General features: G+C 57.9%; 51 protein-coding genes and 1 riboswitch. Of the genes, 16 read left to right on the top strand and 35 right to left on the bottom strand.

Going from position 1 to position 55,182, the window contains the following annotated elements; genetic code table 11:
• Positions 1–22 precede the first annotated feature (22 nt).
• From AC3ZVB_RS01585 to cobO, 6 genes are read right to left on the bottom strand one after another with little or no spacing between them, the layout of a single operon-like run.
• On the bottom strand, positions 23–1,474 hold the full coding sequence (locus tag AC3ZVB_RS01585; RefSeq protein ID WP_490145590.1) for a cobyric acid synthase: 1,452 nt from the start codon (positions 1,472–1,474) through the stop codon (positions 23–25).
• Positions 1,471–2,463, bottom strand: coding sequence for a threonine-phosphate decarboxylase CobD (gene cobD / locus AC3ZVB_RS01580; RefSeq protein WP_162436081.1), 993 nt, complete (start codon positions 2,461–2,463; stop codon positions 1,471–1,473). Before cobD ends, AC3ZVB_RS01585 begins: the two co-directional genes overlap by 4 nt.
• Positions 2,456–3,364 carry an adenosylcobinamide-phosphate synthase CbiB gene (gene cbiB, locus AC3ZVB_RS01575; RefSeq protein ID WP_490145589.1) on the bottom strand — a complete coding sequence of 303 codons (909 nt, stop codon included), beginning with the start codon at positions 3,362–3,364 and terminating at the stop codon, positions 2,456–2,458. The genes cobD and cbiB overlap by 8 nt, the downstream gene beginning before the upstream one ends.
• A complete protein-coding gene (gene bluB, locus AC3ZVB_RS01570; protein WP_490145588.1) occupies positions 3,361–4,011 on the bottom strand; it encodes a 5,6-dimethylbenzimidazole synthase in 651 nt (216 codons plus the stop codon). Before bluB ends, cbiB begins: the two co-directional genes overlap by 4 nt.
• Entirely contained in the window at positions 4,008–5,390 is a 1,383-nt protein-coding gene (locus AC3ZVB_RS01565; RefSeq protein WP_490145587.1) for a cobyrinic acid a,c-diamide synthase CobB, read from the bottom strand. The genes bluB and AC3ZVB_RS01565 overlap by 4 nt, the downstream gene beginning before the upstream one ends.
• Complete coding sequence (cobO, locus tag AC3ZVB_RS01560) at positions 5,387–5,998, bottom strand: cob(I)yrinic acid a,c-diamide adenosyltransferase (protein ID WP_074874701.1); 612 nt, start codon at positions 5,996–5,998, stop codon at positions 5,387–5,389. The genes AC3ZVB_RS01565 and cobO overlap by 4 nt, the downstream gene beginning before the upstream one ends.
• An 81-nt stretch (positions 5,999–6,079) precedes the next feature.
• A riboswitch (cobalamin riboswitch) is annotated at positions 6,080–6,312 on the bottom strand.
• Between the two features lie 151 nt (positions 6,313–6,463).
• Here cobO and AC3ZVB_RS01555 point away from each other — a divergent pair.
• Positions 6,464–7,777 carry a PQQ-dependent sugar dehydrogenase gene (locus AC3ZVB_RS01555; protein WP_490145586.1) on the top strand — a complete coding sequence of 438 codons (1,314 nt, stop codon included), beginning with the start codon at positions 6,464–6,466 and terminating at the stop codon, positions 7,775–7,777.
• A gap of 119 nt (positions 7,778–7,896) precedes the next feature.
• On the opposite strand, the gene AC3ZVB_RS01550 is transcribed toward AC3ZVB_RS01555, so the two are convergent.
• From AC3ZVB_RS01550 to AC3ZVB_RS01530, 5 genes are all read right to left on the bottom strand, one after another.
• Entirely contained in the window at positions 7,897–8,436 is a 540-nt protein-coding gene (locus AC3ZVB_RS01550) for a C40 family peptidase (RefSeq protein WP_490145585.1), read from the bottom strand.
• A gap of 165 nt (positions 8,437–8,601) precedes the next feature.
• Positions 8,602–9,249 (bottom strand): C40 family peptidase, encoded by a 648-nt coding sequence (locus tag AC3ZVB_RS01545; RefSeq protein WP_490145584.1) that lies wholly within the window; start codon positions 9,247–9,249, stop codon positions 8,602–8,604.
• Positions 9,250–9,462: 213 nt separating this feature from the next.
• Entirely contained in the window at positions 9,463–10,167 is a 705-nt protein-coding gene (gene hda / locus AC3ZVB_RS01540) for a DnaA regulatory inactivator Hda (protein ID WP_008033543.1), read from the bottom strand.
• Between the two features lie 229 nt (positions 10,168–10,396).
• Positions 10,397–11,470, bottom strand: coding sequence for an AI-2E family transporter (locus AC3ZVB_RS01535; RefSeq protein ID WP_162436073.1), 1,074 nt, complete (start codon positions 11,468–11,470; stop codon positions 10,397–10,399).
• A 44-nt stretch (positions 11,471–11,514) separates the two neighbouring features.
• Positions 11,515–12,576: a DUF2066 domain-containing protein gene (locus tag AC3ZVB_RS01530; RefSeq protein WP_490145583.1), complete on the bottom strand. Its 1,062-nt coding sequence runs from the start codon at positions 12,574–12,576 to the stop codon at positions 11,515–11,517.
• 381 nt (positions 12,577–12,957) lie between these two features.
• Between AC3ZVB_RS01530 and purM the strand changes: the two genes are divergently transcribed.
• Genes purM through AC3ZVB_RS01515 form a run of 3 tightly spaced genes read left to right on the top strand, consistent with a single transcriptional unit; the run spans position 12,958 to position 15,388 of the window.
• Positions 12,958–14,016, top strand: coding sequence for a phosphoribosylformylglycinamidine cyclo-ligase (purM, locus tag AC3ZVB_RS01525; RefSeq protein ID WP_133836547.1), 1,059 nt, complete (start codon positions 12,958–12,960; stop codon positions 14,014–14,016).
• Positions 14,016–14,666, top strand: a complete 651-nt coding sequence (gene purN / locus AC3ZVB_RS01520; RefSeq protein ID WP_490145582.1) for a phosphoribosylglycinamide formyltransferase — start codon at positions 14,016–14,018, stop codon at positions 14,664–14,666. The genes purM and purN overlap by 1 nt, the downstream gene beginning before the upstream one ends.
• 8 nt (positions 14,667–14,674) lie before the next feature.
• Positions 14,675–15,388, top strand: coding sequence for a DUF3108 domain-containing protein (locus AC3ZVB_RS01515; RefSeq protein WP_162436070.1), 714 nt, complete (start codon positions 14,675–14,677; stop codon positions 15,386–15,388).
• 262 nt (positions 15,389–15,650) lie between these two features.
• Here the strand turns inward: AC3ZVB_RS01515 and AC3ZVB_RS01510 are convergent, their stop codons facing one another.
• Positions 15,651–16,661, bottom strand: coding sequence for an amidohydrolase family protein (locus AC3ZVB_RS01510; protein WP_490145581.1), 1,011 nt, complete (start codon positions 16,659–16,661; stop codon positions 15,651–15,653).
• 150 nt (positions 16,662–16,811) lie between these two features.
• Here AC3ZVB_RS01510 and AC3ZVB_RS01505 point away from each other — a divergent pair, with 150 nt between their 5' ends.
• Positions 16,812–17,228 (top strand): OsmC family protein, encoded by a 417-nt coding sequence (locus AC3ZVB_RS01505; RefSeq protein WP_162436068.1) that lies wholly within the window; start codon positions 16,812–16,814, stop codon positions 17,226–17,228.
• A 61-nt stretch (positions 17,229–17,289) separates the two neighbouring features.
• Positions 17,290–18,177 carry a pirin family protein gene (locus AC3ZVB_RS01500; RefSeq protein WP_490145580.1) on the top strand — a complete coding sequence of 296 codons (888 nt, stop codon included), beginning with the start codon at positions 17,290–17,292 and terminating at the stop codon, positions 18,175–18,177.
• An 87-nt stretch (positions 18,178–18,264) separates the two neighbouring features.
• Here AC3ZVB_RS01500 and htpG read toward each other — a convergent pair whose 3' ends face one another.
• The 3 genes from htpG to AC3ZVB_RS01485 form a co-directional block, all read right to left on the bottom strand.
• The gene (gene htpG / locus AC3ZVB_RS01495) at positions 18,265–20,169 is read right to left on the bottom strand and encodes a molecular chaperone HtpG (protein WP_490145579.1); all 1,905 of its coding nucleotides are present in this window, start codon (positions 20,167–20,169) and stop codon (positions 18,265–18,267) included.
• A gap of 81 nt (positions 20,170–20,250) precedes the next feature.
• On the bottom strand, positions 20,251–20,703 hold the full coding sequence (locus tag AC3ZVB_RS01490) for a PaaI family thioesterase (protein WP_490145578.1): 453 nt from the start codon (positions 20,701–20,703) through the stop codon (positions 20,251–20,253).
• Positions 20,704–20,713: 10 nt separating this feature from the next.
• The gene (locus AC3ZVB_RS01485) at positions 20,714–21,190 is read right to left on the bottom strand and encodes a PaaI family thioesterase (protein ID WP_162436064.1); all 477 of its coding nucleotides are present in this window, start codon (positions 21,188–21,190) and stop codon (positions 20,714–20,716) included.
• 157 nt (positions 21,191–21,347) lie between these two features.
• Between AC3ZVB_RS01485 and AC3ZVB_RS01480 the strand changes: the two genes are divergently transcribed.
• On the top strand, positions 21,348–21,581 hold the full coding sequence (locus tag AC3ZVB_RS01480) for a hypothetical protein (RefSeq protein ID WP_162436063.1): 234 nt from the start codon (positions 21,348–21,350) through the stop codon (positions 21,579–21,581).
• Between the two features lie 70 nt (positions 21,582–21,651).
• On the opposite strand, the gene AC3ZVB_RS01475 is transcribed toward AC3ZVB_RS01480, so the two are convergent.
• The 12 genes from AC3ZVB_RS01475 to sdhC form a co-directional block, all read right to left on the bottom strand.
• Positions 21,652–22,053, bottom strand: a complete 402-nt coding sequence (locus AC3ZVB_RS01475) for an MAPEG family protein (protein WP_162436062.1) — start codon at positions 22,051–22,053, stop codon at positions 21,652–21,654.
• Complete coding sequence (locus AC3ZVB_RS01470; RefSeq protein WP_162436061.1) at positions 22,053–22,790, bottom strand: DUF599 domain-containing protein; 738 nt, start codon at positions 22,788–22,790, stop codon at positions 22,053–22,055. The genes AC3ZVB_RS01475 and AC3ZVB_RS01470 overlap by 1 nt, the downstream gene beginning before the upstream one ends.
• Before the next feature lie 172 nt (positions 22,791–22,962).
• Entirely contained in the window at positions 22,963–24,276 is a 1,314-nt protein-coding gene (gene brnQ, locus AC3ZVB_RS01465) for a branched-chain amino acid transport system II carrier protein (protein WP_162436060.1), read from the bottom strand.
• Positions 24,277–24,669: 393 nt separating this feature from the next.
• The gene (sucD, locus tag AC3ZVB_RS01460) at positions 24,670–25,551 is read right to left on the bottom strand and encodes a succinate--CoA ligase subunit alpha (protein WP_008148605.1); all 882 of its coding nucleotides are present in this window, start codon (positions 25,549–25,551) and stop codon (positions 24,670–24,672) included.
• On the bottom strand, positions 25,551–26,717 hold the full coding sequence (gene sucC, locus AC3ZVB_RS01455; protein ID WP_008148602.1) for an ADP-forming succinate--CoA ligase subunit beta: 1,167 nt from the start codon (positions 26,715–26,717) through the stop codon (positions 25,551–25,553). The genes sucD and sucC overlap by 1 nt, the downstream gene beginning before the upstream one ends.
• A gap of 196 nt (positions 26,718–26,913) precedes the next feature.
• Complete coding sequence (gene lpdA / locus AC3ZVB_RS01450; RefSeq protein WP_490145577.1) at positions 26,914–28,350, bottom strand: dihydrolipoyl dehydrogenase; 1,437 nt, start codon at positions 28,348–28,350, stop codon at positions 26,914–26,916.
• Positions 28,351–28,448: 98 nt separating this feature from the next.
• Complete coding sequence (gene odhB / locus AC3ZVB_RS01445; protein WP_490145576.1) at positions 28,449–29,666, bottom strand: 2-oxoglutarate dehydrogenase complex dihydrolipoyllysine-residue succinyltransferase; 1,218 nt, start codon at positions 29,664–29,666, stop codon at positions 28,449–28,451.
• Between the two features lie 42 nt (positions 29,667–29,708).
• Positions 29,709–32,540, bottom strand: coding sequence for a 2-oxoglutarate dehydrogenase E1 component (locus AC3ZVB_RS01440; protein ID WP_162436057.1), 2,832 nt, complete (start codon positions 32,538–32,540; stop codon positions 29,709–29,711).
• A gap of 262 nt (positions 32,541–32,802) precedes the next feature.
• A complete protein-coding gene (locus AC3ZVB_RS01435; protein WP_162436056.1) occupies positions 32,803–33,507 on the bottom strand; it encodes a succinate dehydrogenase iron-sulfur subunit in 705 nt (234 codons plus the stop codon).
• 11 nt (positions 33,508–33,518) lie between these two features.
• Positions 33,519–35,291: a succinate dehydrogenase flavoprotein subunit gene (gene sdhA, locus AC3ZVB_RS01430; protein WP_162436055.1), complete on the bottom strand. Its 1,773-nt coding sequence runs from the start codon at positions 35,289–35,291 to the stop codon at positions 33,519–33,521.
• A gap of 3 nt (positions 35,292–35,294) precedes the next feature.
• Positions 35,295–35,663, bottom strand: a complete 369-nt coding sequence (gene sdhD / locus AC3ZVB_RS01425; protein ID WP_007977503.1) for a succinate dehydrogenase, hydrophobic membrane anchor protein — start codon at positions 35,661–35,663, stop codon at positions 35,295–35,297.
• Positions 35,657–36,031 (bottom strand): succinate dehydrogenase, cytochrome b556 subunit, encoded by a 375-nt coding sequence (gene sdhC / locus AC3ZVB_RS01420; RefSeq protein ID WP_162436054.1) that lies wholly within the window; start codon positions 36,029–36,031, stop codon positions 35,657–35,659. Before sdhC ends, sdhD begins: the two co-directional genes overlap by 7 nt.
• A gap of 363 nt (positions 36,032–36,394) precedes the next feature.
• Here sdhC and gltA point away from each other — a divergent pair, with 363 nt between their 5' ends.
• The 3 genes from gltA (at position 36,395) to AC3ZVB_RS01405 (ending at position 39,905) form a co-directional block, all read left to right on the top strand.
• Positions 36,395–37,684: a citrate synthase gene (gene gltA / locus AC3ZVB_RS01415; protein WP_003222994.1), complete on the top strand. Its 1,290-nt coding sequence runs from the start codon at positions 36,395–36,397 to the stop codon at positions 37,682–37,684.
• Between the two features lie 437 nt (positions 37,685–38,121).
• Entirely contained in the window at positions 38,122–39,792 is a 1,671-nt protein-coding gene (locus tag AC3ZVB_RS01410) for a sodium:solute symporter family protein (protein WP_490145575.1), read from the top strand.
• Positions 39,774–39,905 (top strand): putative transporter small subunit, encoded by a 132-nt coding sequence (locus tag AC3ZVB_RS01405; RefSeq protein WP_218576848.1) that lies wholly within the window; start codon positions 39,774–39,776, stop codon positions 39,903–39,905. The genes AC3ZVB_RS01410 and AC3ZVB_RS01405 overlap by 19 nt, the downstream gene beginning before the upstream one ends.
• Before the next feature lie 141 nt (positions 39,906–40,046).
• Here AC3ZVB_RS01405 and AC3ZVB_RS01400 read toward each other — a convergent pair whose 3' ends face one another.
• The 3 genes from AC3ZVB_RS01400 to AC3ZVB_RS01390 all read right to left on the bottom strand — a co-directional run bounded on the left by AC3ZVB_RS01400 (position 40,047) and on the right by AC3ZVB_RS01390 (position 43,105).
• Positions 40,047–41,705, bottom strand: a complete 1,659-nt coding sequence (locus tag AC3ZVB_RS01400; protein ID WP_162436052.1) for a cation acetate symporter — start codon at positions 41,703–41,705, stop codon at positions 40,047–40,049.
• Positions 41,702–42,013, bottom strand: a complete 312-nt coding sequence (locus AC3ZVB_RS01395) for a DUF485 domain-containing protein (protein ID WP_162436051.1) — start codon at positions 42,011–42,013, stop codon at positions 41,702–41,704. The genes AC3ZVB_RS01400 and AC3ZVB_RS01395 overlap by 4 nt, the downstream gene beginning before the upstream one ends.
• A 240-nt stretch (positions 42,014–42,253) precedes the next feature.
• Positions 42,254–43,105: a glycine betaine ABC transporter substrate-binding protein gene (locus AC3ZVB_RS01390; RefSeq protein ID WP_162436050.1), complete on the bottom strand. Its 852-nt coding sequence runs from the start codon at positions 43,103–43,105 to the stop codon at positions 42,254–42,256.
• Between the two features lie 301 nt (positions 43,106–43,406).
• On the opposite strand from AC3ZVB_RS01390, the gene AC3ZVB_RS01385 reads away from it, so the two are divergent.
• Positions 43,407–45,002 carry a glycoside hydrolase family 17 protein gene (locus AC3ZVB_RS01385; RefSeq protein ID WP_490145574.1) on the top strand — a complete coding sequence of 532 codons (1,596 nt, stop codon included), beginning with the start codon at positions 43,407–43,409 and terminating at the stop codon, positions 45,000–45,002.
• Between the two features lie 39 nt (positions 45,003–45,041).
• Here the strand turns inward: AC3ZVB_RS01385 and AC3ZVB_RS01380 are convergent, their stop codons facing one another.
• Both AC3ZVB_RS01380 and AC3ZVB_RS01375 read right to left on the bottom strand, forming a co-directional pair.
• On the bottom strand, positions 45,042–46,100 hold the full coding sequence (locus tag AC3ZVB_RS01380) for an RHS repeat-associated core domain-containing protein (RefSeq protein WP_490145573.1): 1,059 nt from the start codon (positions 46,098–46,100) through the stop codon (positions 45,042–45,044).
• 229 nt (positions 46,101–46,329) lie between these two features.
• Positions 46,330–46,698 (bottom strand): hypothetical protein, encoded by a 369-nt coding sequence (locus AC3ZVB_RS01375; RefSeq protein WP_162436047.1) that lies wholly within the window; start codon positions 46,696–46,698, stop codon positions 46,330–46,332.
• A gap of 223 nt (positions 46,699–46,921) precedes the next feature.
• Between AC3ZVB_RS01375 and AC3ZVB_RS01370 the strand changes: the two genes are divergently transcribed.
• Positions 46,922–48,220, top strand: coding sequence for a serine/threonine protein kinase (locus AC3ZVB_RS01370; RefSeq protein WP_162436046.1), 1,299 nt, complete (start codon positions 46,922–46,924; stop codon positions 48,218–48,220).
• The gene (locus AC3ZVB_RS01365; protein ID WP_490145572.1) at positions 48,213–49,001 is read left to right on the top strand and encodes an MlaA family lipoprotein; all 789 of its coding nucleotides are present in this window, start codon (positions 48,213–48,215) and stop codon (positions 48,999–49,001) included. The genes AC3ZVB_RS01370 and AC3ZVB_RS01365 overlap by 8 nt, the downstream gene beginning before the upstream one ends.
• Positions 49,002–49,187: 186 nt before the next feature.
• Here AC3ZVB_RS01365 and AC3ZVB_RS01360 read toward each other — a convergent pair whose 3' ends face one another.
• Complete coding sequence (locus AC3ZVB_RS01360) at positions 49,188–50,102, bottom strand: DUF808 domain-containing protein (protein WP_194690632.1); 915 nt, start codon at positions 50,100–50,102, stop codon at positions 49,188–49,190.
• A 134-nt stretch (positions 50,103–50,236) separates the two neighbouring features.
• Here AC3ZVB_RS01360 and AC3ZVB_RS01355 point away from each other — a divergent pair, with 134 nt between their 5' ends.
• Complete coding sequence (locus AC3ZVB_RS01355; RefSeq protein WP_162435962.1) at positions 50,237–50,845, top strand: TetR/AcrR family transcriptional regulator; 609 nt, start codon at positions 50,237–50,239, stop codon at positions 50,843–50,845.
• Positions 50,846–50,955: 110 nt separating this feature from the next.
• On the opposite strand, the gene AC3ZVB_RS01350 is transcribed toward AC3ZVB_RS01355, so the two are convergent.
• Together AC3ZVB_RS01350 and AC3ZVB_RS01345 are read right to left on the bottom strand one after the other, a co-directional pair.
• Entirely contained in the window at positions 50,956–51,414 is a 459-nt protein-coding gene (locus tag AC3ZVB_RS01350; RefSeq protein WP_162435961.1) for an REP-associated tyrosine transposase, read from the bottom strand.
• A gap of 198 nt (positions 51,415–51,612) precedes the next feature.
• A complete protein-coding gene (locus tag AC3ZVB_RS01345; protein ID WP_162435960.1) occupies positions 51,613–52,053 on the bottom strand; it encodes a GlcG/HbpS family heme-binding protein in 441 nt (146 codons plus the stop codon).
• A gap of 267 nt (positions 52,054–52,320) precedes the next feature.
• Here AC3ZVB_RS01345 and gcl point away from each other — a divergent pair, with 267 nt between their 5' ends.
• Together gcl and hyi are read left to right on the top strand one after the other, a co-directional pair.
• Entirely contained in the window at positions 52,321–54,096 is a 1,776-nt protein-coding gene (gcl, locus tag AC3ZVB_RS01340) for a glyoxylate carboligase (protein ID WP_194690636.1), read from the top strand.
• Positions 54,097–54,240: 144 nt separating this feature from the next.
• Positions 54,241–55,023, top strand: a complete 783-nt coding sequence (gene hyi / locus AC3ZVB_RS01335) for a hydroxypyruvate isomerase (RefSeq protein WP_194690637.1) — start codon at positions 54,241–54,243, stop codon at positions 55,021–55,023.
• The last annotated feature ends 159 nt before the right edge of the window (positions 55,024–55,182 follow it).

Here is a 55,182-nt window from a genome sequence, read left to right as displayed (position 1 = left end):
CGATGAGGCCGGCCTGGTGAACTTAGAAACCACAGAGCTCGCGCAACAACCGGGTATCCAGATGCTTCTCCACAAGATCCGCCAACCGCTCGATATCCCGCTCACGCAACCCGTGATAATCCACGTCCTGCACCTCCTCCAATCCCGCCCAGCGCAGCAGCGCACTGCAGGCCGCCGGGGATTCGAACAGACCATGCAGGTAGGTGCCAAACACCTGCCCGTCAGCACTCTGCGCACCGTCGCAGCGACCATCGTCGAGCTGCACCGCAGCGTTTTCCAGCGCCGGTCCGGTGGTCACCCCGGCATGAATTTCATAACCACTGACGGCAGCGTCTTCCAGCATCAGACGCCCGCGCACATTGCGCAGTTGCTTCTCTTCTTCGAGCTGGGTTTCGAACGCCAGCAAACCCAAACCGGCACTTGAACCCGGCGCGCCCTCGAGGCCCAGCGGATCATGCACCTGCTCACCGAGCATCTGCAGGCCACCACAGATCCCCAGCAATTTCCCGCCATAACGTAGATGCCGGGCGATAGCGGTGTCCCAGCCGTTGGCGCGCAGGAACGCGAGGTCACTGCGCACGCTTTTCGAGCCGGGGAGAATGATCAGGTCAGCGGGTGGAATCGGTTGGCCGGGGCCAATGAACTGCAGATCAACCTGGGGATGCAGGCGCAGCGGGTCGAAATCGGTGTGATTGCTGATGCGCGGGAGAACCGGCACCACGACTTTCAACACCTGCTCTGCCTTATCGGTCTGACGCTGGTCGATGCCGTCTTCGGCTTCCAGGTGCAAGTCCATCACATAGGGCAGCACGCCGATCACCGGTTTGCCAGTGCGCGCCTCCAGCCAGTCCAGGCCGGGCTGCAACAACGCAATGTCACCGCGAAAGCGATTGATGATGAAGCCCTTCACACGCGCCTGTTCGCTGGCGGACAGCAATTCCAATGTGCCCACCAGATGCGCGAAAACGCCGCCACGGTTGATGTCGGCGATCAACACCACCGGGCAATCGACCGCTTCGGCAAAGCCCATGTTGGCAATGTCGCCGGCGCGCAGATTGATCTCGGCCGGCGACCCCGCCCCTTCCACCATCACCACCGGATACGCCGTGCTCAAGCGAGCATGGGAGGCGAGTACGGCTTGCATGGCGATGGCTTTGTAGTCGTGATAGGCGACGGCATTCATGGTCGTCACCGCCCGTCCATGGATGATCACCTGGGCGCCGGTGTCGCTGTTGGGTTTGAGCAGCACCGGGTTCATGTCGGTGTGGGGTTCCAGATGGGCAGCCTGTGCCTGCACCGCCTGCGCACGCCCGATCTCGCCGCCATCGGCAGTCACTGCACTGTTCAACGCCATGTTCTGTGGCTTGAACGGCACAACACTTACACCCTGGCGCACCACCCAACGACAAAGCGCCGTCACCAGTGTGCTTTTACCGGCGTCCGATGTGGTGCCCTGCACCATCAACGTAGTCATTGCGTTTCCTTGACGAAGGCTTGGAGCGATTGCTCCAGCCGGACCCAGTCTGCTTCATCCGCGGGCAAACCGAATCGCAGGCTGCTGTTGTGGGTGAACAACCGCAGCAGAATGCCGCGCCGGGCCATGAATTCATGCAGCTCTGCAGCGCGCTCGATCATCAACCACTGGAACAGCGCGCAACCGCCATGGGGCGCAAAACCATACTGTTCAAGCAACTGCGCCAGGCGTTTGCCTGCTTCGTCCGTGCGTTTACGCTGGCGAGCATGACCTTCGGTATCCCGTAAGCACGCCTGACCGAGCACCCGGGTCGGTCCGCTGACCGCCCACGGCCCCACCTGCTCCGCGAGTAATTTGAGCAGCTTTCGCTCGGCCAGGACGAACCCCAGCCGCACACCGGCCAGACCGAAAAATTTGCCGAAGGAGCGCAATACGATCAATCCGACTTGATGGGCGTACGGTGCCAGGCTGAGATGAGGTGTGTTGTCCATGAACGCCTCGTCCACCACCAGCCAGCCCCCTCGCTGTGCCATTCGCGCATGCCAGTCGAGCAAGCGATTGGGCGTCAGACTCAATCCTGTGGGGTTATTCGGGTTGACCACCACCAGCACATCCAGATTGTCGATATAGAAGTCGACCTCCTGTTCAAGTACCTCGCGCACGATATAGCCGCTGCGGCGCCACGCTTCGGCATGCTCGGCGTAACAGGGCGACAGCACCCCGACCTTGCCGGAGCGACGTAAACGTGGGAGCAGCTGTATCGCCATTTGCGAGCCGGCTACGGGCAGCACTTGAGTAGCCCCGTAATAATCGCAGGCTGCCTGTTCGAGACCATCATCAGTTTCGGGCAAGCGTGCCCAGGCCCGCAAAGGGATCTCCGGGACCGGAAACGGCCAGGGCGCGAGCCCACTGGACAGGTCGAGCCAATCCGCTTCGGCGATGCCGTACTCGAGCGCCGCCTTGCGTAAACGGCCACCATGTTCAAGCATAAAATTCAGCACCCACGCAGAGAATCAACAGCCACAACCATACCCCGCGCTGGACCAATTGCCAGCCTCGATCAATGGAGTCGGCACTCGCAGGCTCACCTTCACCCAGTGGCGGACGCTGATGCAATTCACCGTGATAGATCGCCGCCCCGCCCAACTCGACCCCGAGCGCGCCAGCACCGGCCGCCATCACCGGACCGGCGTTGGGACTGTCCCAGGTCGGCCCTTGGGTGCGCCAGCATTTCAACGCCAGTCGGGTTTTCCCCAACAGGGCGTAAGTCAGGGCGACCAGCCGCGCCGGAATGTAATTGAGGACGTCGTCTATCTTCGCCGCCGCCCAGCCAAAGCGCTCGAAGCGTTCGTTGCGATAACCCCACATGGCGTCCAGGGTGTTGCTCAAACGGTAGAGCACCACGCCCGGCGCGCCGGCCACGGCAAACCAGAACAGCGCAGCAAACACCGCGTCACTGCCGTTTTCCAGTACGGATTCTGTCGCGGCGCGAGCGACTTCGGTTTTATCCAGTTCGCTGGTCTGGCGACTGACCAGATACCCCACGCGATTGCGCGCTTCTTCCAGATCATCGCTGCGCAGGGCCTTGGCCACGGGCTCGACATGCTCGCCGAGACTGCGCATGCCGAGTGCGCAATAAAGCGCGAGAATCTCCACGATCCAACCGACATAAGGCGCCCAGGAAAACGCCGTGGCCAACAAGGTCAGCGGCAGCACAGCGATTACCCAGGCGGTCACGCCATGGCTGCGCCAGCCGCGTCCACCACTGTTGAAACGTTGCTCGATGCGGTCGGCAAATCGGCCGAACGCCACCAGCGGATGCCAGCGTTTGGGTTCACCCACCAGCGCATCCAGCGCCACGGCGGCGACACTCAACAACGCCACACTCATTGATTCACTCCCCACACATTTTCATACAGCAATTCGCTCAGCGGACGCGCCTGCGCCCAACCTTCGAGCACCAGCATTGGCGCCGGATAAAACGCTTTCACCGGGCCCAGGCACAACACGGCAACCGGTTTGGCGCCTTCGGGCATGTCCAGCAAATCCGCCAGGGCCCGGGGTTCGAACAGCGACACCCAGCCCATGCCCAGCCCTTCGGCACGAGACGCCAGCCACAGGTTCTGGATCGCGCAGGACACTGAGGCGAGGTCCATTTCCGGCAAGGTCCGACGGCCGAAAATATGCCGCTCACGATCGTCCATCAGGGCGGCAACCAGCACTTCGGCACAGTCGTTGATGCCTTCGACTTTGAGCTTCATGAACTCGTCGGTGCGCTCGCCCAGGGCTTCGGCGGTGCGAATGCGCTCTTCTTCCACCAGCGATTGAATCTGGCCACGCATGACCCGGTCGCTGATGCGAATGAAACGCCAAGGCTGCATCAAGCCGACACTGGGCGCCTGGTGGGCGGCCTGTAGCAAGCGTTTCAGCTGTTGGGGCTCGACGGTGCCACCGCTGAAGTGGCGCATGTCGCGGCGCTCGGCGATGGCTCGGTAGACCGCATCGCGTTCGGTTTCAGAAAATGTGTTGTCGGTCATGTCCTGTTCGCTGGCAAGCCAGCTTCCACAAGGAGCAGGTGATCAACCGTGGAAGCCGGATTGCCCGCGATGGCTACTTCACGGTCAGGCGCAAACAGCGCAGCAATGGCGGACGGATTCGACGGAAAATAAAAATGCACGTAAGAAGCCGTCATCCGCCCCTCACGATAAACCGCTTCGGCCCCGCGCCCACCGTTCGGGCTCAGCCCACGGGCGATCGGTTGCAGCTCGGTGCTGGTCAAAGAGTGGTGATAGGTATGCCCGCGCAGTGAGCCTTCGGGCAAATCGACCGCTTGCAACGCCAGCGCCGCCAGTCGCTTTTGCATCACTGCATCTCCCGCCAACAAGCCGACCAGCTCCGCGCGCGTGCCATCGACATCGGTCAATGAGTCGAGCAGGTACAGCATGCCGCCACACTCGGCCAGCAGCGGTTTACCAGCGCTATGATGAGCACGAATCGCATCCATCATCGAGGTGTTCTGAGACAGCGCTACATGGTGCAATTCCGGATAACCGCCTGGCAGATACAGGCTGTCCGCTTCGGGCAAATGGGCGTCCCGGATCGGCGAGAAAAACAGCAATTCGGCACCCATGGCCCTCAGCAAATCCAGGCTCGCGCCATAGGTGAAAGCGAACGCTTCATCACGGGCCACGGCAATCCGCACGCCCGCCAGCAAAGGCTCGGCGACGATCACATCCGGCGCAGCAAATTCCACGGCCGGGGGCAACGCGACTTCGCAACTGCCGGCCAGTGCATCGGCGGCGGCATCGAGGCGCAGATCCAGGTCGTTCAATTCACCCGCTTGCACCAGGCCGAGATGCCGGCTCGGCAATTCGATCCCGGTTTCCCGGGACAATGCGCCGTACCAACGCAACCCTTCCGTCAGGCTGCCTTCGAGCAATTGCGCATGGCGCAAGGTACCGACCCGATTGGCCAATACGCCGGCAAACGGCAAGTCCGGCTGATAGCGCGCCAGCCCCAAGGCCAGCGCACCAAAGGTCTGCGCCATGGCCGTGCCGTCGATCACGGCCAGCACCGGCACACCGAAATGCCGCGCCAGATCGGCACTGGACGGCGTGCCGTCGAACAGCCCCATGACGCCTTCAATGAGGATCAGGTCAGCCTCACCCGCGGCTTCCCACAGGAGTCGACGGCTGTCCTGCTCGCCAACCATCCACATGTCCAGTTGATAGACCGGCGCACCGCTGGCGCGCTCGAGAATCATCGGGTCCAGAAAGTCCGGGCCGCACTTGAACACCCGGACCTTGCGCCCCTGATTGCGATGCAAACGGGCCAGTGCAGCGGTGACGGTGGTCTTGCCCTGACCGGACGCCGGCGCGGCGATGAGTACCGCGGGGCAATGACGGGGTTGATTCACAATTCGACGCCTTTTTGCGCTTTGATCCCGGCCTGGAACGCATGCTTGATCACGCCCATTTCAGTGACGGTGTCAGCCAGTTCAATCATTTCCGGCTTGGCACCGCGCCCGGTTACCACCACGTGCTGCATCGGCGGGCGGGCCTGCAAATCGCTAAGTACCTGATCGAGGTCTAGATAGCCGTGCTTGAGCGCGATGTTCAACTCGTCCAGCACCACCAGACCAATCGACGGATCGCGCAACAATTCACGAGAAACGGCCCACGCCGCTTCGGCAGCAGCAATGTCACGCTGACGGTCCTGGGTTTCCCAGGTGAAACCTTCGCCCATCACATGAAAACGCACCTGCTCCGGAAAGCGGCGGAAGAACAGTTCTTCACCGGTGCTGTTACGCCCCTTGATGAACTGCACCACACCACACTGCATGCCATGCCCCATGGACCGGGCAAGCATGCCGAACGCCGAGCTGCTTTTGCCCTTGCCGTTGCCGGTGAGCACCAGCAGCAGGCCGCATTCATTCGGGGAGTTGGCGATGCGTTCGTCGATCACGGCTTTTTTGCGCAACATGCGCGCCAGGTGGCGTTCGTCGCGATCAGGGGTATCAGTCATGGGGAAGCTCTCCGTTGGGGCTGGATAACGGCGGGCAGGCACAAGAATAGACGGCAAAAAGCCTGGCATCGCCCACCGTGATGCCGCTGGATGGATCAGGCCGGTCTCCGGGCTCATGAGCGGCTTGACGCCGAACTGCGCGCCTTCCCATGCCGATAATCGACACAGTGGCACAAGGCGCAGTTTTTACTCATTTACCGTTGCGGGGGCAGCGCCGGGATCGCGAAGCTTCGTGCAACAAAGCGATCACTCACCGGCTTCCCTGTTTCACTCTGTCGACGACGTCACAGAGCACCTGAAACAAGCCGCGAAGGTTAGAGGGTTGGGGGTGGAGCGTCAATTAAAGACGGGACTTGTCTGCGCGATTAACTGCCGCAGATCGTTTGATTGATTGTGCCCTGTTGAACCATCGCACATTTGCGCTTCTCTACTGATCAGGTCAATGCATTCAAAGGGAAGATCAGCATGCGCAAACTCCAATTCGTTCTCGTCATCGCGCTCGCCGGAGGTCTCGTCGCCTGCGGTGAGACCTCCAGCCTGCAAGTCTCCGACGGCACCGGTCCGTCACCGAAGTTGCCAGAACCGAACAAGACCCTGATACCGACGGTGAACATCGCCCCGGCCGTTGGCTGGGCTGACGGTGCCAAACCGACAGCCGCGGCCGGCACGCAGGTGGCCGCATTTGCCGAAGGGCTCGATCACCCACGCTGGCTCTACGTGCTGCCCAATGGTGACGTGCTGGTGGCAGAAACCAACGCGCCGCCAAAACCCGATGATGGCAAAGGCATAAAAGGCTGGGTCATGAAGACCGTCATGGGACGCGCGGGGGCTGGTGTCCCCAGCCCGAACCGCATCACGCTGTTGCGGGACAAGGATCACGACGGCATCGCTGAAACCCGCACCGTGTTTCTGGAGAACCTGAATTCGCCCTTTGGCATGACCCTGGTCGGCAATGACCTGTATGTCGCCGACACCGACCGCTTGTTGCGTTTCCACTATGCAGACGGCGACACGGCGATCAAATCGCAACCGATCAAAGTGGTCGATTTGCCGGGTGGCACGCTGAACCACCACTGGACTAAAAACGTTATCGCCAGCAAGGATGGCAGCAAGCTTTACGTCACTGTTGGCTCCAACAGCAACGTCGCGGAAAACGGAATGGACAAGGAAGAAGGTCGCGCGGCCATTTGGGAAGTGGATCGCGCGACAGGCAATCACCGTATTTTCGCTTCCGGCCTGCGCAATCCCAACGGCATGGCCTGGGAGCCGAATAGTGGCGCGTTATGGACCGCGGTCAACGAGCGTGACGAAATCGGCAGTGACCTGGTGCCGGACTACATCACCTCGGTCAAGGACGGTGCCTTTTACGGCTGGCCGTTCAGCTATTACGGCCAGCATGTAGACGTTCGCGTTGAGCCACAAAACCCTGATCTGGTGGCCAAGGCGATTGCTCCAGATTATGCGGTAGGCCCACACACCGCCTCCCTCGGCCTGACGTTTGCGCAAGGCAACACACTGCCAGCCCAGTTCAAGGAAGGCGCGTTCATTGGCCAGCACGGCTCATGGAATCGCAAGCCGCACAGCGGTTACAAAGTGATTTTCGTGCCGTTCAGCGCGGGCAAGCCTACTGGGCAGCCGATCGATGTGCTGACTGGCTTCCTTAATGAAGACGAAAAAGCCATGGGCCGGCCAGTGGGTGTGGTGATCGATCAGCAGGGTTCATTGCTGGTGGCAGATGACGTAGGGAACAAGGTTTGGCGGGTGTCGGCAGTTAAATAAGGTCAAAAAAAATCGCAGCTTTCGGCAGCTTCCGGGGACGTAGGTTCGTCCAATCAGATACTGCAGTCAGCTGCGATTTTTTTATTCAACGTAATCTTTTTGGGCGCAACGGACGCCTGTTACGGATTGCGTGCCAGGTGTTCCGGCTGCAGGACTCGCTTGGCGCTCAGGTATGCCTTCTGCCAATAAGCCTTGGACAGGCTGTCCAGCTTCACCGTACCGCCAGTGGCTGGCGCATGAACGAAGCGGCCTTCACCCACATAGATCCCGGCATGGCTGACCTGGGAACCACCGTTGGTGGCGAAAAAGATCAGATCCCCGGTTTGCAGACCTTCCTTGCCCACGCTGGCGGCCTGCATGCCGATCATCTCGCGGGTGGTACGCGGCAGGGTAATACCGGCGACATCATGGTAGACGTAGCCAATCAGTCCACTGCAATCAAACCCCGAGTCCGGCGTGTTGCCGCCCCAGCGATAAGGCGTTCCCACCAGGCCCAACGCACGAAACAGCACGTCTTCCGCCTCAGGCGAAAAAGGTTGGGCAGGACCAAATACGATGGGAGCGCGAATAACCGGCGCGGCTGGCAGTGGAGTGCGGCTGGCGCAAGCGCTGAGCAACGCTGCGAAAAGCAAGAGAGTGAGGCGGGCCGACGTCGTCATAAGCAGAACATCCTGATCTGGCTGCGGCTATTTCCACCGGAAAGGCAGAAAAGAAAACCGCCTGCGCGTAACGCAGGCGGTTTGCCATCAATAATAGATCAGGATTCTAGACGCTATACGGCAAACTTCAAGTAAGACTTTAAGTTCACCTTACAAACTGTGAGCTTACTTGCGCGCCGTGACCACAGTTGGAGCCATCGCGAGTGCGCGCTTGGCTTCAATGAAGGTTTTGCTCCAGTAGCTGTCGCCCAGGCTATCAACCCGAACACCACCGCTGCGGCGGCTGCTGGAGTGGATGAACTGGTCATCGCCCAGGTAGATACCGGCATGGCTGACGCGACCGCGACGACCATTGGTGGCGAAGAACAGCAGGTCACCTGGCTTGAGATTGTTACGCGAGACCAGCGGAGCATCAACGTTGATCATTTCGCGAGTGGAGCGCGGCAGGTTCATGCCGGCCTCTTCACGAAACAGGTAGCCGATGAAACCACTGCAATCGAAACCGGCTTCAGAGGTACCGCCGAAACGGTAACGGGTACCGATCAGGGACATGCCGCGTTCGAGGATGCTGTCGGCCAGAACCGGAAGCTGGTACGACTTGCCATCAGCAAAGGTCGCCAGTTCTTTTTCGGTGGCCATCTCTTCCAGGTATTGAACGGAAGAAGCTTGGGCGGTGATAGTGTTTTTGAACTGCTGCTGCTGCTGCTGTTGCTGCTGCTGTGACGTCTGCTCGGAAACTGGAGAGTGAGCAGCGCAACCGAACAACAGGGTAACGAGTGCGAGAGGCACGAGGGGTGCGAAGCGATTTAGCATGGGCACGACCGTGGCTGATAGTTGTAAAGAAGCCGAGACTATGCCCGCTATCATCCTCATTTGCAAATTCAATCGAACTTTATGTGACTTTTCGGTTTCGCGTTTACATCTAAGCGCTAAAGCCCCATTTAGACACTCTCGCAGCCTGCAACGCGTAGGAAAGCGGAATTTCTGCCGCCTGAAATGCGCCGAAAGCCTTGCAGGACGGTGGTTTTACCAACCCAGAGTTTCTTTTAGAAACGGAATTGTCAGCTTGCGCTGAGCCTGAAGAGAGGCCTGATCGAGTCGCTCGAGCAACTCGAACAGCGCACTCATGCTGCGGGTACCGCGGGTCAAAATAAAATGCCCGACTTCATCCGTCAGGTGCAGGCCGCGACGGGAAGCACGCAACTGCAATGCGCGCAATTTGTCTTCATCGGAGAGCGGACGCATCTGGAAGATCAAGGCCAGCGTCAGCCGGGATTTAAGATCCGCCAGCTTCACCGGCAATTCTCGGGGGGACGTCGACGCGGCGATCAACAGGCGCCGGCCGCTGTCGCGCAGACGGTTGAACAGATGGAACAGCGCCTCTTCCCAATCGGCACGCCCGGCGACCGCCTGCAAATCATCCAGGCAGACCAGTTCGTATTGTTCGAGGTTGTCGAGGATTTCGATGCCGCGATCCAGCAGCTCTGCCAACGGCAAATACACCGCCGGCTCGCCCAACTGTTCGAAGCGCAAACAGGCGGCTTGCAACAGGTGCGTACGCCCTACCCCGTCCTTGCCCCACAGATAGATCAGGCTTTCAGTCCAGCCGGCGTCGGCTTCGCAGAGCCGCTCGACATAGCCGAGTGCAGCGGCATTGGCGCCTGGGTAGTAATTGATAAAGGTGGCGTCATCACGCAGACGCACACCTAGGGGCAGCTGAATCGGTTTCATGCTGACTGAACAGTTCCAAGGAACCGTTAGTGGCCTCTGTGTAAAGTTTGCGAAGTTTATACCCGTGACGCTGGCCGCACAATGCGACAGACCACAAGCAAAATCAAAGGTTTGCGTTAACGCACTGGTTTTGTGACAGTTTCTTTGGCGGTGAATGCGACAGCCACCCAGCGAATGCGCACCCGCCCGGCATGTGACCGGGCGAGGCGTCATGAACGATCCGTGGACGTTAAAGCTGGGGCTCGTCTTCGCCGCCGTAGATGTCCGAATCCTTATACAAATCATGCATATGGCGCACAAGCACCATGATCACCGCGGCCACCGGCAACGCCAGTAGAATGCCGGTGAAACCGAACAGTTCACCCCCCGCCAGAATCGCAAAAATCACCGCGACCGGGTGCAGGCCGATTCGGTCTCCCACCAGCAACGGTGTCAGTACCATACCTTCCAGTGCTTGACCCACCATGAACACCGCGACGATACCGATCATGGGATACAGGTCACCCCCGAACTGGAACAAGCCCGCGACCAACGCCGCACCGATCCCGATGACAAACCCCATGTAAGGCACGATGGCCGCGAGGCCGGCAATCAGACCGATCAACAGCCCCAACTCAAGACCGATCAGCATCAAGCCCGCGGCATAGATAACGCCCAGCGCCACCATGACCAGCAATTGCCCGCGCACGAACGCCCCCAGGACTTCGTGGCATTCGCCTGCCAGGGTCACGATGCGCTCTTCACGATCTCGCGGCAGCAGGCTGCGGATCTTGGCCATCATGAGGTCCCAGTCCCGCAGCAGGTAGAAACTCACCACAGGAATCAACACCAGATTCGCCAGCCAGCCGATCACCGCGAGGCTTGAAGCGGTCGCCTGACTCAACACCACGCCAACAATGTCCGTGGTCTGGCCCATATGTTCACTGATCGCAGCTTTGAGCTTGTCGAACTTCCAGAAGCCGTCGGACAAGCCAAACTTCGATTGCGCCCATGGCAATGCCGTGTGCTGCAGCCAGTCGAGCATCTGCGGCGCCAACTCGTACAAGCGGAACAATTGCTTGGCGAGCATTGGCACCAACACCAGCAACAGTGTGGTGAAGATCAACGTGAACAACGCGAACACCGCCACCACGCCCCAGGTTCGGGACAGGCCAGCCTTCTCCAGCCGATCCACCAGGGGATCGAACAGATAAGCCAGCAGCAGTGCCACCAGAAATGGCGTCAGGATCGGATGCAAGAGCCAGACAAACGCGCAGAGCAGGACAACCCCACCCAACCAGAACCAACGCCGCGTATCGGCCATGTACCACTCCTGCTTGCTTCTATATAAGGAAAAGGAAAGAAAAACTACCAGCGAAAACGCAATTGCGGTGTCGGTGCCGGGATGGGCGCTGCTGCAGGGGCGGAACCCTCGACGGCAGGTTGTACCGGTGGTACTGGAGCGGGTGCCTCACCGGCCGGAAGTTCCTGCAATTTCGCCAGGGACAACTGAGCCTTCAACTGCTCGGGGCTGCCTTTGACCCGATAGAGAATCCGGTCGCCATCCACACTCTGCAGACGCATGCCGAAGGGTTCCAGCAAACGCCCGAGCGCCGCATATCGCTCCAGATTCATGCCCTGTACTTCCAGCAGTTGCTCGCCCGAAGCACCCGGTTTGACGACAAATCGCGGCGCGAGGCGTTCATTGACCGCCAGCATCACGGCGTCAGCCACTGCGGCCTGATCGGCGCCCTGTACGCTGCCCGCTTCTTTTTTATCGCCCATCCACAAATTCCACTTGGCCTGCCATTGGCCGCCTTCTTCACGCGCATGCACCGCGAGCAACGCATCCGCGTTGTAACGTTCCGATGCACCACGCAGAGGTGCGGCATCTGTGCCCTCAAGATTTGGCGCGGTAGCGACCAGCTGTTCACTCAGGTCCGCCAACGGCAAACGCAACGGCAGACCGCGATGCTGTGCCGCACGACGCAGTGGCACGGCGGCGGCCTGGCCATCACCGACCAGGCTCGAACCCTCGGTGGCGTCGTTCAGCCACCAACCCAGGATCGAGGGTCGATTGGCGCCCCACAACGAAAGGCCCGCGCGACGCAATGCCTGCTCGGTGGTCGCCGGGTCAAAATCAACCTTGAGCACTTCCGGCGGCCCAGCCTCGAAACCGTACTGACTGATGATTTGCTGAGGGTCCTTGCGGATGGCGGCCAACCCCGGGTTCTGCGCAGCCTTGGGATCACCCGTCAGCCGCAAAACCAGGGTATCCAGTGCTTCCTGAGTCGCCTGATCACGGATTTCAGACGATTGACCACTGACCGGCTGGCGAACCTGATAAAGACTTTTCAGGGTTTCGGCATGACTCGCCAGGCTGAAAAAAGACAAACAGCCTGCAAGCAAAAATTTCGAAAAAGAACGCATGGAAGATTCCTGACGACGAAAGCGGCTGGAACAGGCCGCGTGAACCGAATGAGCAAGGCTGTGACCACGCTCCCCGACAAAACATTCACCCGACCCCGGGATGTTTTTGCACTGTCATAACGATAGACGGTTAATAGCGATACCTTATACAGCCATGAAGGATGCGACCAAAACGAGATATGTCGTTTTTTTTTGGCTGATATGCCCCTGCTGTCGGCCTGAGGATGGCCGCTGCCCCTCAAGCCTGATAAAATCGCGCGCCTTCGCAGACCGGCAACAGCCGGGCCCACTGGAATTCGCGAACGGCACTCGCCTTCGTCTGTTTCTGCGGTCCCGCTGGACTCGGTCGTTACCCCTGAATCCCCCCTAAAGGCCTGGATCATGAGCAAGCAACCCTCCCTGAGCTACAAGGACGCCGGTGTAGACATCGACGCCGGTGAAGCATTGGTCGAACGCATCAAGAGCGTCGCCAAGCGCACTGCGCGCCCGGAAGTCATGGGCGGCCTGGGCGGTTTCGGCGCCCTCTGCGAAATCCCGGCCGGCTACAAGCAGCCTGTTCTGGTTTCCGGCACTGACGGCGTCGGCACCAAGCTGCGTCTGGCGCTGAACCTGAACAAGCACGACAGCATCGGCATCGATCTGGTCGCCATGTGCGTCAACGACCTGGTGGTGTGCGGCGCCGAGCCGCTGTTCTTCCTCGACTACTATGCCACCGGCAAACTGAACGTCGAAACCGCGACCCAGGTTGTCACAGGTATCGGCGCTGGCTGCGAACTGTCCGGCTGCTCCCTGGTCGGCGGCGAAACCGCTGAAATGCCTGGCATGTACGAAGGCGAAGACTACGACCTGGCCGGCTTCTGCGTCGGCGTCGTGGAAAAATCCGAAATCATCGACGGTTCGAAAGTCGCGGCCGGCGACGCCCTGCTCGCCCTGCCTTCTTCCGGCCCGCACTCCAACGGCTACTCGCTGATCCGCAAGATCATCGAAGTGTCGGGTGCAGACATCGAAAACATCCAGCTCGACGGCAAACCGCTGACCGACCTGCTGATGGCCCCGACCCGCATCTACGTGAAGCCGCTGCTCAAGCTGATCAAGGACACCGGCGCGGTCAAAGCCATGGCCCACATCACCGGTGGTGGCCTGCTGGACAACATCCCGCGCGTTCTGCCAAAAGGCGCTCAAGCCGTGGTTGACGTGGCGAGCTGGACCCGCCCTGCCGTGTTCGACTGGCTGCAGGAAAAAGGCAACGTTGACGAAAACGAAATGCACCGCGTGCTGAACTGCGGCGTCGGCATGGTGATCTGCGTTGCTCAAGAGCACGTAGAAACCGCGCTGAACGTTTTGCGTGAAGCTGGCGAGCAGCCTTGGGTTATCGGCCAGATCTCCACCGCTGCCGAAGGCGCGGCTCAGGTTGAACTGAAGAACCTCAAGGCTCATTGATGTCCCAGACCTGTGATGTGGTGGTGCTGCTGTCCGGCACCGGCAGTAACTTGCAGGCCTTGATCGACAGCACACGGACCGGCGACAGCCCGGTCCGTATCGCTGCGGTGATTTCCAACCGCGCCGACGCGTACGGCCTGCAACGCGCCAGGGATGCGGGTATCGACACCCGCTCCCTGGATCACAAGGCTTTCGAGGGCCGCGAAGCTTTCGATGCCGCGCTGATCGAACTGATCGACGCCTTCAATCCAAAACTCGTGGTACTGGCCGGCTTCATGCGCATTCTCAGCGCTGACTTTGTCCGCCACTATTCGGGTCGACTGCTCAATATCCATCCCTCGCTGCTGCCCAAATACAAAGGGTTACACACCCATCAGCGCGCGCTGGAAGCCGGCGATACCGAACACGGCTGCTCCGTGCACTTTGTCACCGAGGAACTCGATGGCGGACCACTGGTCGTACAGGCAGTAATACCGGTAGAGTTACACGATTCGCCGCAGAGTCTTGCGCAGCGGGTCCATACCCAGGAACACCTGATCTACCCGATGGCCGTACGCTGGTTTGCCGAAGGTCGTTTATCACTCGGCGGGCAAGGTGCTTTACTGGACGGGCAGCTGCTCGCAGCCAGCGGCCACTTGATTCGAACCTAGGAGATATTATGCGTCGCGCCCTGCTCTTCGCTTGCGCTCTGCTCGCCCTGCCGTTTGCGCAGGCTGCAGAACTTCAACCTTTCTCCGCCAGCTACACCGCCGACTGGAAGCAGCTTCCCATGAGCGGCACGGCGTCACGCAGCCTGACAAAGGAAGCCAACGGCGTCTGGAAGCTCAGCTTCAAAGCGTCGATGATGATCGCCAGCCTGTCCGAAGAAAGCACGCTGACGCTGGACAAGGACACCCTGCTCCCGCAGTCCTACCACTTCGAACGTGGTGGACTGGGCAAGGCCAAGAAGGCGGACCTGGATTTTGACTGGACCACCAAAATGGTCACCGGCACCGATCGTGGTGACCCGGTCAAGCTCCCGCTCAATCGCGGCATGGTCGACAAGTCCACGTATCAGCTGGCGCTGCAGCATGACGTCGCTGCCGGCAAGAAAAGCATGAGCTATCAGGTTGTCGATGATGGCGAAGTCGATACCTACGACTTCCGCGTGCTGGGCTCGGAAAAAGTCGACACCAAGGCCGGTCAGATCGATGCGATCAAGGTTGAACGCGTACGTGATCCGACACAAAGCAAACGCATCACTGTGCTGTGGTTCGCCAAGGACTGGGATTACCTGCTGGTTCGCCTGCAACAGGTTGAAACCGACGGTAAGGAGTACAACATCATGCTCCTCGACGGTACCGTCAACGGCAAGGCTGTCAAAGGCAGCTAAACCTGGTCGACGAGAAAAGCCCCGCCAATGCGGGGCTTTTTTTTGCCTGTTGCCATTCGATCCCGAACAACCTCGTACCTGTAGGAGCTGTCGAGTGTGGCGAGGGGATTTATCCCCGTTGGGTCGCGCAGCGGCCCCAAAATCTTACGACTGCTGCGCAGCCGAACGGGGTGGTGCGGCATTCCGATAAATCCCCTCGCCACACTCGACGCTCCTACAGGGCGGCAAGGTTATGCTCCAATTCGGTGGTGCGCCAATGCTGTTATCGAGGAACCGCTCTCGGCAGGATCGCCAGGAAGTTGTCTCGAGCAACCTTTCTGGCGACGTCCTCCGGCAACGCATCGAGAAACGGATCAAAGCTGCGCATTTCCTTGCCGAGCTTGTTGAAACGTCCTACCACGTCAGAGCCGAGCATGAAGCGCTCCGGAAAGCGCTCCACCAGCTTCAACCACTCGCCCCGAGGCTTGCCCTGCTCATCCAGCAGATAAGGCGTGAGCACGCTCCACGACAGATCTATAAACAGATTGGGGTACTTTTCCAGCATCCGCGTCAGGGTTGGCAACAGAAATTCGAGCTCAACCTGGTGCCGGTGTATTTCCGCGCTGGTGCCCGCATGAGCCCAGATGAACCGGGTATGCGGATGGTTGCGCAACGGTTCTTCGATTTCCGACAGATACAGCGGATTCTTCTCACGCTTGGACGTGATGTTGGAATGCACCATTACCGGCAGGTCGTTCTCAGCGGCCAGGTGATAGATCCGTGTCATGGCTTCGTTGTTCGCACGTGGCGTGTCGCCGGACGTCAGCGCCGTCAGGTCATCGTGCCGGGTGAATACTTCGCCGATGCCCTGCCACAAGCCTGGATTGAGATCGAGCATGCGCTGAATGTGCGCAGCGGAGTTTTTATCGTTGGGATTGAAGCCAGACAGGAACGGATGGAAGTGCTGGCGCTGCTCGGCCGTCAGCTTGTTCACTGCTGCGGCGACGATCACGTCAGTGGCGCTGTACCAGTAAGCATCGGCGTCGTCACCGGCGTAATAGCGCGGACGTTTCGGCTCGTCTTCATGCCATTTCTTGGCGACGGGGATGCCGGAAATCATCACATGCTCAATTCGATTATCCGACATGGCCTTCAGCAATTTGGGCATGCCCGCCGTTTCCTGGAAAAAATCCACGTAATGCAAATGCGCATCGCTGTAGGCATATTCGCGCGCACTGGTACCGGCACTTGAAATAGCCAACAGGCAAGCAACGCTGAGTCGAAACAAATGCACGGGCGATCTCCAGAAGGCAGGAACAGCGTAGACCCCGTCACGCGGTTCGAGGTTCATCCGACAGGAAAGTGGAACGCGCACCTGTAAGAATGCTCTATAACTTCAAGGTCTTTTGATCGAATGACTTTCCCACTGCCTACGAGGTCTCCCATGACAGTTACCGTTAACACCGTATCCGCCGAGGGTTTGCGCCACAGTGTACAAATCGACGAGCACGAATTTTTTGCTGATGCCCCCACCTCCGCCGGTGGCGAAGGCTCGGCGCCGGAGCCGCACGATTATTTCGACGCCGCCCTGGGCGCCTGCAAAGCCCTGACCCTGAAGATGTACGCCAAAAAGAAAGACATTCCGTTGACCGGCGTGACGGTCGAGGTCAAACGCGACAACAGCGAAGAACAAAAAGGCAAATACGCATTGCACGTCAAGCTGACGCTCAAGGGCGTACTCACCGACGCACAGCGGGATGAACTGCACCGCGTGGCTGATCGTTGCCCGATTCACAAACTCATGACCACCACTGACGTCAGCATCGAAACTCACCTGTCAGAAGGCGCATTCAGCCAGTAACAGCAAAGGCTGCGCGAGCGGGTTATGCTCTTCGCGTCACCCGCTCAGCCTGGAATGCACCATGAATACTCCGCTTGTGATTCGCCCTCGCGCCGAAGATGTCGAAGGCCAACCGATTCTGCGCCCACTGCCCTCCGCGAAATGCCGCAGCGTCGGCCCCTTTGTATTTTTCGACCACATGCTCGAAACGGTTTATCAGCCGGGTAAAGGCATGAACATCCGCCAGCATCCACACATCGGCTTATCCACCCTCACCTACCTGTTCCAGGGACAAATCCAGCACAAAGACAGCCTCGGCTCCGATCAAGTGGTCGCAGCTGGCGATGTCAGCTGGATGACCGCGGGCAGCGCTATTGCCCACGTCGAGCGCACTCCTGAAGCATTGAGGGAAAGCGGCTTCACGATGCACGGCCTGCAAATCTGGCTGGCGTCTCCCAAGGCTCACGAGCAGGGCCCGGGGCATTACAGCCATCACCCGGCGGCTACCTTGCCGGTCAGCGATAACCTGGGGGTGAAGATCAGGATGATTGCGGGAACAGGTTTTTGCCTGGAATCGCCGGTTCCAGTGCTTTCTCCTACGCTGTATGCCGAATTGAGCCTTCAGACAGCAACAACTTTGCTGATTCCGACAGAGCATGAAGAACGCGCGTTGTACGTGTTGAGTGGCGACGCCTATCTGGACGGCGAGCGTCTGGAGTTGAATTCCCTGGTGGTGTTACCTGCCGCCGAAGAGATGACACTCTTCGCCGAGAGCGACTGTCATGCGGTGTTGTTCGGTGGCGCCCCGCTGGATGGGCCGCGACGGATCAACTGGAATTTTGTGGCGAGCGACCCGGCGGCAATAGACGAAGCGCGACGACGCTGGGCGGCCGGAGAGTGGCCGACAGTGCCGGGGGAAAGTGAGCGGATCGAATTGCCGAAACACCGAAGCGAACCTGCGCCCTTATAAACGAAGCCGCCCAACGACCGGTGAATTTATACAGCCCCTGCATCGGGCAAAAAAAAACCCGCCGAAGCGGGTTTTTTTACAACGCGGTCAAGCCGACAGTTCAACCAACAGCTTGTTGAGACGGCGCACATAAGCGGCCGGATCCTTCAAGCTGTCGCCGGCTGCCAGGGCCGCCTGATCGAACAGAATGTGCGACAGATCGCCGAAGCGCTCGTCGCTCTGCTCATTGTCGAGTTTCTCGATCAACGGGTGAGCCGGGTTGAATTCGAAGATCGGCTTCGAATCCGGAACCTTCTGCCCACTGGCTTCCAGAATCTGCCGCATCTGCAGGCCCAGGTCCTGCTCGCCGATGGCCAGAATCGCTGGAGAATCGGTCAGGCGATGGGAAACACGCACTTCAGCAACCGAGTCACCCAGTGCCGATTTCAGACGCTCGACCAGACCTTCTTTGGACTTGGCGACTTCTTCAGCGGCTTTCTTGTCCTCTTCCGAGTCCAGATTGCCGAGATCCAGGTCACCACGCGCCACGTCGACAAAGCTCTTGCCGTCGAAGTCGCTGAGGTAGCTCATCAGCCACTCGTCGATGCGATCGGTCAGGAGCAGCACTTCGATGCCTCTCTTGCGGAAGACTTCCAGGTGCGGGCTGTTCTTGACTTGTGCGTAGGTTTCGCCGGTCAGGTAGTAGATCTTGTCCTGACCTTCCTTGGCGCGAGCCAGGTATTCGGCCAGGGAAACCACTTGCTCGCCTTCTTCACCCTGAGTGGATGCAAAACGCAGCAGGCCAGCAATTTTCTCTTTGTTGGCGAAGTCTTCTGCCGGGCCTTCTTTCATGACCTGACCGAAATTCTTCCAGAAACCCTTGTATTGCTCAGGATCGTTTTTCGCCAGTTTTTCCAGCATGTCCAGAACGCGCTTGGTCAGCGCCGACTTCATGGAATCGATGATCGGGTCTTTCTGCAGGATTTCCCGCGACACGTTCAGCGACAGATCATTGGAATCGACCACGCCTTTGATGAAGCGCAGGTACAACGGCAGGAACGACTCAGCCTGATCCATGACGAACACGCGCTGCACATACAGCTTCAGGCCTTTCGGCGCTTCACGCTGGTACAGGTCGAACGGAGCACGGGCCGGCACGTAAAGCAACGAGCTGTATTCCAGCTTGCCTTCGACCTTGTTATGGCTCCAGCTCAGCGGGTTCTCGAAATCGTGAGCGATGTGCTTGTAGAACTCCTGGTACTCCTCGTCCTTCACTTCGTTGCGAGGACGAGTCCACAGGGCGCTGGCGCGGTTGACGGTTTCCCATTCAACGGCCGGTGCCTCTTCACCTTCAACGGCTGCCACTTCTTTCGGCAACTCGATCGGCAAGGCAATGTGATCGGAGTACTTCTTGATGATGTTGCGCAAACGCCAGCCATCAGCGAATTCGTCTTCACCGGATTTCAGGTGCAGGACTATGCGAGTGCCACGGTCAGCCTTCTCAATGGTGGCGACTTCAAAGTCACCTTCGCCCTTGGACGACCAGTGCACACCTTCGCTGGCAGCATCACCGGCACGACGGCTGAACACGTCAACCTTATCGGCAACGATGAACGCAGAGTAGAAACCAACACCGAATTGGCCGATCAGGTGCGAGTCTTTCTTCTGATCGCCCGACAGGTGCTTCATGAAGTCAGCGGTGCCGGACTTGGCGATGGTGCCCAGGTGAGCAATCGCCTCTTCGCGGTTCATGCCGATGCCGTTGTCTTCGAGCGTGACGGTTTTAGCGTCCTTGTCGAAGCTCACACGGATTTTAAGTTCCGCGCCACCTTCCAGCAGCTCTGGCTTTGCCAGGGCTTCAAAACGTAATTTGTCGACAGCGTCAGAGGCGTTCGAGATCAATTCGCGAAGGAAAATTTCCTTGTTGGAATACAGCGAATGGATCATGAGGTGCAGCAGCTGCTTCACCTCGGTCTGGAAGCCCAGGGTTTCCTTTTGAGTTTCCACACTCATGGTCATCAAACTCCAATCAGATGGCAGTGGCCGTGACCTTCAGGGTCGACGGCGGGTTGTCATCAAAGTTGGGGGCAGTGATCAGGATTTCAAGGGCTCTTCGATTTTGAAGTGGGCGCGCGCCGTCGCGATGGGTTCGGCTTCGGTGCTTTGCCAGGCGGTAATCGCCACGTTGGCGACACGGCGGCCTTGACGGGCGACCTGACATCGAGCCCATGTGTCGCGAAAGTGCCCTGCACGCAAGTAGTCGAGGGAAAAGTCGATGATCTTCGGTACCTCCGGCGAACCGGTAAAAATCAGCAGGTGCAGCGCGGCGGACAGCTCCATGAAACCGGCAATCACGCCACCATGGATGGCCGGTAGCAAAGGGTTACCAATGTTGTCTTTATTGGCCGGCAGACGGAACAGCAGCTCATCCCCTACGCGTGAACATTCGACGCCGATCAGCCTGGCGTAGGGAATCATATCCAGAAGTGAAGCGTAATCCCCGTGCTCATGGGCCTGCTTAAGCTGATTCTTGATCGTGTCAGTCATTTCGCACTCCTCATTTCGTACCGCTGGCGATCGCGCCACCAAAACCTTTAGTGCCTTTAACCGCCGTGCCCATGCGCATGAATGTGCCGACGACATGGGCAATAGGCTGTTCGGGATCGTCCTGATAGGCAAAACCGCGGGCAAAGATCACATCGGTGGTCACTCGATAGCATTGGGCGAAACCATAGACATCTTTATGGGGTTCGGCGGCATGCATGTAATCGATGCGCAGGTCGAGTGTCGGGCAGACTTCGAATTCGGGCAGTACGCACAGCGTGGACATGCCGCAGGCCGTGTCCATCAGCGAGGTCAGAGCGCCGCCATGTATAACCCCGGTTTGCGGATTCCCGACAATCTGCGGGCTGTAAGGCAGGATGACGGTGAGCCCTTCGTTGCTGGCGCTGTGAACTCGCAACCCGAGCACCTGACAGTGGCGCAAAGCGGAAAGGAATCGCGTGGCACGCTCAAAAACAGGGTTTTCAGCCATGATTAAAACTCCATTTAGATGCTCGGTCGTCATACCCACGGGATCGGGCAAAAGTTCCCGTCAGAATAATCTTATATATCTGTGAGAATTGAGGAACTTAACGATGACGGCTGTGCTCGAAAGGCCAGTAGATATTTTCCATAAGGAGAAACACCCCATGCAGAAGACTTTAGCTATTGCCTTGATGTTGACCGCTTCCCTCGGTCTCGCAGCCTGCGATAAAAAATCCGAGGACAAAGCTCAAGATGCTAACCAACATGCTGAGCAAGCTCAGCAAGACATGAACAAAGCTCAGGATAAAGTGAACGACGCAGCGAAAGAAAACGCTGAAGCTGCCAAAGCTCAGGCTGAATCGAACGAAGCAGCTGCAAAAGAAGCACCTAAAAACTAAATCGTTTTTAGCGTCGCAAAGAAAACCCGCCAAGTGCGGGTTTTCTTTTGTCTGCGATTTGGCTTTAGGGTTACAGCAAAATAGTTCTAAAAGTCGGACTAATCATCAGCAACAAAGAACACACTAATCCGACGATCCAAACCAGACTGCGTTGCCAGGCCAGATCGCCCCAGTAGCACAGCAGATAGATGATGCGGGAAATAACAAAGATGATGGCCAGCGAGTCAATCAACCATCCCGCCGTTTGCGTGGTGTGAGCCATCAAGACACCGACGGCAAACAAGATGAACGCTTCAATGCTGTTCTGATGAGCCGCCACCGCACGCGCGCCGAACCCGGTGAGTTGTGCCTGTTGCTGACGCGGCAGGTGATTGTTGTAACCACCCTGCTCTTTCATGGCTTTGGCGACAGGCATGCGCGCCACATAAATAAGCAATGCACTGATAAACACACACCAAAACGGAATACTCATCAAACAGCCTCTTTGTTCGCTTCAGGCAATGGCGCCTCTGTAGGGGTATAGACCATCACGTCGAGAACGTCAGAATGAAACTCGCGTCGGTACAGCACCAGCACCACACCGGTACTCAACAGCATGAACAACCACGGGCTGACAAACCAGGCCAGCATCGTCATGCCAAAGTAATAGGAGCGCAGCCCGAAGTTGAACTGGTTGGCAGCCATGGAAATGACACGAGCGGCGCGGGCAGCAAAAGCCTTTCGTTCCTGCTCGGACACATGTCGCTCACCGACCATGGGGGCCGATCCGACCAGGATGGCCGCAAAATTGTATTGCCGCATGCACCAGCTGAACGTGAAGAACGCATAGACAAAAACCATTGCCAGGCACAGCAGCTTGATCTCTGACATGCCCTGGGACGCCTGCTGCACCATCGGAATATCCGCCAGCAACGACACCGCCCTTTCGGACGCACCCAGCACGGTGAGGATACCGGCCAGAATAATCAGCGTGCTGGAGGCGAAGAACGATGCATTACGTTCCAGGTTGCCAATCACACTGGCGTCGGCAATGCGGTTGTCGCGCAACAGCATGCGGCGCATCCAGTCTTCACGATAAAGATGCAGCACACTGGCCAGGCAGGCGGTGTCGCGGCCTTTCCACGTGGCATAACGGGTGTAGCCGCCCCAGCAGATGACAAACCAGAGCGCGGCGAGAAGATGGATCAGGTTGGCGTGGATGAACGACATGCAGGTCCTTGTGATGTGGTGGCGTCGGCAAGCCTTGCGCTTACTGTCTGTGGTTCGACGATAGATCAGGGAAAAAGACACTGCATCGTTTGCAAAAAAAATGCCCCGCATCGATTGATACGGGGCATTTCCTGTGTGCTCGCAGCCCGTTTGTGACGGGCCTTGAGGAAGCTTAAGCCAACGCTTCTTCGCGTTTGCCCAGCAGGCGATCGCAGACCACTGCGACCACCAGCGTCATGACCGATGGCACCAGCCACGCCAAACCTTGCTCGCTGAGCGGCAAGTGGGACAACTGCGCAGGCATCCAGTCCGCGAGACCTGCGCCTTTAAGCGCATCGATCAGGCCGAAGATGAACGACACCAGCATCACCGGACCGACGATGCGGCCCTGCTCATGCCAGAAGTCTTTGCAGAAGCTCAGCGCCACCAACGCGATGCACGGCGGGTAGATGGCGGTCAGGACCGGGATCGAGAACGCAATCAACTTGGTGAGCCCCAGGTTGGACACCAGGAGGGAAAACGCCGCCAGGATAATCACCAGGGTCTTGTAAGACAGTGGCAGCACACGGCTGAAGTACTCGGCACAAGCGCAGGTCAGACCGACCGCTGTGACCAGGCACGCCAACGAGATCAGCACCGCAAGGAAACCGCTGCCCAGCGAACCGAAGGTGTGTTGGACATAGGCATGCAGCACTGCCGCACCGTTGGTAGCCCCGGCCGCCACTTCATGGCTGCCCGACCCAAGACGGAACAGACTGACGTAAACCAGCGCCAGGCCCACGCCGGCGATCAGCCCTGCAATGATCGCGTAACGTGTAATCAGCACCGGCGAATCAACGCCACGAGAGCGGATGGCGTTGACGATCACGATGCCGAACACCAGCGCACCCAGCGTATCCATGGTCAGGTAACCATTGATGAAGCCTTGGGAGAATGGAGCCGCCACGTATTCCGGCGTGGCCACACCGACATCACCGGCGGGCAAAGCAAACGCTGCAATACCGAGTGCCGCCAGGGCGATGATCTTCAGCGGCGCGAGGAAACGTCCTACAGTATCCAGCAGTCGGCCCGGGTAGAGCGAAATGAAGAACACAAGCAGGAAGTACACCGAGCTATAGAGGAACAGCGCCAGCGGGCTTTCACCCGTCAGCGGTGCCAAGCCGACTTCGAACGACACGGTAGCGGTTCGGGGAGTGGCGAACAAAGGGCCTACAGCGAGGTAGCACGCGGCGGCCAGCAAGCCTCCGGCGACTTTACCGATCGGGCTGCTCAATGCATCCATGGCGCCGCCGACCTTGGCCAGGGCTACAACGGTGATGACCGGCAAACCGACTGCAGTGATCAGGAACCCTAGCGCCGCCATCCAGACATGAGGCCCGGACTGCAAACCGACGATAGGCGGGAAGATGATATTGCCAGCCCCGACAAACAGGGCAAACGTCATAAAACCAAGTGCCAGGATGTCCTGGCCTTTCAACACTTTCATTAAGGAAATACCACACTACTGAATCGGAATTTAGAGAGGGATTTCCCTTATGGGTGAGGGAAATGCTGTCGGTCCGCATAGGACTGACCCTTTTAGCGCGACGCTTCCTTGTGGGACGCTGACGCAAAAATGGCGGCTAGCCTAACTAATTTGGGTGACGAACGCACTGTTAGAGGGCGAACTATCCGATACACGACAATTCAATGTCGCGTTTTCGTATGTAAATTTCATTTAAAAAGCAAAGATCAAAAGATCGCAGCCTTCGGCAGCCCTACGTTTGGTACGCAACCCCATGTAGGAGCTGCCGAAGGCTGCGATCTTTTGATCCTCAGAAACAACAAAGGCCACCCGAAGGTGGCCTTTGTTTGGTGAAGCGTCAGCCAAGCACGAAGCTTATTTGATCGCCCAACCGGTCAGCTCGGACAAAGCCTTGCCGATGTCTGCCAGCGAACGCACGGTTTTAACGCCTGCGTCTTCCAGGGCAGCAAACTTCTCGTCTGCAGTGCCTTTGCCGCCAGAGATGATTGCGCCAGCATGGCCCATGCGCTTGCCTGCAGGGGCAGTCACACCAGCGATGTAGGAAACAACCGGCTTGGTCACGTGTGCCTTGATGTAGGCAGCCGCTTCTTCTTCAGCCGAACCGCCGATCTCACCGATCATAACGATCGCTTCGGTCTTAGGGTCTTCCTGGAACAGCTTCAGGATGTCGATGAAGTTCGAACCCGGGATCGGGTCACCACCGATGCCGACGCAAGTCGACTGACCGAAACCGGCGTCAGTAGTCTGCTTCACAGCTTCGTAGGTCAGGGTGCCGGAACGGGAAACGATACCGACCTTGCCTGGCAAGTGAATGTGACCTGGCATGATGCCGATCTTGCATTCGCCTGGGGTGATCACGCCTGGGCAGTTAGGGCCGATCAGGACTACGCCCAGCTCGTCGCACTTAACTTTAGCGTCCAGCATGTCCAGGGTAGGAATGCCTTCGGTGATGCAAACGATCAGCTTGATGCCGCCGAAAGCAGCTTCCAGGATCGAATCTTTGCAGAAAGGAGCTGGAACGTAGATCACGCTGGCGGTGGCGCCAGTGGCAGCTACAGCATCTTTCACGGTGTTGAACACTGGCAGACCCAGGTGCTCGGTGCCGCCTTTGCCAGGCGTAACGCCACCAACCATCTTGGTGCCGTATTCGATGGCTTGCTGGGTGTGGAAACTACCTTGCGAACCGGTAATACCCTGGCAGATAACTTTGGTGTCTTTATTGATCAGGACGCTCATTATTTGCCCTCCGCAGCTTTGACAACTTGTTGAGCAGCGTCGGTCAGGCTGGTAGCAGCGATGATGTTCAAACCGCTTTCTGCCAGTACTTTAGCGCCCAGCTCAGCGTTGTTGCCTTCAAGGCGAACAACAACCGGGATTTTCACGCCGACTTCTTTCACAGCGCCGATGATGCCTTCGGCAATCATGTCGCAACGAACGATGCCGCCGAAGATGTTGACCAATACTGCAGCGACGTTAGTGTCGGACAGGATGATCTTGAACGCTTCGGTAACGCGTTCTTTGGTAGCACCGCCGCCCACGTCGAGGAAGTTGGCTGGTTTGCCGCCATGCAGGTTGACGATGTCCATGGTACCCATGGCCAGGCCAGCACCGTTGACCATGCAACCGATGTTGCCTTCCAGTGCTACGTAGTTCAGTTCGAACTTGGCAGCGTGCGCTTCGCGCGGATCGTCTTGCGACGGATCGTGGAAAGTCTTCAGCTTAGGCTGACGGTACATGGCGTTGGCGTCGATGTTGATCTTGGCGTCGAGGCAATGCAGATCGCCGTCAGCCTTGATCACCAGCGGGTTCACTTCCAGCAGGGCCAGGTCGTGATCCTTGAACAGTTTGGCCAGACCTACAAAGATCTTGGCGAACTGAGCAACTTGCTTGCCTTCCAGACCCAGCTGGAATGCCAGCTCGCGACCCTGGAATGGCTGAGCGCCAACCAGTGGATCGATAGTGGCCTTCAGGATTTTTTCAGGCGTGTCGTGAGCGATCTTCTCGATGTCCACGCCACCTTCGGTGGAAGCCATGAACACGATACGACGGCTGGAACGGTCAACGACAGCGCCCAGGTACAGCTCTTTAGCGATATCAGTGCACGATTCAACCAGGATCTTGGTGACTGGCTGACCATTGGCATCAGTCTGGTAAGTCACCAGACGCTTGCCCAGCCACTGCTGTGCGAATGCTTTGGCGTCTTCTTTGCTGCGAACCAGCTTTACGCCGCCCGCTTTACCGCGACCACCAGCGTGGACCTGGGCTTTGACAACCCACTCGGTACCACCGATTTTGTCGCAAGCTTCTGCTGCTGCTTCCGGGGTGTCTACGGCGAAACCCTGGGATACTGGCAGGCCGTACTCAGCGAACAGCTGCTTACCCTGATACTCGTGAAGATTCATGCTTATTACCGTCTTCGTTAGGTACTGCGCATTCGGTGCTGCACTTGTTCAAGTGCCGCACCACCTGTGACTGCTGCTTGCGTAGCCTTTCCGGACAACCGGTGCAGCTACGCAAGACTGCGTCCAGCGGATGTTCCGCGGTGAGCTTTGCATGCAAGGCTCACGACGGGCTATACCGCCGTGGTTTCTTATTGTCTTAACGCTTCTTGCGGTTGGCGATGTGGATGGCGCCGCCATTCACAGCCAGAGCTGCTTCGTGCAAGGCTTCAGACAGGGTCGGATGGGAGAAAACCATCATGCCCAGGTCTTCAGTGCTGGTGCCGAATTCCATACCGATCGCGCCCTGCTGAACCAGTTCTGCAGCGCTCGGGCCAATGACGTGGACGCCCAATACGCGGTCAGTCTTGGCATCGGCGATGACCTTGACGAAACCACCGGTATCGTTGGCTGCCATGGCACGGCCAGAAGCGGCGAACGGGAAGGTGCCGACGTTAACTTCAACGCCTTCGGCTTTCAAGGTCTGCTCGGTTTTACCCACCCATGCGATTTCCGGGTGAGTATAAATAACAGACGGGATCAGGTCATAGTTGATTTGGGCTTTGTGGCCCTTGATGCGCTCAACGACCATGATGCCTTCTTCGGACGCCTTGTGCGCCAGCATCATGCCGCGAACCACGTCACCGATCGCGTAAACGCCCGGAACGCTGGTAGCGCACTGGTCGTCAACGAAAACGAAACCGCGCTCGTCGATGTTCACACCGCTGTCGGCAGCCAACAGTTCGGTGGTCACTGGACGGCGACCAACGGCAACGATCAGCTTGTCGAACGTGATGTTCTGTTCGCCATTGGCATCGGTGTAGTTCACAACGACTTCGTCGCCGTTCACTTTGGAACCGGTAACGCGAGCGCCCAGCTTGATGTCCAGACCTTGTTTGGTCAGGGTCTTGAAGGCTTCCTTGGAAACCGCTTCGTCAGCGGCCGGCAGGAACTTCTCCAGCGCTTCCAGAACGACGACCTGGGAACCCAGACGCGACCATACCGAACCCAGTTCCAGGCCGATGACGCCAGCGCCGATCACGCCCAGGCGCTTAGGCACGGACTGGAATTCCAGTGCGCCCGTCGAATCGACGATCACGTTCTGGTCAACAGGAGCCGGTGGAATATCGATCGGGCGCGAGCCCGAAGCCAGAATCACGTTCTCGGCTTCGATGATTTCAACGGTGCCGTCTGGCTTGGTCAGCTCAACGCGCTTGCCGGCCAGCAGTTTGCCGTGGCCTTGCAGGGACGTTACGCCGTTAGCCTTGAACAGGGTTGCAACGCCAGAGGTCAGGCCTTTGACGATATTGGCTTTACGGCCAACCATTGCAGCCACGTCCATGGTCACGCCAGCGTGATTGATACCGTGGATCGCGAAGCCTTCTTTGGCTTCCTTGTATTTCCAGGAGCTGTCCAGCAGCGCCTTGGATGGAATGCAGCCGACGTTCAGGCAAGTACCGCCCAGCGCGAGCTTCCCTTCGCCGTCGGTGTATTTCTCGATGCAGGCCGTCGAGAGACCCAGCTGCGCTGCTTTGATGGCAGCCACATAGCCGCCAGGGCCCGCGCCGATCACTACTACGTCAAATTTCTGCGACATTCAAAAAATCCTCTTTTGGCAACAAGCTTGAAGCCGCAAGCCTCAAGCCAAGCCGCAATTTCTTGCCGCTTGAAGCTTGAGACCTGCAGCCGCTTCTATCAGATATCCAGCAGCAAACGAGCCGGGTCTTCCAGCAGGTTCTTGATGGTAACCAGGAAGGTCACAGCTTCTTTGCCATCGATCAGACGGTGATCGTAGGACAGAGCCAGGTACATCATCGGACGGATAACGACCTGACCGTTGATCGCCATAGGACGCTGCAGAATGTTGTGCATGCCCAGGATAGCCGCCTGCGGCGGGTTGACGATCGGGGTCGACATCATCGAACCGAAGGTACCACCGTTGGTGATGGTGAACGTGCCGCCGGTCATTTCGTCCATGGACAATTTGCCGTCACGAGCCTTCTTGCCGAAGGTGGCGATGCCGCCTTCGATTTCAGCCAGGCTCATCAGTTCGGCGTTACGCAGAACCGGTACAACCAGGCCACGGTCGCTGGAAACAGCAACGCCGACGTCAGCGTAGCCGTGGTAAACGATGTCGGCACCGTCGATCGATGCGTTGACAGCCGGGAAGCGTTTCAGCGCTTCGGTAGCCGCCTTGACGAAGAACGACATGAAGCCCAGGCGTACGCCGTTATGGCTCTTCTCGAAGAGATCCTTGTACTTCGAACGCAGCGCCATGACTTCAGTCATGTCGACTTCGTTGAAAGTCGTCAGCATTGCCATGTTCGATTGAGCTTCAACCAGACGCTTGGCAACGGTGGCCCGCACACGGGTCATCGGAACGCGCTTCTCGATGCGGTCGCCAGCGGCGAAAACCGGAGCAGCGGCAGCCGGTGCAGCAGCCTTGGCAGGCGCGGCAGCAGGCGCGGACTTCTTGGCGGCAACAGCTGCAACCACGTCTTCCTTGGTCACACGACCGCCTTTGCCAGTACCGGCAACGGAGGAGATGTTGATGCCGTTTTCTTCAGCCAGCTTGCGAGCAGCCGGTGCAGCAACAGGATCGTCTTCGCCTTCAGCAGGAGCAGCAGCTTGTGCAGCAGCAGGTGCTGCGGCGGCAGCTGGAGCGGCAGCAGCGCCGCCCGCTTCGATGGAACCCAGCACTTCGTCGGACAGAACGGTGTCGCCTTCGTTCTTGACGATAGCGCCCAGCACGCCGTCAGCGGTAGCCAACACTTCCAGAACAACCTTGTCGGTTTCGATATCGACGATCAGGTCATCACGCTTTACAGCGTCGCCCGGTTGTTTGTGCCAGGTGGCAACGGTGCCATCGGCAACCGATTCCGGAAAAGTGGGGGCTTTGATTTCGATAGCCATTATCTGTGGGTCCTTAAATTCGGTTTCAGGTGCGCGAAGGCGTTAAACAGTAAAGGCGTCTTGCAGCAGTTTTTCCTGCTGTTCGGCGTGCATCGATGCATAACCACAAGCCGGTGCAGCGGAAGCGTCACGACCGGCGTACTCGAGTACGAGTGCCTTGTTGTGATTGCCAACGATGCGGCGCATGTGATGCTGGCTGCAGTACCAGGCACCCTGGTTCATCGGCTCTTCCTGACACCAAACGATATGTTTGAGGTTGGTGTACGGAGCCAGGACTTCGTTCAAGTCGTCCTCAGGGAATGGGTACAGCTGCTCGATACGCACGACGGCGATGTCGTCACGACCTTCGGCACGGCGTTTTTCCAACAGGTCGTAGTAGACCTTGCCGCTGCACAGAACAATGCGCTCGACCTTTTTCGGGTCTTGAACATCGATTTCCGGGATAACGGTCTGGAACGAACCTTCGGCCAGATCTTCCAGGGTCGACACGGCCAGTTTGTGACGCAACAGCGACTTTGGAGTCAGCACGATCAACGGCTTGCGCAGCGGGCGGATCACCTGACGACGCAGCAAGTGGTAGATCTGAGCCGGCGTAGTCGGTACGGCTACCTGGATGTTGTGCTCGGCGCACAGCTGCAGGTAACGCTCCAGACGAGCCGAAGAGTGCTCCGGACCCTGACCTTCATAACCGTGCGGCAGCAGCATGGTCAGACCGCAAAGACGGCCCCACTTGTGCTCGCCACTGGTGATGAACTGGTCGATAACCACCTGGGCACCGTTGGCGAAGTCGCCGAACTGGGCTTCCCAGATCACCAGCGCCTCAGGCGTGGTGGTCGAGTAACCGTATTCGAACGCCAGTACGGCTTCTTCGGACAGGAACGAATCGTACAGGTCGAAACGCGGCTGGCCCTTGTACAGGTTTTGCAACGGGATGTAGGTGCCCGCGTCTTTCTGGTTGTGCAAGACAGCGTGACGGTGCGAGAACGTACCGCGACCGATGTCCTGACCCGTCATGCGGATCGGGTGACCTTCGAACGCCAGGGTCGCGTACGCCATGGTTTCGGCATAACCCCAGTTGATCGGCAGGCCGCCGACTTGCATCTTCTGACGGTCTTCGTAGATTTTCGAGACCTGGCGCTGAACCACGAAGCCTTCTGGAATTTCCAGCAGCTTGGCGGACAGTTCCTGCAAGGTTTTCAGATCGAAGCGAGTGTCGTGACGCGCGGTCCAGGCGTGGCCCAGATACGGACGCCAGTCCACGAACAACTCTTTATTCGGCTCTTTGACCAGGCTTTTTACAACATGCAGACCGTTGTCCAGCGCATTGCGGTATTCGTCGACTTTCGCCTGAACACGCTCTGCGTCGACCACACCGCCCTGGGTCAGACGATCGGCGTACAGCTCACGGGTGGTGCGCTGCTTGGTGATCTGCTGATACATGATCGGCTGGGTGCCGCTCGGCTCGTCGGCCTCGTTGTGGCCGCGACGACGGTAGCAGACCAGGTCGATCACCACGTCACGCTTGAACTGCATGCGGTAATCGATGGCCAGCTGGGTCACGAACAACACGGCTTCCGGATCATCACCATTCACATGGAGGATCGGCGCCTGGATCATTTTGGCAACGTCGGTGGCGTACTCGGTGGAACGCGAGTCCAGCGGGTTGCTGATGGTGAAACCAACCTGGTTGTTGATCACGATGTGCACGGTGCCGCCGGTTTTGAAACCGCGGGTCTGCGACATCTGGAAGGTTTCCATCACCACGCCCTGACCGGCGAATGCCGCGTCACCGTGGATGGAGATCGGCAGAACCTTCTCGCCGGTAGGGTCGTTACGACGATCCTGACGGGCGCGAACCGAACCCTCGACCACCGGGGAAACGATTTCCAGGTGGGACGGGTTGAACGCCATGGCCAGGTGAACTTCACCACCGGTGGTCATCACGTTGGACGAGAAGCCCTGGTGGTATTTAACGTCACCGGAACCCAGCTCGACCTTCTTCTTGCCTTCGAACTCGTCGAACAGCTCGCGCGGGTTCTTGCCGAAGGTGTTGACCAGAACGTTCAGACGGCCACGGTGGGCCATGCCGATGACGATTTCCTTGGTGCCGTAGGAACCGGAACGCTGGATCAGCTCGTCAAGCATCGGAATCAGGCTCTCGCCGCCTTCCAGACCGAAACGCTTGGTGCCCGGGTATTTGGTACCCAGGTATTTTTCCAGGCCTTCACCGGCAGTCACGCGCTCAAGCAAATGGCTCTTGATATCGGCGGAGTACGTCGGACGGCCACGCACGCTTTCCAGACGCTGCTGGAACCACTGGCGCTGCTCGGAATCGGTGATGTGCGTAAATTCGGCGCCGATGGTGCGGCAATATGTCTGCTGCAACGCTTCGTGAATTTCGCGTAGGCTCGCTTCCTCTTTGCCGATGAACAGGTCTCCGGCACGGAAGGTCGTATCAAGATCGGCATTGGTCAAGCCGTAATGATTGATCGACAGGTCTGCAGGTGCAGGACGCTGCCACAGCCCCAGCGGGTCAAGCTGGGCTGCCTGGTGGCCACGCATACGGTAAGCCTGGATCAATCGCAGCACTTCAACTTGCTTCTTCTCGTGCTCACTGCTCACGCTGCCGGCGGAAACCGGTTGTGCGCGGCGCTGGTTCTTTGCCAGCAAGACGAAATGATCGCGAATTGTGGAGTGCGAAACATCGGTGGCAGTGTTGCCGTCAGCAGGCAACTTCTGGAAGTAGGTGCGCCACTCTTCTGGCACAGCGTTAGGGTCGTGCAGGTAGAGCTCGTAGAGCTCTTCCACATAGGCAGCGTTACTACCGGATAGGTAGGCGCTGTTCCACATGCGCTGCATCACGCTTTCTTGCATGCTTGGTCACCCTCGGTTAGGGGAACACCACCGGCGTCGATACCGAGCACGCTTGCAGAAGTCCGAATGCAGCGACTAAAACAAGCCACCTTGGATCACGCTGATAGTCCGGGTACCAGCCCGGATGCCCCTGCTTGTCTCATTTCTTCAAAATAAGAGCCGCAGCTTTATGGGCTGCTGCTCAGGTTAAAACTACGGCGCCGGTTGAAGCCTGCGCCGTAGCATCTACGGGTACAGCAATGTTGCGGGTACTACAGCTGTATCACACGCCGCTTTGCAGAAGCATGTTACGAATGTGACCGATGGCCTTAGTCGGGTTCAGGCCTTTCGGACATACGTTGACGCAGTTCATGATCCCGCGGCAGCGGAATACGCTGAACGGGTCATCCAGCGAAGCCAGACGCTCGGACGTCCTGGTATCACGGCTGTCTGCCAGGAAGCGGTACGCTTGCAGCAGGGCAGCTGGACCCAGGAACTTGTCCGGGTTCCACCAGAAGGACGGGCACGAGGTCGAGCAGCAAGCGCACAGGATGCACTCGTACAGACCGTCGAGCTTTTCACGCTCTTCAGGGGACTGCAGACGCTCGATGGCCGGAGCCGGCGTGTCGTTCTGCAGGTAAGGCTTCACCTTCTCGTATTGCTTGTAGAAGATGCTCATATCGACGACCAGGTCACGAATGACCGGCAAACCTGGCAGTGGACGAACAACCAACTTGTTACCTTTTACGACAGCGGACAGCGGCGTGACGCACGCCAGACCGTTTTTGCCGTTGATGTTCATGCCGTCGGAACCGCAAACACCTTCACGGCAAGAGCGACGATAGGAGAAGCCTTCGTCCTGCTCTTTGATCAGGGCCAGCACGTCCAGCACCATCAGGTCTTTACCACCGGTATCAACCTGGAACTCCTGCATGAACGGCGCGGCGTCCTGATCAGGGTTGTAACGATAAACGCTGACTTTCAACATGGCGGCCACCCTTAATAAGTCCGAATCTTAGGTTCAAAAGTCGGAACAGTTTTCGGCGAGAAGTTTACGGCACGTTTGGTAACGCGCTTGTCACCCGGGAAGAACAGGGTGTGGCACAGCCAGTTTTCATCGTCGCGGTCTTCGAAGTCTTCACGGGCGTGAGCACCGCGGGACTCTTTACGGATCTCTGCAGCGATGGCGGTGGCTTCGGCCACTTCCAGCAGGTTTTGCAGTTCCAGCGCTTCGATACGCGCAGTGTTGAACGCCTGCGACTTATCGTTGATCTTGACGTTGGCGATGCGCACGCGCAGGTCAGCCAGCTGGGCAATACCCTTCTGCATGTATTCGCCGGTACGGAATACACCGAAGTAGTTCTGCATGCAGCTCTGCAGCTCGCGACGCAGGGTTGCCACGTCTTCGCCATCGGTACGCTCGTTCAGAGCGGACAGACGCGCCAGGGCGGTTTCGATGTTGGCGTCGGTAGCGTCATCGTATTCGATGCCGTCAGTCAGCGCTTTTTCCAGGTGCAGACCGGCCGCACGACCGAACACAACCAGGTCGAGCAACGAGTTGCCGCCCAGACGGTTGGCACCGTGAACCGATACGCAAGCCACTTCACCCACTGCGAACAGGCCAGGGATGATGGTGTCGACGCCTTCGGCATCCTGGGTGATCGCCTGGCCATGAATGTTGGTCGGAACACCGCCCATCATATAGTGGCAAGTCGGAACAACCGGAACCGGAGCAACAACCGGGTCAACGTGAGCAAAGGTCTTGGACAGTTCGCAGATGCCTGGCAGACGGCTGTGCAGTACTTCTTCGCCCAGGTGATCGAGCTTGAGCAGTACGTGGTCGCCATTCGGACCGCAACCGTTACCGGCGATGATTTCTTTAACCATCGAGCGGGCAACAACGTCACGACCGGCAAGGTCTTTGGCGTTCGGAGCGTAGCGTTCCATGAAACGCTCGCCGTGCTTGTTGATGAGGTAACCACCTTCACCACGGCAACCTTCAGTCACCAGTACACCAGCGCCGGCAATACCGGTCGGGTGGAACTGCCACATTTCGATGTCTTGCACCGGAACGCCAGCACGCAGTGCCATGCCGACGCCGTCACCGGTGTTGATCAGGGCATTGGTGGTGGACGAGTAGATACGACCGGCACCACCAGTCGCCAGAACGGTGGCCTTGGCGCGGATGTAGCTGGTCTCGCCCGTTTCGATGCAGATGGCGATCACACCCACGAATGCGCCGTCCTGGTTTTTCACCAGGTCAACTGCGTAGTACTCGTTGAGGAATGTGGTGCCAGCTTTCAGGTTGCCCTGATAAAGGGTGTGCAGCAGCGCGTGACCGGTACGGTCGGAAGCGGCGCAGGTACGGGCAGCCTGGCCACCTTTACCGTAATCCTTCGACTGACCGCCGAATGGACGCTGGTAGATACGACCTTGCTCTGTACGGGAGAACGGCAGACCCATGTGGTCCAGTTCAAAGACCGCAGCAGGGCCTTCCTGACACATGTATTCGATAGCGTCCTGGTCACCGATGTAGTCGGAACCCTTGACGGTATCGTACATGTGCCAGCGCCAGTCATCGTTCGGATCGGCCGAAGCGATGGCGCAGGTAATGCCACCCTGAGCGGACACAGTGTGCGAACGGGTCGGGAAAACCTTGGTGATTACGGCAGTCTTGTGACCGCCCTGTGCCAATTGCAGCGCTGCGCGCATGCCGGCACCGCCACCACCAATAATGATGGCGTCGAAAGAAATCGTTGGAATGTTAGCCATGAATCAGATACCCCAGAGAATCTGCACACCCCAGACGAAGTAAGCGAACATCGCAACGCCGCATACTGCCTGGAAAAGGAAACGTACTGCAGTCGCGGACTTGCCCAGCGCCATCGGCGTCAGGTAGTCGGTCGCGATGGTCCACATGCCGACCCAGGCGTGAGCGCCCAGGGCCACAAGGGCCAGCAGACTGAAGATACGCATCCCGTTGTGGGCGAACAGGCCGTGCCATTGGTCGTAGCCAATGCCCGGGTTCGCAGCGAGGTATCCGATCAGGAAGATGAAATAAGCCGCGAGAACGACCGCAGACACACGTTGCGCCATCCAGTCATAAAGGCCGGAACGCGAAAGGTTCGTAACGCTGGTTACCATATCCAAACTCCTGCCAGAACGATCAACACCACGGAAATGGCGATGATAATTTTCGAGCCCAGGCGGCCGCCTTCCAGCGTCTCACCGATGCCCATATCCATGATCAAGTGGCGCACACCGGCTACCAGGTGATACAGAAGAGCGGACAGGAGGCCCCATGCTACGAACTTGGCCAGCGGGCTGGTCAAGGTTGCCTTCACGTCGGCAAAACCTTCCTCGGAACCCAGAGACTTGCCCAATGCATAAAGCATGAAGCCAAGGCCCAGGAAGAGGATGATGCCGGAAACACGGTGAAGAAACGACGTAACGCCGGTGATGGGGAGTTTGATGGTCCTTAGGTCTAGGTTTACAGGTCGTTGGCTTTTCACGGCTTTTTTTTCACACTGAAGAGCCCCTAACAATCAGGGCAAAGTTGTTGGGGAGTGCACTGGTCAGGTAACCACCACCCAGGGATGCGACCCCCAATAAAGCAGGCCCAAAAGCCCCTGGCGGTCGGTGGCCGAGTATAGACAGTTAGGCTACTAATGACAACGCGTTCACCTTCCCCTAATAGCGCATTGCACAAGTTGAATAAAAGGCGTAAATGGCAGGCAATTTCGAGGAAAAAGTACGGTTAAAGCCTTCTGGAGCAAGACTTTAGGCAAATTGACATTCGAATTTATCTCACTATAGTGGTGCGGGCCCTGCGTGGGGGGTCTGTCTGATGATTTCAAGCATAAATAGGAGGCCACATGGCTGACAAAAAAGCGCAGTTGATCATCGAGGGCGCAGCCCCCGTCGAGCTGCCCATTTTAACCGGCACCGTTGGTCCCGATGTTATCGATGTTCGGGGCCTGACGGCCACGGGCCGTTTCACCTTTGACCCTGGTTTCATGTCGACCGCCTCCTGCGAGTCGAAGATCACCTATATCGACGGCGACAACGGCATTCTGTTGCACCGCGGTTACCCGATCGAGCAGTTGGCTGAAAAGTCGGACTACCTGGAAACCTGCTATCTGTTGCTCAACGGCGAATTGCCGACCGCAGAACAGAAGGCCCAGTTCGTCAGCACCGTCAAGAACCACACCATGGTTCACGAACAGCTGAAGACCTTCTTCAACGGCTTCCGTCGCGACGCCCACCCGATGGCCGTCATGTGCGGCGTAGTCGGCGCCCTCTCGGCCTTCTACCACGACTCCCTCGACATCAATAACCCGCAGCATCGCGAAATCTCCGCGATCCGCCTGGTTGCCAAGATGCCGACCCTGGCAGCGATGGTTTACAAGTACTCCATGGGTCAACCCATGATGTACCCGCGCAACGACCTGACGTACGCGGAAAACTTCCTGCACATGATGTTCAACACTCCGTGCGAGATCAAACCGATCAGCCCGGTACTCGCCAAGGCCATGGACCGGATCTTCATCCTCCATGCCGACCACGAGCAAAACGCATCGACTTCCACCGTACGTCTGGCTGGCTCTTCGGGTGCCAACCCGTTCGCCTGCATCGCCGCCGGTATCGCTGCACTGTGGGGCCCTGCCCACGGCGGCGCGAACGAAGCTGTTCTGACCATGCTGGATGAAATTGGCGATGTGTCGAACATCGACAAATTCATCGCCAAGGCCAAGGACAAGAACGATCCGTTCAAACTGATGGGCTTCGGTCACCGGGTTTACAAAAACCGCGACCCTCGCGCCACCGTGATGAAGCAGACCTGCGACGAAGTACTGAAAGAGCTGGGCATCAACAACGATCCGCAACTCGAACTGGCCATGCGCCTGGAAGAGATCGCCCTGACCGACCCTTACTTCATCGAACGCTCGCTGTACCCGAACGTCGACTTCTACTCGGGGATCATCCTCAAGGCGATCGGCATTCCAACCAGCATGTTCACCGTAATCTTCGCCCTGGCGCGGACCGTCGGCTGGATCTCCCACTGGAAAGAAATGCTCTCCAGCCCGTACAAGATTGGCCGCCCACGCCAGCTGTACACCGGCTACGAGTCGCGCGACATCACCAAGCTGGAAGACCGCAAATAAGACCTGTCTTGCGATAACGTCTTTTGCAGTACCGGAAACGGCCTCCTGCCTCTTATATAAAGAGCAGGAGGCCGTTTTTGTTTGTGCACATCGCTGACGGCGCCAGGCCCGTCAGCACATTATTGTATACAGACAACGAGTTAATCTTGCTCCAAGTCTGTATAGTTTCGCCTGTCCATGTCAGGACTGTTCGTTTCTGACACAGGACTCATCTTCCGGCTATCGTCGGCTCTTGCTGCAAGCTAAGGGCTCAACGTGCTAGCGCGCGCTTTGCCTTCAGACCTGAATCGCCCCTTGCGATTCGATTCTTGCCAGCCCTCACAAAACAACCCCGCGGACCTGCGTTCGCTATTGCCTGCCTGTCAGGAAAACCCGGGTTGCTACGCGCATTTCGTTGCCTCTGTGACAACGTCGTGGCGCGCATAAAGGAGAAAGGAATGTTCCAACTTTCCACCCCCACTGTCCTCTTGCTGCTGTTCTGTTTTTACGGCCTGACTTTTTTGGTGTCGTTGCGGGTGAGCCGCAAGGACGAAAACGTCGATGGCTATATGGTTTCCAACAACTCCATTGGCTTCGGCATGGCGGCTGCCAGTATGACGGCCACCTGGATCTGGGCCGCCTCGTTCTACGCTTCCGCCAGTTCCGGTTACAAGTTCGGCCTCTCGGGCGCCATGCATTATGGCTTTTGGGGGGCGTTGATGATTTTGTTCATCTATCCGTTCGGACGGCGTTTTCGTGAACTGGCACCCAAGGCCCACACCTTGGCCGAGATCATGCACGCTCGCCACGGGCGCTCCAGCCAGATGATTCTCGCGGGCTCAAACATCGTCGGCAGCATGATCAGCCTGATGGTCAATTTCACCGCCGCGGGTGCGCTGGTTGCCGTATTGTCGCCGCTGAGTTTCATTCATGGCGTGTTGATCGCCGGGTTCGGGGTTTTGGGTTACACCATCTGGTCAGGGTTTCGCTCCTCGGTCATGACCGATTTCGGCCAGTTGGTTGCCATGATTTTTGCTGCAGTGGTGATCATCCCCATTATTTTCTTCCAGCTTGGCGGCCCTGATTTGTTCGCCCAGGGCATGCCGAATATCTCTGCGGAGCAAGCCAGCTTCTATTCAAAGACAGCTATTTTGGAACAGGGCGCACCGTATTTTGTGGCAGTGCTAGCCTATGCCATCGGCAATCAGACCATCGCGCAACGCCTGTTCGCCGTTCGTGAGGATTTGATGAAGTCGACCTTTATCACGGCGACCATTGGTTATGCCTCCATCGTGATCGGCTTGGGGATGCTGGGCTTTCTGGCGTTGCTGGCCGGTGTACAACCGGTGGATGGCGACTTGAACAACCTGATCCCGCAAATGGCCGCTACCTACTTGCCGCCCTTTGCAGTCGGACTGTTTTTCATCATGGTCATTGGCTCGCTGTCATCAACCGCCGATTCGGATTTATCGGCGTTGTCCGCGCTGGTAATGACTGACGTCTATGGGAAAAACCTGGCCAAAGGCAAACCCAATCCAAAAACCATGTTGCTCGTAGGACGTTTGACCATGGTCGCGGCGACGATGCTTGCCGTGGTGTTTGCCAGCCTCAAGCTGGACATCCTGACCATGCTCATCTTTGTCGGTGCGCTATGGGGCGCCATCGTGTTTCCGGTCATCGCCAGTCTGTATTGGGGACGGATCACCAATGCCGCCTTTACCTCTGCCGCCTTGGCGGGCTTCCTGATGTTCCTGGTTGCGCGCTTCGAAATCCTTCCTTTGCAAGGAGCGGTGGCGCTGTTCTTCGAGCTGTTTGCGTCGATAGGTGGCGGAGTAGTCATCGGGTTGATGGCCTTCGGATTCCTCGGCCGCACCGCAGGGTTCGTGTGTGGCGGGCTGGCGTTTTTGATCCTGGCCCCGTTCGCATTCGGCTTCTTGCGTGATTACCCGGTACTGCTCAGCTCACTGACCGCCTATGGCGTCAGCACGCTGGTGTGCGTGTTTGTCAGTTTGCTGTCTGACGAACGTTTCGATTTTGACTGCATCGCCGAGCGCGTCGTCGCCTTTCATGACAACGACGAATGTGTCACTGAAGACAAAGGAGTTTCCCCATGTCCAGTTTTGCGTTAACCCTGTATGTGCTGATCTGGCCCGTCATTGCGGCGGGGGTGATGATCACCTTATGCGTCAGCGTGTATCGTGACATCCGAAAAGCCAGACGTGACGGCACCGACCTGGTCTAAAGGCGGCTCGAGGAGGCTATGTATTCGCCTCCGCCGGCAAGCCTTGCGTCTCGAACATGCAATAACCGCCCAAAAAAATGCCCCGATCTCTCGATCGGGGCATTTCTGTTTAACCCACCTTACTCAAACAAACCTGAAGCCTTAGTGGGAAACCGCCCCACTCGCCCCCAAACCTGTCTGCGAACGAACAAATTGCGGGAAGAACAACGCCCGTTCCTTGACGCCTGCTGCGGATTTGTCAGTGACCGAGAAGAACCAGATCCCCACAAACGCAATGGCCATCGAGAACAACGCAGGGTACTCATACGGGAAGATAGCCTTCTCGTGATGCAGGATCTGCACCCAGATGGTCGGACCGAGCACCATCAAACCAACAGCGCTGATCAGACCCAGCCAGCCGCCGATCATCGCACCACGCGTGGTGAGCTTCTTCCAGTACATGGAAAGCAGCAGCACCGGGAAGTTACAGCTCGCCGCGATGGAGAACGCCAGACCCACCATGAACGCGATGTTCTGGCTCTCGAACAGAATGCCCAGACCGATAGCCAGCACTGCCAAAGCGATAGTGGTGATTTTCGAGACGCGGATTTCATCCTTCTCGTTAGCCTTGCCCTTCTTGATCACACTGGCATACAGGTCGTGGGACACCGCCGAAGCACCGGCCAGGGTCAGACCGGCAACTACTGCCAGAATGGTCGCGAACGCTACTGCCGAGATAAAGCCCAGGAAGATACTGCCGCCGACCGCGTTGGCCAGGTGCACCGCCGCCATGTTGTTGCCGCCCAACAGCGCGCCAGCAGCATCTTTGAAGGCAGGGTTGGTGCTGACCAGCAGGATCGCGCCGAAGCCGATGATGAACGTCAGGATATAGAAGTAGCCAATGAAACCGGTCGCGTACAGCACGCTCTTGCGAGCTTCTTTCGCATCACTCACGGTGAAGAAGCGCATCAGAATGTGCGGCAGGCCAGCGGTACCGAACATCAGCGCCAGACCCAGGGAGAACGCAGAGACCGGGTCTTTCACCAGACCGCCCGGACTCATGATCGCGTCACCTTTCGGGTGAACCTTGATGGCTTCAGAGAACAGTGCGTTGAAGTCGAAGTTGACGTGCTTCATGACCATCAGCGCCATGAACGAGGCACCGGACAGCAGCAATACAGCCTTGATGATCTGCACCCACGTGGTCGCCAGCATGCCGCCGAACAACACATACATGCACATCAGGATGCCGACCAGAATCACTGCAACATGATAGTCGAGACCGAACAGCAGCTGGATCAGCTTGCCGGCACCGACCATTTGCGCGATCAGGTAGAACGCCACCACCACCAGCGAACCGCACGCGGACAGCGAGCGAATCTGGGTTTGCCCAAGGCGGTAGGACGCCACGTCGGCAAAGGTGTATTTACCCAGGTTACGCAGACGTTCGGCGATCAGGAACAGAATGATCGGCCAGCCCACCAGGAAGCCGATCGAGTAGATCAGGCCGTCGTAGCCGGACGTGAACACCAGGGCAGAAATACCCAGGAAAGACGCAGCCGACATGTAGTCACCGGCAATGGCCAGACCGTTCTGGAAGCCGGTGATCTTGCCACCCGCTGCATAGTAGTCGGCTGCCGAATTGTTCTTCTTCGAGGCCCAGTATGTGATGTACAGCGTTGCGCCGACGAACGCCACGAACATGAGGATCGCAGGGATGTTCAGCGGTTGTTTGTGCACTTCGCCCGTCAGGGCTTCAGCCGCCCACGCGCCAGGCGCAAAGGCTGCAATGCTCAATAGAGCCATCAGACGCCGGATCATTGCTGAGCCTCCTTGAGAATCGCATTGTTCAGGTCGTCGAATTCGCCATTGGCGCGTCGCACATAAATAGCGGTCAAGATAAAGGCCGAGAGAATCAACCCGACACCGATCGGAATGCCCCAGGTAATCGATGACTCGGGACTGATTTTCGCCCCCAGTAAATGCGGCCCGTAAGCAATCAGTAGGATGAATCCGGAGTAAAGCCCAAGCATGATCGCCGAAAGAATCCAGGCGAACTTTTCTCGCTTACTAACCAGCTCCTTGAAGCGCGGGCTGTTTTGAATCGAGAGGTAAATGCTGTCGTTCATTGTTTTTATCCTCGCAGCACAGATTATTGTTGGAACGTTATCCACTCTATGCGGCTGCGGGCCAGGTTCCAGACGACCTTAGTATTAGAACGACATGACAGACTCGCCAAACTCCAGCACGCGGAAATAAATGTGGGAGCGAGCCTGCTCGCGATAGCGGTGTACCCGTCAACATCATCGCTGACTGATGCACCGCAATCGCGAGCAGGCTCGCTCCCACAGGGTTAAACGAGGTGACTGTTATTTAATCCAGTCAGCAACACGCTCCGGGTGTTTGGCAACCCAATCCTTCGCCGCGGCATCCGGCTTGGCGCCATCCTGAATCGCCAACATGACTTCGCCGATTTCGTCTTTCGACGCCCACTGGAAGTTCTTCAGGAACTTGGCCACTTCCGGTGCTTTGGTCGCCAACTCTTTGCTGCCGATGCTGTTAACGGTTTCAGCTGCACCATAAACGCCTTTCGGGTCGTCCAGGAAGCGCAGCTTCCACTTGGCGAACATCCAGTGCGGCACCCAACCGGTGACGGCGATGGATTCGTTTTTCTTCTCGGCACGGGTCAGCTCGGCAATCATGCCGGCGCCGGAACTGGCCTTGAGGGTGTAGTTGGTCAGGCCGTAATCCTTGATAGCCTGATCGGTCTTGAGCATCACGCCCGACCCTGCGTCGATGCCAACAATGCGACCTTTGAAGCTATCGTCGGTTTTCAGGTCCTCAATCGACTTGGCTTTGACGTATTCCGGCACGATCAAACCGATTTTGGCGTCCTTGAAGTTCGGGCCGTAGTCGACGACCTGGTCCTTGTTCTTGGTCCAGTAATCGCCGTGAGTCACCGGTAGCCAGGCGGACAGCATCGCGTCGAGTTTGCCGGTTGCCACGCCCTGCCACATGATCCCGGTCGCCACCGCCTGCAGTTTCACGTCATAACCGAGCTTCTGCTTGATCACCTCGGCGGCCACATGCGTGGTCGCGACGCTGTCGGACCATCCGTCGACATAACCGATGCTCAGGGTTTTGCTCTCGGCATTGGCCATGGTGGAGCCAATCGCAAGCACCAGAGCGGCACCCGCGCCTAAAAGTCGTCGCATCTTCATCGTTACTTCCCCGAAAGTGCTGCGCTCGACGGATGCCGAGTCGCGTCAACGTATTGTTTTGGTGCGCCGTGCGCCCATCACGCTTCACTGCAAACTCGTTGGATCATCAACGCGATGTCTCTACAAAAGCGCTGATGCGTCGATCATCAACCTCACGACAACTGCGACCTTCTCTGCCAGCGACCTCAAGGCATCGAGAAACGACATCAGAACGCCATTAACCCTGACCGGGCAAAGCACGCAGGCCGATCCGCCCGAACTTTGCATGTCAAAAGCATGTACGCCACCAAGCGCGAGGCAAATGCAGGTAACATGCGCGGCTTTGCTCCCACACGGCCTGACCATGTCCGCGACTTCCCGATTTCCTTTTTTTGCCTACCTGTTCGCTTGCCTGCTGGGGCTGTTTGCCTTGGGTGGCTTCTGGTACGGCCTGGGCAAACCCGTGATCCTGCCCGACGTGGCCAGCGCGACGCACAAGTTGCAATGCGCCTCCTACACCCCGTTCGACAAAGACCAGTCGCCGTTCGACGTGCCGTTCAAATTGCGCCCCGAGCGCATGGACGCGGACCTCGCGTTGCTGGCCACCCGCTTTGAATGCATTCGCACGTACTCGATGACCGGCCTTGAAGCCCTGCCCGATCTGGCGCGCAAACATGGCCTGAAGCTGATGATCGGCGCCTGGGTCAACAGCAACCCAGTGGACACCGAGAAAGAAGTGGACCTGCTGATCGCGTCGGCCAACGCCAACGCGGATGTGGTGACCTCGGTCATCGTCGGCAACGAAGCCCTGCTGCGCAAGGAAGTGACTGGTCCGCAACTGGCGAAACTGATTAATAAAGTCAAAAGCCAGGTCAAACAGCCCGTCACCTATGCCGACGTCTGGGAGTTCTGGCTCAAGCACCCGGAAATCGCGCCGGCGGTGGACTTCCTGACGATTCACCTGCTGCCGTATTGGGAAGATGAACCTTCGAATATTGATGCCGCCCTCCAGCATGTCGCTGAAGTGCGCCAGGTGTTCGGCAACAAGTTTGCGCCCAAGGACGTGGTAATCGGCGAGACCGGTTGGCCGAGCGAAGGCCGTCAGCGCGAGACCGCCCTGCCGAGCCGGGTCAACGAGGCGAAGTTCATTCGCGGCTTCGTCGCCATGGCCGAACAACAAGGCTGGCACTACAACCTGATCGAAGCGTTTGACCAGCCGTGGAAACGCGCCAGTGAAGGCGCGGTGGGCGGTTACTGGGGCCTGTTCGATGCGGATCGCCAGGACAAGGGCGTCTTGGCAGGTCCGGTGTCGAATGTGCCGTACTGGTCGCAGTGGCTGGTTGTGGGCGGTTTTATCTTTCTGGGCACGCTGATCCTTGGCGGGCGTGTCCGCAGCACGCGTGCAGCCCTGGTTCTACCGCTGCTCGGCGCGCTGGCGGCGTGCTCGATTGGCGCCTGGGGCGATCTGGCAAGCGTCACTACCCGGTTCACCAGTGAATGGGTGTGGGTCGGATTGCTGACGGCGTTGAATGTGCTGGTGCTGGCCCATGCCGCGCTGACCTTGAGTGCCCGTACCGGCTGGCGTGAGCGTGCGTTTAACGTGCTTGAACGCCGTGCCGGCTGGCTGGTTGCGTTCGCAGGCTTTGCGGCAGCGGTGACGATGCTGGAGCTGGTGTTCGACCCGCGCTATCGCAGCTTCCCGAGCATGGCGTTCATCGTGCCGGCGCTGGTCTACCTGTGCCGCCCGGTGAACGTGCCACGCCGGGAGATTGCGTTGCTGACGTTCATTGTGGGCGCGGGTATTGCGCCGCAGTTGTTTCAGGAAGGGTTGCAGAACCAGCAGGCTTGGGGCTGGGCGCTGGTCAGTGTGTTGATGGTGGCGGCGTTGTGGCGGTGTTTGCGGGTTCGGCAGAAATGATGACGGACGCATCTGCTTAGAATTAAGTGCGCTTACTGTTTATTTGCGCACTTTAGCCGCCCTCTCTACTACACGGGAAAATTCGTGTTTCAACTGAAGGTTGGACTCCCATACCCTTTGCTCTAAAAGCTCTAATTGCGCGCGATCTTGGGCGAAGTGTTCAAGCCTATTCTGTGTTAATGGCCATGTTTCTCGGGCCAATTGCAACCTTTCCAACGATGCGGCGTCCTGTTGAGTAAGAGGGCGTACAGCCTCCAACGCTTCAACCTGCTGTTTGTTTTGCGCTACTCGGGCAGCAAAATCATCTGCATGCTTACTGACCTCATCAACATTTACTTGCCTTCCGATGTTTTTAGAATATGACTTTGCTGGTGAATTTTTAAAATCATTGAGATCAGCTACAGCTAATTTATGTGTGGCGTATTTGTTGAAGATTGTGGTCTCTACCTCAATCAGAGGCTTTCCAGCAGGGCGCTTTAAACTTGGGAAAAAATTTCTAGAATCGGAAATCAATATTTGAGTGCCTTTTGCAATATCTTTGAAGCCTCCAAGAATCGCTCCGAATACAGCCCCAGTAGGATCCACCCGATTCACCGGATCCCCCGCGCAATACGCATAAGCATTCACCCCACCCTTCCCAAACGGACTCAAACTGTCCGGGCTGTTAAACCGCATCAACACCGGGTTAAACGCGCGATACCCATTCCCCAGCAAATAATGCCCGGTCACCGGATCCCGTCGCTCACCATTGAAACCCAGAAGACTGCTCAAGCCGCTTTCAGGTGATCGATGACCATAGGGCGCATAAACAGGCCGTTGATGCTCACCAACAGCAACCGCATGCAACACCGAACGTTGCAAATCAGTGGCGAGCAAAGCGCTGTCAACCCGCCCCGCCTCACGCTGCTGCTGTTGAGCCATGAGCTGCGATTCGTGCTCGAACACCGAGTACCGCACCGGCCCCTGGATCTCAGTGGCCAGACGGTTTTTCCGATAAAAGCGCTGAACAGCATCCTGATTCAAGGGTGCGCAATTCACAACCCGGTCCAGCGGGTCGTATTGATAGCGGCAGAGCAACGTTTCTCGCCGAGCAGTCATGGCGTTGCTCCGATTCATATCCTTGGGATGGATAGCTAGATTCGGAGTTATCAGAAGGGCTGTCTACTATCAGAACTGTTAGGTAGAAGCTGCAACCTGTCTATGTTAGATGGGGCATTTGCCAACCTTACCGGCCTCATCGCGAGCAGGCTCACTCCTACATTTGAACGCGATCGCCTGTTGGACACGTTCAACATGTAGGAGCGGGCCTGCTCGCGATGACTGACTATCAAACAGTACGAGGCGCCCTGACCAACCGCAAAGCAGCAATCACCACCGCAAAAACAGCCAACGTCGTGTTGTACAACGCCAACGCCGGGAACCCCAACACCAGCGCCAGCACCGCCAACCACCACCCTGCCCGCCCCGGCAGCAAAAATCCGATCACAGCCGTCGCGACCGCTGACCAGCCCAACACGTTGAAATGAATCATCAAGCCCAGGTTCGAACGAGCCTGACACTCCCAGCGACTCGCCTCATCCACGCAAATCCCGACCCATTGCGCATCCTCCATGAAGCCATAACGCGCGCCATAACTGGCGGCCAGCCACAATGGCAGCAAAACAAGCAGCAAAATCACGGGCAGACGGCGAGACATGGAGCACTCCAATAGACGAAAACGGCGGCCAGCTTAATCCCCTCGCGATTTTAAGCAAACGCGCGTAACAGATAACTAGTCATGAAACAGCCGCAAAGTGTATCGTCCAGCTACTATTACCCGGAATTAAGCCAGTTTGGTGCCGATGCGTGGCACTTTGGCGCCGAACCTGTGGTCATAGCCTGCGAACTTCATCCGGCACCTTCCTCTAAGGGATCTAGTCATGCTCCGTTCCTTGCGCTTCGCCGCCCTGTTTGGCGGCCTTATTTTGAGTGCGTCCGCACTGGCGGTCGACATCGACGCCGCCAGTTATGGCTACCCCTTGACCAACCCGTTCGAGGCGACCATTGCCACGACCCCACCGGACTTGCGTCCGGAGCTGCCGCTGGACGACGACATCAATCAGGAGGATCGCAGCATTACCCTGCGACCGGAGCGCGCCTTCGAACTGCCGGATAACTTCTGGGCGGTAAAAAAACTGACCTACCGTATCGCGACCCAGGATAAAGCGGCGCCGCTGATCTTCCTGATCGCCGGCACCGGTGCGCGCTATGACAGCAGCCTTAACGAGTACCTGAAGAAGCTCTACTACAAAGCGGGTTACCACGTCGTGCAGTTGTCATCGCCGACCAGCTTCGACTTCATCAGCGCCGCCTCACGCTTCGCGACCCCGGGCATCACCAAAGAAGATGCCGAAGACATGTACCGGGTGATGCAGGCGGTTCGAGCACAAAACCCGAAAGTGCCGGTTACCGAGTATTACCTGACGGGCTACAGCCTCGGCGCACTGGATGCCGCGTTCGTCGCGCACCTGGACGAAACCCGTCGCAGCTTCAACTTCAAGAAAGTCCTGCTGCTCAACCCGCCGGTCAACCTCTACACCTCCATCACCAATCTGGACAAACTCGTTCAGACCGAGGTGAAGGGCATCAATAACAGCACGACGTTCTATGAACTGGTGTTGAACAAACTGACCCGCTACTTTCAGCAAAAAGGCTACATCGACCTCAACGATGCGCTGCTCTACGACTTCCAGCAGTCCAAACAGCACCTGACCAACGAACAGATGGCCATGCTCATTGGCACTTCGTTCCGTTTCTCGGCGGCCGACATTGCCTTTACCTCGGACCTGATCAACCGCCGCGGCCTGATCACCCCGCCGAAATACCCGATCACCGAAGGCACCAGCCTCACGCCATTCCTCAAGCGTGCGCTGCAGTGCGACTTCGATTGCTACATCACCGAACAGGTCATCCCGATGTGGCGCGCTCGCACTGACGGCGGCAGCCTGCTGCAACTGATCGACCAGGTCAGCTTGTATGCGCTCAAGGATTACCTGCGTGACAGCCCGAAAATCTCCGTCATGCACAACGCCGACGACGTCATCCTCGGCCCGGGCGACCTCGGTTTCCTGCGCAAGACCTTCGGCGACCGCCTGACCGTTTATCCATTGGGCGGCCATTGCGGCAACCTTAATTACCGCGTCAACAGCGACGCCATGCTGGAGTTCTTCCGTGGCTAAATATCTCCTGCTTATCGCAGCGTTACTCTGTGCAGGCGTCGCCAATGCCGACAACAGCAAAGCCAACGCCCCTGTCGTCGTCGACAGTGACGGCTTCAAAGAGCCGCTGAGTAAACTCACCTTCAACCCGGGGCTGGATCAGCGCGAGTTCGAGCGCTCGACGCTCAACGCGCTGAACGTCTACGACCCGCTGGAAGAGTGGAACCGTCGCGTTTACCACTTCAACTACCGTTTCGACCAATGGGTGTTCCTGCCCGTCGTCGATGGCTATCGCTACATCACCCCGAGCTTCCTGCGCACCGGCGTCAGCAACTTCTTCAACAACATCGGCGATGTGCCGAACCTGTTGAACAGCCTGCTGCAGTTCAAAGGCAAGCGCTCGATGGAAACCACTGCACGCCTGCTGCTCAACACCACCATCGGCATCGCCGGCCTGTGGGACCCTGCCACCGCCATGGGCCTGCCGCGCCAGAGTGAAGACTTCGGCCAGACGCTGGGCTTCTACGGCGTGCCGGGCGGCGCGTACTTCGTTCTGCCGATCCTCGGTCCTTCCAACATCCGTGACACCGGTGGCCTGGCCGTGGACTTCACTGCCGAGTCGGCGATCAACTTCCTGAACGTCTCGGAAGTCAGCTCGAACCATCCTGAAGTCTGGATGCTGCGCGGCGTTGACCGTCGTTACCAGACCAGCTTCCGCTATGGTCAGCTGAACTCGCCATTCGAGTACGAGAAAGTGCGCTACGTGTACACCGAGTCGCGCAAGTTGCAGATCGCCGAGTAAGTTCGGCGGCGACAAAAAAGGCCATTCGATGCAAATCGAATGGCCTTTTTCATGCAGTTAACAACACCACATACTCCCTGTAGGAGTGAGCCTGCTCGCGATAGCGATATGACATTCAACGTTGATGTTGACTGACATACCGCCATCGCGAGCAGGCTCACTCCTACAATTGTTGAGTGCCAGGCTTCAGTTTTTCAGAGCCTTCCAGAGTTTGCTAACAGCCATCACCCCAGCCAACACCACCGCACCCGCCACAATCCCCGCCACGGCATTCAGCAACATCGGTACGATAAAACCAGCCCCGCCTGCACTTGCGCTGACGCTTTCGATCCAGTGATGAATCACCGGCACACCATGGGTCAGAATCCCGCCGCCCACCAAAAACATCGCCGCCGTACCAATCACCGACAGGCTTTTCATCATGTAAGGCGCGGCGCGCAGAATCCCGTTGCCGATGCTTTTGGCCATCTGACCGGGCTTCTGCGTCAACCACAGGCCGAGATCGTCAAGTTTGACGATGCCTGCCACCAGGCCATAAACACCCACCGTCATCACAATGGCAATGCCCGATAGCACGATGACCTGCTGGGTCAGCGAAGCGCCCGCCACGGTGCCCAGGGTAATGGCGATGATTTCCGCTGACAGAATGAAGTCGGTGCGAATGGCCCCCTTGATCTTGTCCTTTTCGAACGCCACAAGATCGGTCGCCGGATCGGCTACGGCTTCAACCAGCTGTGCATGCTCGGCCTGATCCTCGGCCTTGCTGTGCAGGAATTTGTGCGCGAGCTTCTCGAAACCTTCAAAACACAGGTACGCGCCACCGACCATCAACAACGGTGTGACCAGCCAGGGAATGAATGCACTGATGGCCAGCGCCGATGGCACCAGGATCAATTTGTTAAGAAACGACCCTTTGGCGACAGCCCAGACCACCGGAATTTCCCGCTCGGCTCGCACGCCGGACACTTGCTGGGCATTGAGCGCCAGGTCGTCACCGAGTACGCCAGCGGTCTTTTTGGCAGCCATTTTGGTCATCAACGCCACATCGTCGAGTACCGCGGCGATGTCGTCGATCAGCAACAGCAAACTGCTTCCTGCCATGAATGAGTTTTCCTTCGAAGAGTGAATGCTGCGCAGCATAGCCTGCCCACAGCGCGGCGGGGCATTCTTGAGCGCCGCGCGAAGCCGGTGCTACCATGCGCAACCGCCAGCACAGGCAAGGAACCACCGGGTTTATGAGCACTATCCGCGAGCGCAACAAAGAACTGATCCTGCGTGCCGCCAGTGAAGAATTTGCCGACAAGGGCTTCGCTGCGACCAAAACCAGTGACATCGCCGCCAAGGCGGGATTGCCCAAGCCCAACGTCTACTACTACTTCAAATCCAAGGAAAACCTCTACCGCGAGGTCCTGGAAAGCATCATCGAGCCGATTCTGCAGGCCTCGACGCCATTCAACGCCGACGGTGTGCCCAGTGAAGTACTGAGCGGCTATATTCGCTCGAAAATCCGCATCTCCCGCGACCTGCCTTTTGCCTCCAAGGTGTTCGCCAGCGAAATCATGCACGGCGCCCCACACTTGAGCGCTGACCTGGTTGAACAGCTCAACAGCCAGGCCAAGCACAACATCGACTGCATCCAGACCTGGATCGACCGCGGGCAGATCGCAACCATCGACCCCAATCACCTGATGTTCAGCATCTGGGCAGCAACCCAGACATACGCCGACTTCGACTGGCAGATCACTGCCATTACCGGTAAGGCCAAGCTGGATGAAGACGATTACGAAGCGGCAGCGCAGACGATTATCCGGTTGGTGCTGAAGGGGTGTGAGCCGGATCATTAAGATTGCGGTGACCCTATCGCTAGCAGGCTAGCTCCCACAGGGGATTTGTGAGCGCCACAGATCCAGTGTGGGAGCTAGCCTGCTAGCGATGAAGACAACTCGGTTTCAGCTCAAACCCAGATAGCATCCCACAACGGATAATCGCCAAGCTTTTTCACCAGTCCAGCCCGCAACGGATTGGCGACTACATATCGAGCCATTTTTACCAAATCTTCCTCTCGCCGAAGAGCCCGGTCGTGAAAGCCTTTTTGCCAGAGAGCGATCTTGCGGCCAGTGATCCGATTCACTGCTTGGGTGCTCAGTGATTTAGTCTTTTGCATCAGGTCGCCCAACGACCCCTGCTGTAACTCAACCAGCCAATGAAAGTGATCGGGCATAACGACCCAGGCTAATGAGTTAACGCAGCCTTGGTCTTGTGCCGCGCGAAACTGTGCGACGACCAATCTGCCCAAGATGAAATCCTTGAAGACAGGTTTTCTGGCGAGTGTGTTGGTTGTCAAAAGATAGATGCGGTTTGGCTCGGCAAATCGGCCAATGCGTAAGCGGTTTGAAGCAGGTAAATCCAGCATTCCGTTGCCCCTTGCATGATTAATTCAAGAGGAAGGCTAGACCTTACATAACCCAAGGGTGGGGCAGACAGTTAGCTTGATGTGTCTGATAGTCTGCCATCGCCAGCAGGCTGGCTCCCACAATTGATCTCTGACACTCAGATATTTTCCTGTAGGAGCCAGCCTGCTCGCGATAGCGGTTAATCAATCACCACAAAATCAAGCACTCACCCCCGCATCCGCCCGCAACCCCAACGCCTCAATCGCATTGATCGCGCACTGTTCATCAACATCCGACAAATCCCCGCTGATCCCCACCGCCCCCAGCACATTCCCGTCCTGATCCCGCACGAGCACACCACCCGGTGCCGGCACGACGCTGCCCTGCCCCAGGCTATTCAATGCCGCGATGAAGGCTGGTCGTTGCTGGGCGTCCAGTGCCAGCAGGCGCGAGCCTTTGCCCAGTGCGATGGCGCCCCAGGCTTTGCCGATGGCGATTTGCGGGCGTAGCAGGCTGGCGCCATCTTCGCGCTGCAGGGAGATCAGGTGGCCGCCAGCGTCCAGCACGGCGATGGTTAAAGGCGCTGCGTTGATTGCACGCGCAGCGGAGATGGCCTGACTGGTCAGGTTGACTGCAACTTTCAAGGTTAAAGCGCTCATGGTGCCGTCCTCATTTTGTTATAGGGAAAGCCAGTGGACTGTGCCGAAGTGCCGCAGTCCGATGCAACAAATAGAACACAATGAGTAATTTTTTTGTATACAATAATTATCGAAAAGCGCGACATGCGACGAAAAGCCACAGTAGAACCGGCTTCCGACGAATGAAACACTCGCTTGAGAAAATGGATTGACCTGCGCCGTCCGCCGTGAATACACTCTGCGCAAAGCCACTTGTATACAATTACAAAACGTAAGAGGCACAAAACCATGAGCAAAATGAGAGCAATCGAAGCCGCCGTTCTGGTGATGCGCCGTGAAGGGGTTGATACCGCTTTTGGCATCCCCGGCGCCGCGATCAACCCGCTGTACTCCGCCCTGCAGAAGGTCGGTGGCATCGATCACGTCCTCGCTCGCCACGTTGAAGGCGCCTCGCACATGGCTGAGGGCTACACCCGCACCAAGGCTGGCAACATCGGCGTGTGCATCGGCACTTCCGGCCCTGCCGGTACGGACATGGTCACCGGGCTCTACAGCGCCTCGGCCGACTCGATCCCGATCCTGTGCATCACCGGGCAAGCACCCCGCGCCCGTATGCATAAGGAAGACTTCCAGGCCGTCGACATCACCGCAATCGTCAAACCTGTCACCAAATGGTCGACCACCGTCATGGAGCCGGGCCAAGTGCCCTACGCGTTCCAGAAAGCCTTCTACGAAATGCGCTCCGGCCGTCCAGGCCCCGTGCTGATCGACCTGCCGTTCGACGTGCAGATGGCTGAAATCGAATTCGACATCGACGCCTACGAGCCACTGCCGCTGGCCAAGCCGACCGCGAACCGCGTGCAAATCGAGAAGGCCCTGGCCATGCTCGATCAAGCTGAGCGTCCATTGCTGGTTGCCGGTGGTGGCATCATCAATGCCGATGCGGCCGACCTGTTGGTCGAGTTCGCTGAACTGACCGGTATCCCGGTTATCCCGACCCTGATGGGCTGGGGCACCATCCCGGACGATCACCCGTTGATGGTGGGTATGGTCGGTCTGCAGACCTCGCACCGCTACGGCAACGCGACGATGCTCAAGTCCGATCTGGTGCTGGGCGTCGGCAACCGTTGGGCCAACCGCCACACCGGTTCGATTGACGTTTACACCGAAGGCCGCAAATTCATTCACGTCGACATCGAACCGACCCAGATCGGCCGCGTGTTCACCCCGGACCTGGGCATCGTTTCCGACGCCGCTGCCGCGCTGACCGTGTTCATCGAAGTCGCTCGCGAGTGGCAAGCCGCCGGCAAACTGAAAAACCGCAGCGCCTGGCTGCAAGATTGCCAACAGCGTAAAGCCAGCCTGCACCGCAAGACTCACTTCGATAACGTGCCGGTCAAGCCGCAACGCGTTTACGAAGAGATGAACCAGGTGTTCGGCAAAGACACCTGCTACGTCAGCACCATTGGTCTGTCGCAGATTGCCGGCGCTCAGTTCCTGCACGTCTACAAGCCTCGCCACTGGATCAACTGCGGCCAGGCGGGCCCATTGGGCTGGACCATTCCGGCTGCGCTGGGCGTGGTCAAGGCAGATCCGACCCGCAAGGTCGTGGCGCTGTCGGGCGACTATGATTTCCAGTTCATGATCGAAGAATTGGCCGTGGGCGCGCAGTTCAAGCTGCCGTACATTCACGTTGTGGTAAACAACTCGTACCTGGGGCTGATTCGTCAGGCGCAGCGCGGTTTCGATATGGACTACTGCGTGCAGTTGTCCTTCGATAACCTGAACGCTCCGGAACTCAACGGTTACGGTGTCGACCACGTCGCAGTGGCCGAAGGTCTGGGCTGCAAGGCACTGCGCGTGTTCGAACCGGATCAGATCCAGCCTGCCCTGCGCAAGGCTCAGGAACTGATCGAAGAGTTCAAGGTGCCCGTCATCGTCGAGATCATTCTGGAGCGCGTGACCAACATTTCCATGGGTACCGAGATCAACGCCGTCAACGAATTCGAAGACCTGGCGTTGGTCGGCAACGACGCACCGACTGCGATTTCGTTGTTGGATTAAGAACGACCTTGTACCTGTAGCAGCTGCCGAGGCACGAGGCTGCGTTGCGTGTCCGCAGGACCGCCGCCGGGGGCCGCTTCGCAGCCCAACGCAGCCTCGTACCTCGACAGCTGCTACAGGGAACTGAATTTACAGGAGACCACCATGCCGCGTTTCGCAGCCAACCTGTCCATGCTGTTCACCGAACAGGATTTCCTTGCCCGTTTCGAAGCTGCCGCCAAGGCTGGTTTCAGTGGTGTCGAGTACCTGTTTCCTTACGATTTCAGCTCGGCTGAAATCAAAGCCACGCTCGACGCCAATGGCCTGACCCAAGTGCTGTTCAACTTGCCGGCCGGTGACTGGGCCAAGGGCGAACGCGGCATCGCGTGCCTGCCGGATCGGGTGGAAGAATTCCGCGCCGGTGTCGACCTGGCCATCGCTTACGCGCAAGTGCTGGGCAACACCCAGATCAACTGCCTGGCCGGTATTCGTCCACAAGGTGTCGACGACGCCACGGTCGAAAAAACCTTCGTCACCAACCTCAAGTACGCAGCCGACAAGCTGCAGGCGGCGGGCATCAAACTGGTGATGGAAGCGATCAACACCCGCGACATCCCGGGGTTCTACCTGAACAACACGGCGCAAGCTCTGTCCATTCGCGAACAGGTCGGCAGTGCCAACCTCTTCCTGCAATACGACATCTATCACATGCAAATCATGGAGGGCGACCTGGCCCGCACCATGGCTGCGCACCTGGGCGAGATCAACCATATCCAGTTGGCCGACAACCCGGGACGCAACGAACCTGGCACCGGTGAAATCAATTACCGCTTCCTGTTCGAACACCTGGACCGCATCGGTTATCAGGGATGGGTCGGCTGTGAATACAAACCGCTGACCACCACTGAAGCCGGCCTGGGCTGGCTCAAAACCCATAACGCAATTTGATCTGACGCAGAACCCTTGTGGGAGCGAGCCCATGTGGCGAGGGGATTTATCCCCGTTCGGCTGCGAAGCAGTCGTAAAACCGGCACATGCGCTCTACCTGACTCACAGCGAAAACAAATTTGGGGCCGCTTCGCTGCCCAACGGGGATAAATCCCCTCG

This window comes from Pseudomonas sp. MDV22-iso1 (assembly GCF_058145095.1).
The sequence above is the reverse complement of the archived record's forward strand: the minus strand, read 5'-3'. Positions and strand labels throughout refer to the sequence as shown.

Coding starts and splice junctions, on each gene's coding strand:
- AC3ZVB_RS01585 (WP_490145590.1), bottom strand. CDS start 1,474: ATGACTACGTTGATGGTGCAGGGCACCACATCGGACGCCGGTAAAAGC.
- cobD (WP_162436081.1), bottom strand. CDS start 2,463: ATGCTTGAACATGGTGGCCGTTTACGCAAGGCGGCGCTCGAGTACGGC.
- cbiB (WP_490145589.1), bottom strand. CDS start 3,364: ATGAGTGTGGCGTTGTTGAGTGTCGCCGCCGTGGCGCTGGATGCGCTG.
- bluB (WP_490145588.1), bottom strand. CDS start 4,011: ATGACCGACAACACATTTTCTGAAACCGAACGCGATGCGGTCTACCGA.
- cobO (WP_074874701.1), bottom strand. CDS start 5,998: ATGACTGATACCCCTGATCGCGACGAACGCCACCTGGCGCGCATGTTG.
- AC3ZVB_RS01555 (WP_490145586.1), top strand. CDS start 6,464: ATGCGCAAACTCCAATTCGTTCTCGTCATCGCGCTCGCCGGAGGTCTC.
- AC3ZVB_RS01550 (WP_490145585.1), bottom strand. CDS start 8,436: ATGACGACGTCGGCCCGCCTCACTCTCTTGCTTTTCGCAGCGTTGCTC.
- AC3ZVB_RS01545 (WP_490145584.1), bottom strand. CDS start 9,249: ATGCTAAATCGCTTCGCACCCCTCGTGCCTCTCGCACTCGTTACCCTG.
- hda (WP_008033543.1), bottom strand. CDS start 10,167: ATGAAACCGATTCAGCTGCCCCTAGGTGTGCGTCTGCGTGATGACGCC.
- AC3ZVB_RS01535 (WP_162436073.1), bottom strand. CDS start 11,470: ATGGCCGATACGCGGCGTTGGTTCTGGTTGGGTGGGGTTGTCCTGCTC.
- AC3ZVB_RS01530 (WP_490145583.1), bottom strand. CDS start 12,576: ATGCGTTCTTTTTCGAAATTTTTGCTTGCAGGCTGTTTGTCTTTTTTC.
- purM (WP_133836547.1), top strand. CDS start 12,958: ATGAGCAAGCAACCCTCCCTGAGCTACAAGGACGCCGGTGTAGACATC.
- purN (WP_490145582.1), top strand. CDS start 14,016: ATGTCCCAGACCTGTGATGTGGTGGTGCTGCTGTCCGGCACCGGCAGT.
- AC3ZVB_RS01515 (WP_162436070.1), top strand. CDS start 14,675: ATGCGTCGCGCCCTGCTCTTCGCTTGCGCTCTGCTCGCCCTGCCGTTT.
- AC3ZVB_RS01505 (WP_162436068.1), top strand. CDS start 16,812: ATGACAGTTACCGTTAACACCGTATCCGCCGAGGGTTTGCGCCACAGT.
- AC3ZVB_RS01500 (WP_490145580.1), top strand. CDS start 17,290: ATGAATACTCCGCTTGTGATTCGCCCTCGCGCCGAAGATGTCGAAGGC.
- htpG (WP_490145579.1), bottom strand. CDS start 20,169: ATGAGTGTGGAAACTCAAAAGGAAACCCTGGGCTTCCAGACCGAGGTG.
- AC3ZVB_RS01490 (WP_490145578.1), bottom strand. CDS start 20,703: ATGACTGACACGATCAAGAATCAGCTTAAGCAGGCCCATGAGCACGGG.
- AC3ZVB_RS01485 (WP_162436064.1), bottom strand. CDS start 21,190: ATGGCTGAAAACCCTGTTTTTGAGCGTGCCACGCGATTCCTTTCCGCT.
- AC3ZVB_RS01480 (WP_162436063.1), top strand. CDS start 21,348: ATGCAGAAGACTTTAGCTATTGCCTTGATGTTGACCGCTTCCCTCGGT.
- AC3ZVB_RS01475 (WP_162436062.1), bottom strand. CDS start 22,053: ATGAGTATTCCGTTTTGGTGTGTGTTTATCAGTGCATTGCTTATTTAT.
- AC3ZVB_RS01470 (WP_162436061.1), bottom strand. CDS start 22,790: ATGTCGTTCATCCACGCCAACCTGATCCATCTTCTCGCCGCGCTCTGG.
- brnQ (WP_162436060.1), bottom strand. CDS start 24,276: ATGAAAGTGTTGAAAGGCCAGGACATCCTGGCACTTGGTTTTATGACG.
- sucD (WP_008148605.1), bottom strand. CDS start 25,551: ATGAGCGTCCTGATCAATAAAGACACCAAAGTTATCTGCCAGGGTATT.
- sucC (WP_008148602.1), bottom strand. CDS start 26,717: ATGAATCTTCACGAGTATCAGGGTAAGCAGCTGTTCGCTGAGTACGGC.
- lpdA (WP_490145577.1), bottom strand. CDS start 28,350: ATGTCGCAGAAATTTGACGTAGTAGTGATCGGCGCGGGCCCTGGCGGC.
- odhB (WP_490145576.1), bottom strand. CDS start 29,666: ATGGCTATCGAAATCAAAGCCCCCACTTTTCCGGAATCGGTTGCCGAT.
- AC3ZVB_RS01440 (WP_162436057.1), bottom strand. CDS start 32,540: ATGCAAGAAAGCGTGATGCAGCGCATGTGGAACAGCGCCTACCTATCC.
- AC3ZVB_RS01435 (WP_162436056.1), bottom strand. CDS start 33,507: ATGTTGAAAGTCAGCGTTTATCGTTACAACCCTGATCAGGACGCCGCG.
- sdhA (WP_162436055.1), bottom strand. CDS start 35,291: ATGGCTAACATTCCAACGATTTCTTTCGACGCCATCATTATTGGTGGT.
- sdhD (WP_007977503.1), bottom strand. CDS start 35,663: ATGGTAACCAGCGTTACGAACCTTTCGCGTTCCGGCCTTTATGACTGG.
- gltA (WP_003222994.1), top strand. CDS start 36,395: ATGGCTGACAAAAAAGCGCAGTTGATCATCGAGGGCGCAGCCCCCGTC.
- AC3ZVB_RS01410 (WP_490145575.1), top strand. CDS start 38,122: ATGTTCCAACTTTCCACCCCCACTGTCCTCTTGCTGCTGTTCTGTTTT.
- AC3ZVB_RS01405 (WP_218576848.1), top strand. CDS start 39,774: ATGTCCAGTTTTGCGTTAACCCTGTATGTGCTGATCTGGCCCGTCATT.
- AC3ZVB_RS01400 (WP_162436052.1), bottom strand. CDS start 41,705: ATGATCCGGCGTCTGATGGCTCTATTGAGCATTGCAGCCTTTGCGCCT.
- AC3ZVB_RS01395 (WP_162436051.1), bottom strand. CDS start 42,013: ATGAACGACAGCATTTACCTCTCGATTCAAAACAGCCCGCGCTTCAAG.
- AC3ZVB_RS01390 (WP_162436050.1), bottom strand. CDS start 43,105: ATGAAGATGCGACGACTTTTAGGCGCGGGTGCCGCTCTGGTGCTTGCG.
- AC3ZVB_RS01385 (WP_490145574.1), top strand. CDS start 43,407: ATGCAGGTAACATGCGCGGCTTTGCTCCCACACGGCCTGACCATGTCC.
- AC3ZVB_RS01380 (WP_490145573.1), bottom strand. CDS start 46,100: ATGACTGCTCGGCGAGAAACGTTGCTCTGCCGCTATCAATACGACCCG.
- AC3ZVB_RS01375 (WP_162436047.1), bottom strand. CDS start 46,698: ATGTCTCGCCGTCTGCCCGTGATTTTGCTGCTTGTTTTGCTGCCATTG.
- AC3ZVB_RS01370 (WP_162436046.1), top strand. CDS start 46,922: ATGCTCCGTTCCTTGCGCTTCGCCGCCCTGTTTGGCGGCCTTATTTTG.
- AC3ZVB_RS01360 (WP_194690632.1), bottom strand. CDS start 50,102: ATGGCAGGAAGCAGTTTGCTGTTGCTGATCGACGACATCGCCGCGGTA.
- AC3ZVB_RS01355 (WP_162435962.1), top strand. CDS start 50,237: ATGAGCACTATCCGCGAGCGCAACAAAGAACTGATCCTGCGTGCCGCC.
- AC3ZVB_RS01350 (WP_162435961.1), bottom strand. CDS start 51,414: ATGCTGGATTTACCTGCTTCAAACCGCTTACGCATTGGCCGATTTGCC.
- AC3ZVB_RS01345 (WP_162435960.1), bottom strand. CDS start 52,053: ATGAGCGCTTTAACCTTGAAAGTTGCAGTCAACCTGACCAGTCAGGCC.
- gcl (WP_194690636.1), top strand. CDS start 52,321: ATGAGCAAAATGAGAGCAATCGAAGCCGCCGTTCTGGTGATGCGCCGT.
- hyi (WP_194690637.1), top strand. CDS start 54,241: ATGCCGCGTTTCGCAGCCAACCTGTCCATGCTGTTCACCGAACAGGAT.